The 57,153-nt window shown below is 58.2% G+C and carries 54 protein-coding genes (1 of these 54 only partly in view); 8 read left to right on the forward strand and 46 right to left on the reverse strand.

Going from position 1 to position 57,153, the window contains the following annotated elements; translation table 11 throughout:
• Window positions 1-96: 96 nt before the first annotated feature.
• The 6 genes from rlmC to HMPREF2981_RS01620 all read right to left on the reverse strand — a co-directional run bounded on the left by rlmC (window position 97) and on the right by HMPREF2981_RS01620 (window position 5,098).
• The gene (gene rlmC, locus HMPREF2981_RS01600; protein WP_070660234.1) at window positions 97-1,227 is read right to left on the reverse strand and encodes a 23S rRNA (uracil(747)-C(5))-methyltransferase RlmC; all 1,131 of its coding nucleotides are present in this window, start codon (window positions 1,225-1,227) and stop codon (window positions 97-99) included.
• 194 nt (window positions 1,228-1,421) lie between these two features.
• A complete protein-coding gene (locus HMPREF2981_RS10835; protein ID WP_210398808.1) occupies window positions 1,422-1,754 on the reverse strand; it encodes a hypothetical protein in 333 nt (110 codons plus the stop codon).
• A gap of 264 nt (window positions 1,755-2,018) precedes the next feature.
• Entirely contained in the window at window positions 2,019-3,641 is a 1,623-nt protein-coding gene (gene groL / locus HMPREF2981_RS01610) for a chaperonin GroEL (protein WP_048751751.1), read from the reverse strand.
• Window positions 3,642-3,803: 162 nt separating this feature from the next.
• Window positions 3,804-3,941 (reverse strand): hypothetical protein, encoded by a 138-nt coding sequence (locus HMPREF2981_RS10840; protein WP_168165918.1) that lies wholly within the window; start codon window positions 3,939-3,941, stop codon window positions 3,804-3,806.
• Window positions 3,942-4,012: 71 nt separating this feature from the next.
• A complete protein-coding gene (locus HMPREF2981_RS01615; protein ID WP_013397854.1) occupies window positions 4,013-4,564 on the reverse strand; it encodes a LytR C-terminal domain-containing protein in 552 nt (183 codons plus the stop codon).
• Between the two features lie 141 nt (window positions 4,565-4,705).
• Window positions 4,706-5,098 (reverse strand): DUF3263 domain-containing protein, encoded by a 393-nt coding sequence (locus tag HMPREF2981_RS01620; protein WP_070660238.1) that lies wholly within the window; start codon window positions 5,096-5,098, stop codon window positions 4,706-4,708.
• A gap of 101 nt (window positions 5,099-5,199) precedes the next feature.
• Between HMPREF2981_RS01620 and HMPREF2981_RS01625 the strand changes: the two genes are divergently transcribed.
• Window positions 5,200-5,874, forward strand: coding sequence for a uracil-DNA glycosylase (locus HMPREF2981_RS01625; protein ID WP_004005592.1), 675 nt, complete (start codon window positions 5,200-5,202; stop codon window positions 5,872-5,874).
• Between the two features lie 103 nt (window positions 5,875-5,977).
• Here HMPREF2981_RS01625 and HMPREF2981_RS01630 read toward each other — a convergent pair whose 3' ends face one another.
• From HMPREF2981_RS01630 to HMPREF2981_RS01670, 9 genes are all read right to left on the reverse strand, one after another.
• Complete coding sequence (locus HMPREF2981_RS01630; protein WP_070660241.1) at window positions 5,978-8,062, reverse strand: threonine/serine exporter family protein; 2,085 nt, start codon at window positions 8,060-8,062, stop codon at window positions 5,978-5,980.
• A gap of 71 nt (window positions 8,063-8,133) precedes the next feature.
• Complete coding sequence (locus HMPREF2981_RS01635; RefSeq protein WP_070660244.1) at window positions 8,134-9,234, reverse strand: lipid II:glycine glycyltransferase FemX; 1,101 nt, start codon at window positions 9,232-9,234, stop codon at window positions 8,134-8,136.
• Between the two features lie 357 nt (window positions 9,235-9,591).
• Entirely contained in the window at window positions 9,592-9,870 is a 279-nt protein-coding gene (locus tag HMPREF2981_RS01640; protein WP_004005597.1) for an HPr family phosphocarrier protein, read from the reverse strand.
• 189 nt (window positions 9,871-10,059) lie between these two features.
• Window positions 10,060-11,754, reverse strand: a complete 1,695-nt coding sequence (gene ptsP / locus HMPREF2981_RS01645) for a phosphoenolpyruvate--protein phosphotransferase (RefSeq protein WP_070660247.1) — start codon at window positions 11,752-11,754, stop codon at window positions 10,060-10,062.
• A 41-nt stretch (window positions 11,755-11,795) separates the two neighbouring features.
• On the reverse strand, window positions 11,796-13,874 hold the full coding sequence (locus tag HMPREF2981_RS01650; protein ID WP_070660250.1) for a PTS fructose transporter subunit IIABC: 2,079 nt from the start codon (window positions 13,872-13,874) through the stop codon (window positions 11,796-11,798).
• Between the two features lie 139 nt (window positions 13,875-14,013).
• On the reverse strand, window positions 14,014-14,964 hold the full coding sequence (locus HMPREF2981_RS01655) for a 1-phosphofructokinase family hexose kinase (RefSeq protein WP_048754156.1): 951 nt from the start codon (window positions 14,962-14,964) through the stop codon (window positions 14,014-14,016).
• Window positions 14,961-15,752 (reverse strand): DeoR/GlpR family DNA-binding transcription regulator, encoded by a 792-nt coding sequence (locus HMPREF2981_RS01660; protein WP_048779902.1) that lies wholly within the window; start codon window positions 15,750-15,752, stop codon window positions 14,961-14,963. The genes HMPREF2981_RS01655 and HMPREF2981_RS01660 overlap by 4 nt, the downstream gene beginning before the upstream one ends.
• Window positions 15,753-16,221: 469 nt before the next feature.
• Complete coding sequence (locus tag HMPREF2981_RS01665; RefSeq protein ID WP_246825196.1) at window positions 16,222-16,662, reverse strand: VanZ family protein; 441 nt, start codon at window positions 16,660-16,662, stop codon at window positions 16,222-16,224.
• A gap of 10 nt (window positions 16,663-16,672) precedes the next feature.
• Window positions 16,673-17,989 (reverse strand): histidine phosphatase family protein, encoded by a 1,317-nt coding sequence (locus tag HMPREF2981_RS01670; RefSeq protein ID WP_004005603.1) that lies wholly within the window; start codon window positions 17,987-17,989, stop codon window positions 16,673-16,675.
• Window positions 17,990-18,101: 112 nt separating this feature from the next.
• On the opposite strand from HMPREF2981_RS01670, the gene HMPREF2981_RS01675 reads away from it, so the two are divergent.
• Together HMPREF2981_RS01675 and HMPREF2981_RS01680 are read left to right on the forward strand one after the other, a co-directional pair.
• Complete coding sequence (locus HMPREF2981_RS01675; protein ID WP_004005604.1) at window positions 18,102-19,148, forward strand: ABC transporter ATP-binding protein; 1,047 nt, start codon at window positions 18,102-18,104, stop codon at window positions 19,146-19,148.
• Window positions 19,149-19,150: 2 nt separating this feature from the next.
• Window positions 19,151-20,578, forward strand: coding sequence for an FtsX-like permease family protein (locus HMPREF2981_RS01680; RefSeq protein WP_037231290.1), 1,428 nt, complete (start codon window positions 19,151-19,153; stop codon window positions 20,576-20,578).
• A gap of 92 nt (window positions 20,579-20,670) precedes the next feature.
• On the opposite strand, the gene HMPREF2981_RS01685 is transcribed toward HMPREF2981_RS01680, so the two are convergent.
• Both HMPREF2981_RS01685 and HMPREF2981_RS01690 read right to left on the reverse strand, forming a co-directional pair.
• Window positions 20,671-21,090 (reverse strand): type II toxin-antitoxin system VapC family toxin, encoded by a 420-nt coding sequence (locus tag HMPREF2981_RS01685; RefSeq protein WP_004005606.1) that lies wholly within the window; start codon window positions 21,088-21,090, stop codon window positions 20,671-20,673.
• A gap of 3 nt (window positions 21,091-21,093) precedes the next feature.
• On the reverse strand, window positions 21,094-21,399 hold the full coding sequence (locus HMPREF2981_RS01690) for a type II toxin-antitoxin system Phd/YefM family antitoxin (RefSeq protein WP_037231293.1): 306 nt from the start codon (window positions 21,397-21,399) through the stop codon (window positions 21,094-21,096).
• A 167-nt stretch (window positions 21,400-21,566) separates the two neighbouring features.
• On the opposite strand from HMPREF2981_RS01690, the gene HMPREF2981_RS01695 reads away from it, so the two are divergent.
• A complete protein-coding gene (locus HMPREF2981_RS01695; RefSeq protein WP_004005607.1) occupies window positions 21,567-22,325 on the forward strand; it encodes an HAD family hydrolase in 759 nt (252 codons plus the stop codon).
• 1 nt (window position 22,326) lies between these two features.
• The gene (locus HMPREF2981_RS01700; RefSeq protein ID WP_004005608.1) at window positions 22,327-23,166 is read left to right on the forward strand and encodes a DUF1109 domain-containing protein; all 840 of its coding nucleotides are present in this window, start codon (window positions 22,327-22,329) and stop codon (window positions 23,164-23,166) included.
• A 278-nt stretch (window positions 23,167-23,444) separates the two neighbouring features.
• Here the strand turns inward: HMPREF2981_RS01700 and HMPREF2981_RS01705 are convergent, their stop codons facing one another.
• From HMPREF2981_RS01705 to HMPREF2981_RS01805, 21 genes are all read right to left on the reverse strand, one after another.
• Window positions 23,445-24,152, reverse strand: coding sequence for a methionine ABC transporter permease (locus tag HMPREF2981_RS01705; protein WP_013397874.1), 708 nt, complete (start codon window positions 24,150-24,152; stop codon window positions 23,445-23,447).
• Entirely contained in the window at window positions 24,152-25,276 is a 1,125-nt protein-coding gene (locus tag HMPREF2981_RS01710) for a methionine ABC transporter ATP-binding protein (RefSeq protein ID WP_070660257.1), read from the reverse strand. The genes HMPREF2981_RS01705 and HMPREF2981_RS01710 overlap by 1 nt, the downstream gene beginning before the upstream one ends.
• Window positions 25,277-25,465: 189 nt before the next feature.
• Window positions 25,466-26,329: a MetQ/NlpA family ABC transporter substrate-binding protein gene (locus tag HMPREF2981_RS01715; protein WP_004005611.1), complete on the reverse strand. Its 864-nt coding sequence runs from the start codon at window positions 26,327-26,329 to the stop codon at window positions 25,466-25,468.
• A gap of 313 nt (window positions 26,330-26,642) precedes the next feature.
• On the reverse strand, window positions 26,643-27,437 hold the full coding sequence (locus tag HMPREF2981_RS01720) for a 4'-phosphopantetheinyl transferase family protein (protein WP_141756651.1): 795 nt from the start codon (window positions 27,435-27,437) through the stop codon (window positions 26,643-26,645).
• A gap of 45 nt (window positions 27,438-27,482) precedes the next feature.
• Window positions 27,483-28,292: an enoyl-CoA hydratase/isomerase family protein gene (locus HMPREF2981_RS01725; protein ID WP_070660259.1), complete on the reverse strand. Its 810-nt coding sequence runs from the start codon at window positions 28,290-28,292 to the stop codon at window positions 27,483-27,485.
• Window positions 28,285-28,734, reverse strand: a complete 450-nt coding sequence (locus tag HMPREF2981_RS01730; protein WP_048779857.1) for a MaoC/PaaZ C-terminal domain-containing protein — start codon at window positions 28,732-28,734, stop codon at window positions 28,285-28,287. Before HMPREF2981_RS01730 ends, HMPREF2981_RS01725 begins: the two co-directional genes overlap by 8 nt.
• Window positions 28,731-29,384 carry a biotin/lipoyl-containing protein gene (locus HMPREF2981_RS01735; protein ID WP_070660262.1) on the reverse strand — a complete coding sequence of 218 codons (654 nt, stop codon included), beginning with the start codon at window positions 29,382-29,384 and terminating at the stop codon, window positions 28,731-28,733. Before HMPREF2981_RS01735 ends, HMPREF2981_RS01730 begins: the two co-directional genes overlap by 4 nt.
• Before the next feature lie 11 nt (window positions 29,385-29,395).
• Entirely contained in the window at window positions 29,396-30,475 is a 1,080-nt protein-coding gene (locus HMPREF2981_RS01740) for an alpha-ketoacid dehydrogenase subunit beta (RefSeq protein ID WP_210398809.1), read from the reverse strand.
• Entirely contained in the window at window positions 30,472-31,518 is a 1,047-nt protein-coding gene (locus tag HMPREF2981_RS01745; RefSeq protein WP_070660266.1) for a thiamine pyrophosphate-dependent enzyme, read from the reverse strand. Before HMPREF2981_RS01745 ends, HMPREF2981_RS01740 begins: the two co-directional genes overlap by 4 nt.
• Window positions 31,519-31,643: 125 nt before the next feature.
• Complete coding sequence (locus HMPREF2981_RS01750) at window positions 31,644-32,597, reverse strand: 3-oxoacyl-ACP synthase III family protein (protein WP_070660268.1); 954 nt, start codon at window positions 32,595-32,597, stop codon at window positions 31,644-31,646.
• Between the two features lie 18 nt (window positions 32,598-32,615).
• The gene (locus tag HMPREF2981_RS01755) at window positions 32,616-33,797 is read right to left on the reverse strand and encodes an AfsA-related hotdog domain-containing protein (protein ID WP_070660271.1); all 1,182 of its coding nucleotides are present in this window, start codon (window positions 33,795-33,797) and stop codon (window positions 32,616-32,618) included.
• Window positions 33,794-35,035 (reverse strand): beta-ketoacyl-[acyl-carrier-protein] synthase family protein, encoded by a 1,242-nt coding sequence (locus HMPREF2981_RS01760; RefSeq protein WP_070660274.1) that lies wholly within the window; start codon window positions 35,033-35,035, stop codon window positions 33,794-33,796. Before HMPREF2981_RS01760 ends, HMPREF2981_RS01755 begins: the two co-directional genes overlap by 4 nt.
• Entirely contained in the window at window positions 35,032-35,289 is a 258-nt protein-coding gene (locus HMPREF2981_RS01765) for an acyl carrier protein (RefSeq protein ID WP_004005620.1), read from the reverse strand. Before HMPREF2981_RS01765 ends, HMPREF2981_RS01760 begins: the two co-directional genes overlap by 4 nt.
• Window positions 35,290-35,403: 114 nt before the next feature.
• Window positions 35,404-36,168: an SDR family oxidoreductase gene (locus tag HMPREF2981_RS01770; protein WP_048754943.1), complete on the reverse strand. Its 765-nt coding sequence runs from the start codon at window positions 36,166-36,168 to the stop codon at window positions 35,404-35,406.
• A gap of 124 nt (window positions 36,169-36,292) precedes the next feature.
• Entirely contained in the window at window positions 36,293-36,793 is a 501-nt protein-coding gene (locus HMPREF2981_RS01775) for an ester cyclase (RefSeq protein WP_070448817.1), read from the reverse strand.
• Between the two features lie 39 nt (window positions 36,794-36,832).
• Window positions 36,833-37,486: an HAD family hydrolase gene (locus HMPREF2981_RS01780; RefSeq protein ID WP_246825197.1), complete on the reverse strand. Its 654-nt coding sequence runs from the start codon at window positions 37,484-37,486 to the stop codon at window positions 36,833-36,835.
• Window positions 37,487-37,501: 15 nt separating this feature from the next.
• On the reverse strand, window positions 37,502-38,476 hold the full coding sequence (locus HMPREF2981_RS01785; RefSeq protein ID WP_070660279.1) for an AfsA-related hotdog domain-containing protein: 975 nt from the start codon (window positions 38,474-38,476) through the stop codon (window positions 37,502-37,504).
• A gap of 540 nt (window positions 38,477-39,016) precedes the next feature.
• Complete coding sequence (locus tag HMPREF2981_RS01790; RefSeq protein ID WP_070660282.1) at window positions 39,017-40,432, reverse strand: MFS transporter; 1,416 nt, start codon at window positions 40,430-40,432, stop codon at window positions 39,017-39,019.
• A gap of 636 nt (window positions 40,433-41,068) precedes the next feature.
• Complete coding sequence (locus HMPREF2981_RS01795; RefSeq protein ID WP_070660285.1) at window positions 41,069-41,536, reverse strand: lysozyme; 468 nt, start codon at window positions 41,534-41,536, stop codon at window positions 41,069-41,071.
• A gap of 146 nt (window positions 41,537-41,682) precedes the next feature.
• Entirely contained in the window at window positions 41,683-43,479 is a 1,797-nt protein-coding gene (locus HMPREF2981_RS01800; RefSeq protein ID WP_083313832.1) for a long-chain-fatty-acid--CoA ligase, read from the reverse strand.
• A gap of 458 nt (window positions 43,480-43,937) precedes the next feature.
• Window positions 43,938-45,197, reverse strand: a complete 1,260-nt coding sequence (locus HMPREF2981_RS01805) for an MFS transporter (protein ID WP_070660288.1) — start codon at window positions 45,195-45,197, stop codon at window positions 43,938-43,940.
• Window positions 45,198-45,947: 750 nt separating this feature from the next.
• Between HMPREF2981_RS01805 and HMPREF2981_RS01810 the strand changes: the two genes are divergently transcribed.
• Window positions 45,948-46,487 (forward strand): potassium channel protein, encoded by a 540-nt coding sequence (locus HMPREF2981_RS01810; RefSeq protein WP_070660291.1) that lies wholly within the window; start codon window positions 45,948-45,950, stop codon window positions 46,485-46,487.
• 344 nt (window positions 46,488-46,831) lie between these two features.
• On the opposite strand, the gene HMPREF2981_RS01815 is transcribed toward HMPREF2981_RS01810, so the two are convergent.
• Both HMPREF2981_RS01815 and HMPREF2981_RS01820 read right to left on the reverse strand, forming a co-directional pair.
• Window positions 46,832-47,956, reverse strand: coding sequence for a helix-turn-helix domain-containing protein (locus tag HMPREF2981_RS01815; RefSeq protein ID WP_070660294.1), 1,125 nt, complete (start codon window positions 47,954-47,956; stop codon window positions 46,832-46,834).
• A gap of 24 nt (window positions 47,957-47,980) precedes the next feature.
• A complete protein-coding gene (locus HMPREF2981_RS01820) occupies window positions 47,981-48,769 on the reverse strand; it encodes a hypothetical protein (protein ID WP_070660298.1) in 789 nt (262 codons plus the stop codon).
• A 224-nt stretch (window positions 48,770-48,993) separates the two neighbouring features.
• Here HMPREF2981_RS01820 and HMPREF2981_RS10845 point away from each other — a divergent pair, with 224 nt between their 5' ends.
• Window positions 48,994-49,146, forward strand: a complete 153-nt coding sequence (locus tag HMPREF2981_RS10845) for a hypothetical protein (RefSeq protein WP_004005629.1) — start codon at window positions 48,994-48,996, stop codon at window positions 49,144-49,146.
• A complete protein-coding gene (locus tag HMPREF2981_RS01825) occupies window positions 49,143-49,817 on the forward strand; it encodes a DapH/DapD/GlmU-related protein (RefSeq protein ID WP_070660301.1) in 675 nt (224 codons plus the stop codon). Before HMPREF2981_RS10845 ends, HMPREF2981_RS01825 begins: the two co-directional genes overlap by 4 nt.
• Before the next feature lie 1,060 nt (window positions 49,818-50,877).
• Here HMPREF2981_RS01825 and HMPREF2981_RS11230 read toward each other — a convergent pair.
• From HMPREF2981_RS11230 to HMPREF2981_RS01855, 6 genes are all read right to left on the reverse strand, one after another.
• Window positions 50,878-51,009, reverse strand: a complete 132-nt coding sequence (locus HMPREF2981_RS11230) for a histone-like protein (RefSeq protein ID WP_141747803.1) — start codon at window positions 51,007-51,009, stop codon at window positions 50,878-50,880.
• Between the two features lie 277 nt (window positions 51,010-51,286).
• Window positions 51,287-52,777: a dihydrolipoamide acetyltransferase family protein gene (locus HMPREF2981_RS01835; protein ID WP_070660306.1), complete on the reverse strand. Its 1,491-nt coding sequence runs from the start codon at window positions 52,775-52,777 to the stop codon at window positions 51,287-51,289.
• 78 nt (window positions 52,778-52,855) lie between these two features.
• A complete protein-coding gene (locus HMPREF2981_RS01840; protein ID WP_004005633.1) occupies window positions 52,856-53,851 on the reverse strand; it encodes an alpha-ketoacid dehydrogenase subunit beta in 996 nt (331 codons plus the stop codon).
• A 2-nt stretch (window positions 53,852-53,853) separates the two neighbouring features.
• A complete protein-coding gene (locus tag HMPREF2981_RS01845; RefSeq protein WP_070660309.1) occupies window positions 53,854-55,020 on the reverse strand; it encodes a thiamine pyrophosphate-dependent enzyme in 1,167 nt (388 codons plus the stop codon).
• A gap of 297 nt (window positions 55,021-55,317) precedes the next feature.
• Complete coding sequence (locus HMPREF2981_RS01850; RefSeq protein ID WP_210398810.1) at window positions 55,318-56,454, reverse strand: histidinol-phosphate transaminase; 1,137 nt, start codon at window positions 56,452-56,454, stop codon at window positions 55,318-55,320.
• An 86-nt stretch (window positions 56,455-56,540) separates the two neighbouring features.
• On the reverse strand, window positions 56,541-57,153 hold the final stretch of the coding sequence (locus HMPREF2981_RS01855; protein ID WP_070660315.1) for a hypothetical protein. Its footprint extends 1,565 nt past the window's final position; the window shows 613 of its 2,178 coding nt (coding positions 1,566-2,178); the start codon falls outside the window, past its right edge; it ends in the stop codon at window positions 56,541-56,543.

Consider the following 57,153-nt stretch of genomic DNA (forward strand, 5'->3'; position numbering starts at 1 on the left):
CCTACCTGCTCGGGTCAAAAACCACCTGCTCGCGCCCTAGTGATATGTATTTGCCCGCGGAATTGGGACGGGGAATGAGCGCTTGACCCGAGAAACCTAACCGCGCTGCAACAACACCATAACCTCATAGTGGTTCGTATGCGGGAACATATCCAACAAACGCGCGGCGACCGGCTTATAGGAGGGCATGTTCGCTAGGTCAGCGGCAAGGGTTTTCGCGTTGCAGCTCGAATAAATCACGTGCTCAATCCCCGATCCCTCAACCCAGGCGCACAGCCTCTCGCCAATACCTCGCCTGGGCGGGTTCACCACCAGCATTTCGGGGGTTTCGCGGGCGTTCACGGCGAACTCGGTTGCATCCCCCGCCGCAAATTTCACGCCCTTAAGCCCCTGCTCGGCAACGGTACGCTGGGCACTACGAATCGCCTCCGCACTGATCTCGATCCCGGTGACCTCGCCGTGCATCACCTGCGCCGCGTGCAGGGCAAAACCGCCCACGCCGCAATACAAATCCCAGAGCGTGCGCGGCTGCACCTGCCCCACCCACTCACGGCCTTGCGCGTACATCGCCTGCGCAATCTGCGTGTTCGTCTGAAAGAAACTCTGCGGGCGCAGGTGCAGGCTCATGCCGTTCACGCGCATCGGCAGGGTTTGCCGCTCGGTCAGAATAATCTCTTCATCGCCCTCAATCAGCGCCACATGTTCGCGCAGCAGATTCACCGACAGCACCGCCAACTTCGGCAGACGCTCCTGCAGCCACCCCAGTTGGAGGCGAATAGGCACCAGTAGCTTCTTCGAGCGCAGCACAAACCGCACCATCAGCTCGCCCGTCTCGGATGCGGTCACCAGAATATTCTTGAGCTCACCACGCCGGGCCGGAATGTCATACGGGGTCAAATCGGCACGCTGAATAAGCTCGTGCAGCACCGGAATGGCGCGCTCAATCGGCTCAATATAGAGCGGGCATTCGCTTAAATCGGTGGCGCGCCCCGAACGATAATCCACGATACCCAGGGACGGGTTCTGCGCCGAACCGCCCACCACCAGCTTCGCCTTATTCCGAAAATGCGCCTCGTCGCTGGCGACGGGGTCCAGCCAGGTCAGGTGAGGATATGCCGCAAGAAGCCTGCGCGCATCGGCCTGTTTTGCCGCGAGCTGGGCGGGGTACGGGGTTTCGATGCTGGTGCAGGAGCGGCAAAGACTCTCACGGTAATAGGCGCATTCCATAGCCCCACCATTCTACCCTGTGGATGCGCGGGCACGGGTAACCCGCCGGATGGCACTGCCGGCGTGCCGCCAGGTGTGCTCCTTTGCCCCTGCCCAATCAAAAAAAGAGCCTTTATGTGAATAAAGCGGCGAAAACTACGCTTTATTCAAATAAAGGCTCTTTTTAGCAGGCAGGGCTGGATCGGGCGGAAAGGCTACGGTTTCTTTGCCTTCTTCTGCTGACCCGCCTTAAGCACCGACCTGTACGACCGTGCCGAGAGCACAGATGCTTCCGATAAAACCGATAACACGCTCATGAAGCTCAGGCACGAGGCAATGGACAGCGAAGAAAAAGCCGAGCCGATAGATCCGAACGAGAAAGCCGAGCCGATCGAAAACGCCGAATTTACGGAGCCAATGCTGCAGAATGAGTTCACCGACCCGATGCTCAGAAATGAATTTCGCGAGCCGATGCTCTTTGTGTTTTGGCCGGAATGGGCGGGGGCATCGGGGGTGTTTTCGGAAGATTTGGAGGTGTTGTTAGGCATCATAAATCCAGCATACCGCGCGGCTCGCCCATTCCGAACGAATTATGGGGCGCATCAAGAACACCCACGCATACGCGCGAGCAGGTGGTATTGTGCCGAAAAGGTAGGATTTTCCTACCTGCTCGGGCCAAAAATCACCTGCTCGCGGCCCTGAGAGGAGAAGAGCATAGACAAAAACTCTCCGGGGTGGGTTCCGTACCCGGCATTGTGCCGGTCAGGAACCCACCCCGGAGAGCTTCAACATACTCCCTCAGTCGGGAAACGTTACATCATGCCGCCCATCGGGTCAGCAGCAGGTGCCGCAGCGGATGCGGGCTCAGGCTTGTTCGCTACCACAGCCTCGGTGGTCAGGAACAGACCAGCGATCGATGCGGCGTTCTGCAGAGCGGAACGGGTCACCTTCACGGGGTCGTTAATACCCGCAGCCATGAGGTCTTCGTACTCGCCGGTTGCAGCGTTCAGACCGGTGCCCTCGGGCAGGGAACGAACCTTATCAACCACCACGCCGGGCTCAAGGCCAGCGTTCGTTGCAATCTGCTTCAGCGGCGCATCGATAGCCACGCGCACGATGTTCGCGCCGGTTGCCTCGTCACCCTTCAGGTCGAGCTTGTCGAAGACCTTCGCGCCCGCCTGAATCAGTGCCACGCCGCCGCCGGGGACAATACCCTCTTCAACAGCTGCCTTTGCGTTGCGCACAGCATCCTCAATGCGGTGCTTGCGTTCCTTCAGCTCAACCTCGGTTGCCGCGCCAGCCTTGAGCACAGCCACACCACCGGCGAGCTTTGCCAGGCGCTCCTGCAGCTTCTCGCGGTCGTAGTCGGAATCGGAGTTTGCGATCTCGGCGCGAATCTGTGCCACGCGGCCATCCAGTGCGGCGGCGTCGCCAGCGCCCTCAATGATGGTGGTCTCGTCCTTGGTGACAACAACCTTGCGTGCCTTACCCAGCATCTCAAGGGTTGCGGTATCCAGGGACAGACCAACCTCTTCGGTAATAACCTGGCCGCCGGTGAGGATCGCAATATCAGCCATCATAGCCTTGCGACGGTCACCGAAACCGGGTGCCTTCACGGCAACGGACTTGATGGAGCCGCGCATCTTGTTCAGCACGAGCAGAGCCAGAGCCTCGCCCTCAACATCCTCGGCGATAATCAGCAGCGGCTTGCCGGACTGCATGACCTTCTCAAGAACGGGAACCAGATCCTTCACGTTCGAGATCTTCTGGTTGACCACCAGGATGTAGGGGTCTTCCAGCACGGCTTCCTGACGCTCGGGGTCGGTCACGAAGTAGCCGGAGAGGAAGCCCTTATCGAAGCGCATACCCTCGGTGAGTTCCAGGTGCAGGCCGAAGGTGTTGGACTCCTCAACGGTAATCACGCCTTCCTTGCCGACCTTCTCCATAGCCTGAGCGATCAGCTTACCGATCTCCTGATCGCCCGCAGAGATGGATGCGGTTGCTGCGATCTCTTCCTCGGTCTCAACCTCTTTCGCGGAGTCGAGCAGGGTCTTGGTGACCTCCTCAACAGCCTTCTCAATACCGCGCTTGAGGCTCAGCGGGTCAGCACCGGCAGCCACGTTGCGCAGGCCCTCACGCACGAGCGCCTGAGCGAGCACGGTTGCGGTGGTGGTACCGTCACCTGCGATATCGTCGGTCTTCTTAGCTACCTCTTTGACGAGTTCGGCGCCAATCTTTTCATAGGGGTCTTCAAGCTCGATCTCTTTGGCGATGGAAACACCGTCGTTAGTGATCGTGGGTGCGCCCCACGACTTCTCAAGCACGACGTTGCGGCCACGGGGGCCAAGAGTTACCTTAACGGCATCGGCTAGAGTGTTCAGTCCGCGCTCTAGACCGCGGCGAGCTTCTTCATCAAAAGCAATAAGTTTTGCCATGTGGCGATATCCCTCCTGGACGTTTTGAATGGAGCGCTCAGGTTTTCCGGTCTGCCGAAGCAGATTTTGATACCGGTTTTAGCACCTGAAGGCGCCGAGTGCTAAAAACAATTTTGGCACTTGGTGCGCCCGAGGGCAAACATTTTGAGCGCCGAATTTAGCTTAATCGCCCTCAGCGCATTCTTGAGGCACACGGAAAGCCGCAATGGGGTGAACGGGTACGGCTTCAAGCGAATGCACGGAGCCAAAGCACCAGTTTCGATAGCCGAGCGATGTTATATGCGAACGCATAGGGCTCACAGGACGTTCCCGAAACTAGCGGGGATGATAAACGGTACCGCACACCGCGGTATCAAGCCAGATGATGCCGTTTAGCTGTAGTCGGCGGCAAGCACCACCACAATATCGTTCTCGCCCAGAATCGAGGCGTCTGAGCTCTCCTGAACCGTCGTGATATTCAGGGTTTTCGCAATAGCTTCGGCCTGCGACTTCTTGGCCTCGTCCTTGTAGTAGACCGTGCTGGATTCCGGCGGGGTGCCCGACCAGTTCGCGGTTTCGGTAATCGTGTAACCTTCAAGCGCGGCGCTTGCCTTGGCCGCAGACCCGCCGGGCGCGGATGCATTATAGACCGCCACGTTCGCATCCTTAGCCTGCTCGGATGCTGAGGCAGAGGGCGACGATGACTCCGAAGGCGAGGCGGGGGCGCTGTAGCTCTTGGCGCGCGCGGCGGCCTCGGGCGAGCTGCTGCGCGGGTGGTTAATGTACATAGCGCCGCCGATCACGAGCGATAAAATACCGGCGACGACAACGGGAATAATGCCTTTGGGGCTCTTGGAAGGGTCGTCAATCACACCGCGGTATGTTCCACGGCGGGCGGTATTCTCGTCGATGTCGTCGAATTCATCGTGCGGGTATTGGCTCATGACTTCCCTAGGTTGAGTAATAGATGTACCGCTCTGCGCGGTGGAGCCCTGCCAAAGCTCTCTCTTACAGGGTACCGTATGGGGCTTTATCCGTCCTGTTCAGAACGGCGTGCGCTCATGCACACATCGGTGCGGTTGCCTTTAGCTACGGTCGCGAACCTCGCGCAGGCGGTGCATCAGGATGGGTTCGGCGGCGATCACACGCTGGCTGTCGATCATGGTGTTGAGCTTCTGGTAGTAGGCGATTGGGGTGAGCCCGAGCGCGGTAATCGCCTTCTCTTTGGTGCCCTGGTACTTCCAGTGCCGTTTTTCCAGGGCGATCATGGCACGCTCTAAATCGGTGAGGGCGGATTTTCGCGTGTTCTCAGTTTTTCCGCCGGTTTCGCGGGTCTCAGAAGTGCCGGGTGCGGAAGACGCAGGCTGTGTTGTGGGGCTGGGTTCGGGGCTATCGGCGGGGACTGCCGCTGCGGGTTCGGCGGCTTCGGAGCCGCCAGCAGGCGAAGGTTCGGGGGTTTCCGAAGAAGGTATCGGCATCTGGATTCCTGACGAACATAGGTGGTCTACATGAACACTTTAGAGTATGTTGGTTGAAGTCACCGTGTTATCAGAGTCAAATTTTCTCAGGGAGTATTTTCATGACGAACCCGCCGCTGACCGACATTATGAGCGAAGACTGGGCGCAAGCCCTCGCGCCCGTCGAAGATAAAATCCACGCCATGGGCGAGTTTTTACGCACCGAACACGCGGCGGGACACCGAACTTTTCCCACAGGTCAAAATATTTTCCGCGCATTCTCACGCCCCATGAACGAGGTCAAGGTGCTGATCGTGGGGCAAGACCCCTACCCCACCCCCGGGAACGCGATGGGGCTTTCGTTCTCGGTGCAGCGGGATATGCCCCTGCCGAAATCGCTCATCAATATTTATCGGGAATTGTCCGACGATTTGGGGATCGAGCCCGCACAGCACGGTGATCTGAGCTCATGGTCCGATGAGGGCATCATGCTCATGAACCGCGTGCTCAGCGTGCGTGAAGGGGCGCCGGGGTCGCATCGTAATAAGGGGTGGGAAGAGGTGACTGAGTGCGCTATTCGGGCGCTGGCGGCACGCAATAAGCCCCTGGTCGGGCTGCTGTGGGGTGCGGATGCGCGGCGCACCGCCCCGATGCTGGAACCGTACCCGTGTGTGGAGTCTGCGCATCCGTCGCCGCTGTCGGCGCATCGCGGGTTCTTCGGTTCACGCCCGTTCTCGCGGGTGAATACGCTGCTGGTAGAGCAGGGTGCGGAGCCGGTGGACTGGACGGTCAAGTAGCGCGCATCCTCCCATCCATACCCACATAAAAAGGCTCTTTATTCCACTGTGGAATAAAGAGCCTTTGTAGCATCCCGCATCGAATGTAAGAACCACGGATGCGCTACTCGGCGGCCTCCGCAGGCACATTGCGCGGAACCGCGAAACGCTGCAGCAGATACTGCATCAGGTAGTTGCCCAACGTCACGCCCGCCGCCATCGCAATCACAATCGAAACCGCCGAAATCATGCTCTGGATGCCCCAAACCACGTTCGTCTCAACCGTCAGCAGGTACATGCCGCGGAAGAACGACAGACCCGGCAGCAGGAAGGTCAGCGCGGGAATCGAAAAAACCGCCTGCGGGGCACGCAGTCGGTACGCCACATAGGTGCTCAGCATGCCAATTATGAGGGCGGCAAGCGCCGTATTCGCACGCCCCGAATCGACCCCCACCAGGTAGGTATACAGGTGATAGGTCACCAGGGCACTACAGGTAATGAGTACCAGCCACCCCAGCTTCACGAGCTTCGTGTGCAGGGTAATCGCAAACGTAACCGTCGCCGCCAGCATGAACACCGAGAACGTAAGCGGCGAAGGAAGATCAAACCGGGTCTGCTCAATATCCAGAATCGGGCCGCCAAACAGGCTAATCGCATTCACCGCCGAGGCGATGCCGATCACCAGGCCCAAAAAGCTCATGCCCGTCGAAACGAATCTTCCCGCCGCGGTCACCGGGAAACCGTTAATCGCATCCTGAACCGCGCCCACCAGACGCGAGGTCGGCAGGAACATGATCAGCCCGGCGGCAACCACCAGAGGCGCAGAAATCGACTCCCCCGGGCGGCGAATCATGGAATGATCCCCGCCCAGCCAAATCGCCAGGAATGTCAGCAGACCCGCGCTCGCCGCCATGCGGAAAAACGTAGGCATGCCAATCTTATTGAGCCACTGAATCAGCAGGTACACGGGAATGAACACGATCGCCGCAGCGGTTGCGGTAGACCAGCTCGCCCCCAGCGCCGCCGTCAGCGTGGTTGCGCAGCCAATATTCGCCAGCCAGGTAATCAGCGGCGGATACGGTTTAGGATGGTTCGTAATCTCGCTCAGGCGAAGGTCGGCATCTTCCAGGGTCATGCCGCCCTCGGTAATATCGTGAATCAGTCCGTAGGTAGAAGCGAGCGCCTCATAATTCTCGGTAGAGGTGCGCACCACGCGCACGAGCGTATGGGTGAACCGGGAATCGGCACTCATGGTTCGCGAGCTGATGCGCGACTCCATGTAAATATCGGGGTCGGAGGTATAGTTGATGGTCACCGACTGGTTGGTGATATTGACGTCCACCGAATCGAGCCCATACGCCGAAGACACCGCGATAATCGCCGAGTCTACGTCCATCGCGTCCGCGCCATAATAGAACATGGCTTCCGCCAGGCGCAGCGTGAAATTGAGGGTGTCGCGAGCGTACTCTTTCTCGCGGTACAAGGCCTCACGTTGGGCGCGTTCTTCACGTTTGGCGCGCGGGGTAAACTGCCGCTGGGCGATGCGCGCCGCACCGCGCGGCGCCACATGTGCCACCGCTTGGCCGTCAGCACGCACGAAGGAACGTAGGGTGGTTCGCACGCCCCACCGCCCGCCCGTGCCATGCCCGGCGGGCATCGTCGTAGTGGGTACGGATACTGGGGGCGCGCTCGCCGTGGGCTCTACACCGCCGAACCGCTGTGCCGCATGGGAATTGGGCACCTGCGGGATCATGCCCGTCATGGGGACGGGCTGGGACTGGCGGTATTTAGCGACCTCCGTGACGATATTACTGGAGGTTTGCGCGGGGGGCTCCTGCGGATGCGGTATCTCAGGAGGCACGCTCTGCACCGCCTGGATTACGGGTTCTTCGGGGACTTCCTCGTAGGGTATCTCCGGCTCGTAGGACATCTGTGGAGCCTCGTCGAGAGGCATACCGGATTCGTCGACGGGAAGAAGCTGGGTGTCGTCCGTATCGGTTTCCACGCCGTGCGCCGCCGCAACCTCGTATAGCGCCTCACGCGCCTGCTCAGCCTGCTCGGCCTCCTTGCCGCTGTGGGCAAGAGCCTCACGCAGCTTGGAGTCGTGCACTTCGGAGAGAGGAACGGCGAAGAAATATCCCGGGCGGCGAATACTCCTCGCGTTCTCATCGGCTGGGTTGTAGCTGTGCTCCTCGGGGTTCTTCGCCATAGTATCCCTTGATCGTGTTGCGTGCTGGTGCGCTGTGTGTACCGGTGAGTGGCGTGGCGGTGCGGCGTTTCCTAGTAGAAGGAATAGTGGTGTTTCTTCACCCACAGGCGAAGCATCAGCCGCTCCACACCGGCGTTCCAAAGCTTATATTTGAGCTCTGAAATAGGCTGATCGTAAACGCCCACGAAGTCGGTCACGTTCTTCGTGAACGAGGTTTTGAACAGGCCCAGACCGTAGTAAGGATGTTCCTTATTCTTGAGTTCGGCGGCGGGCGGGGTGCCGCAAAAGTCATAGGTGCTGATCCCGTGCTCCTTCATGAGGTCGGTAATCGCAGTCCACTGTACCAGATGAGAGTCGCCGTACTGTTTACGGCGCGGCTTAGAACCGCCGTCTTTATAGGTGCCCTTCGTACCGTAGTTGATCACGTAGGCGCCCACGGAAGGTTTGCCGTCTTCGTAGGTGAAGTAGAGCCTGCCCTGCCCGGCGTTCTCGAAGGCCCTCCAGAAGTCGCGGTAATACTCGTAGGGGCGCAGCAGAAGCGAAACTTTGCCCTGCCCCACGGTATCCATGAGGGCATACATGGCACGCATATTTTCGTCGGTGAGCTCAACCCGTTTGACCTCGCAGCCTTCACGGGTGGCACGGCGTACAGCGTTACGTCCGCGCGAAGACAACGATTTAAGCACTTCTTCCTCGGTACCCTCGGTGGAGAGGATGGCGGTGTAGTCATTCGGCTGAATATCGGCGGTACGAATCAGCTCGGTGCCCGCAATGACCTGCTGGGCATGCTCATCCGCCACGATTTCAGGTTCGATCTTAACGGCAAAAACACCCAATTTCTGCTCGGTAATCAGGCGGCGGTTCGCCTGCAGCAGGGCGGGCAGCTCATCGGCATCATGCACCGCCGGGCCTTTGATGAAGTACCAGAGTTTGCCCAGCAGCGGAATATTCTTCTCAAACGCCAGGCTGTAGCTGGCGAAAGGCTGCCTCTCGCCATCACGATCGACGGTGCCTTCATACACGATATAGCGGGGTTTCCACCCGTAGTCGGCTTTGACTTTTGCGAATGATGCGGACTGCAGCAGATTTCCGCCGTCCGGGTTGGCGATCACGTGGGTATCCCACTCCTGAATTTCTGCTGGGGTTGCAAAACGTGCCGTAATTTCGTGCAAGGGTCTCTATCTCTCGTGGGGTGGTGGGTGTTCCGAACGTTTCTCGCCCGCGAACCTTGTGCGGTCTTTTTTTGATGCGCTCGCGGCGCACGCACGCCTTAAGTCTAACAAGAGGCACGGCGATTGGTGCATCGGCGGGGTTCGCCTCGTCTAAAAAGAGTCTTGATGCGAATAAAGAGTTAAAAACGCCGCTTTATTCGCATCAAGAGCCTTTTTATGCCCTTTCCGACCCGATCGGGCGGGCTGGGGCATGAGGTAAGGGAACAGACCGGATGCACACCCGAGCCTTAAAGCAGGTATCCCGCCGCACGTGAAGCGACGGGATACCGGTAAAGCTGGCGAGAGTCGCCGGAAGGATTACTCTTCGTCGTGGTCGGTTTCGAGAATCTTCTTCAGGGTCTCTAGAGCTTCGTCTGCGCCTTCACCTTCTGCTCGGAGCACCACACGGTCACCGTGCTTAGCACCCAAGGACATCAGGGATAGGATCGAAGCCGCATCCATTGCCTCGTCTGCGGGCTCGCCTTCTGCTGCAATGGTGACCTCAACGGGGAGGTCGCCAGCTGCCTCAGCAAAAATTGCTGCGGGACGTGCGTGCAGACCAACGCGGCTTGCAATAGTGGCAATAACCTCTGCCATGGTTTTTCTCCTTTGTGAAGGAATCGTCTGTTATCGACTCCATGTTTATCAAACAGGAGGATGCACCCCCTGTTTTCCTGCCTCAATTGTACAGTTTTACTCACCGTTTGGGGACCAATGCCTCACCCGATCTTGAAATAAACTTTCAACACCGAGTTAGCCTTTTCTCCACCGGGTTTGAGGCGTCTTCTAGAGGCCGAGCTCGTCCAGAATCGGCAGCTCAGCGCGGGCGGCAGCCTTCGCCTCGGCAGAGGAAATCTGTTCCAAAGCCTTATTGGCAATATGGCGTGCCTGCTCCAGGGTCACCGACTTGAGCACCGCCGCAACCGCAGGGATAGCACCGGCATTCATCGAGAGGGTATCAACCCCTAGGCCGACCAGCACCACAGCCAGCGCCGGATCGGCGGCGGCCTCACCGCAGACGCTCACATACTTCTTCTCGCCGGCGTTCACCGAAGCTCGCTTAGCGCCCTTGACGGTCAGCTTAATCATCTTCAGCACCGCAGGCTGCCACGGGTTGTTCAAGTGAGCCAGATCGCCCAGCAGGCGGTCTGCAGCCATCGTGTACTGGGTCAGGTCGTTGGTGCCGATCGACACAAAATCGACCTCACCCAAAATCGCTTCGGCGTTCACGGCTGCGGCGGGGGTTTCAACCATCACGCCGTGTACCGGCAGGCCGACCTCCTTGAGCATTTTCGCAAAGTTGCGAGCCTCGGAGGTGGTCGAAATCATCGGTGCCATCACCCAAATATCGGCGTCGGAATCCTCGGACGCCTGCTTGATAGCCTCCAGCTGGCGGGTCAGCACGCCGGGTACGGTCCAGTCGGTGCGGAAACCGCGCACGCCCAGCGCCGGGTTTTCCTCGGGATTCACGTTGAGGAAGGGCAGGGGCTTGTCGGCGCCCGCATCCAGGGTACGAACCACGATGTGCTTGCCGGGGAAGGCATCAAACACAGACTTGTAAGTTTCCGCCTGGGCCTCAATAGACGGCTCGGCGTCGTGCCCCAAGAAGCCAAATTCGGTGCGCAGCAGGCCCACGCCTTCAGCGTTCAGGCTGGCGGCCTTCTCAGCGGATTTGCCATCGCCCACGTTCGCGTAAAGTGGCACGCGGGTGCCGTCGGCGAGCACGCCTTTACCGTCGAAGTCGGCGATAGGTTTGCGGTTAGCGTATTTTTCGGCGGCTTCGCGGTCTTCATCGGTCGGCTCAGTATTGACGATACCCGCGTTCGAGTCCACATAGACCTCGGTGCCGTCAGGAATATCGGTAACGCCCTTCGCCGCCACAATAGCGGGAAGACCCAGGCCGCGCGCCAAAATCGCGGTATGCGCCTGCGGACCGCCGTCCGAAGTGATCAGGGCGATCACGTTCTTCGGGTCAAGGGTCGCGGTATCTGCGGGGGCAAGATCAACTGCGGCGAGCACGAAAGGCTCCTCCGCGTAGGGGATGCCCGGTGCCTGCTGACCGGTCAGTTCCGCCACAATACGGGCGCGCACATCGTGAATATCGGTGACGCGCTCAGCCATGTAACCGCCAAGGGCAGCCATCTGGTCGGCGAACGAGGTTGCTGCCTCCCAAATCGCGCGCTCAGGTGCCATCTGCTGAGTCTCAACCAGCTTTACGGCACTCTTAATCAGGGCGCGGTCGGTCGCCATCTGCGAGGTCGATTTGAGCACGGCCTTGCCGTCACGACCCGCATTTTCGGCGCGTGCGAGCAGGTCCTCTTTCACGCGAACCGACGCATCTTGAATACGTTGACCGGCCTCTTCGGGGCTTTCACCGTCTAGGCGTAGACCGGCTTTAGGCTCTTGAATAGGCTCGGGCATCTGTAGCACGGGACCAATAACGCGTCCGGCATAAACACCGACGCCTTTATATGTAGTCATGAAGTTATATCCTTCGTGTTGGGTTCTCTACAGTGTAACGCTTATGCGGCGGTCTTCGCTGGGGTCTCGGTCGCAGTCTGCCGCGACTTCGCGCCAATCGACTTCAGCAGCACATAGGTGATGGCGGATACGACGGTACCGGCGACAACAGCGAGCAGGAACATCGGAATATTGTTGCTCAAACCAATAATCCAGATACCGCCGTGCGGTGCCGGGGATGCCACATGCGCATTCATCGAAATAGCACCGGCAATCGCGCCGCCTACGATGGAGGACGGGATCACGCGCGCCGGGTCTGCCGAGGCGAACGGAATAGCGCCCTCAGAGATGAAGGATGCGCCCAGCAGCCACGCGGCCTTGCCGTTTTCACGCTCGGGCTCGGTGAAGAGCTTGGGGCGCAGGGTGGTGGCAAGCGCCATAGCCAGCGGCGGAACCATGCCGGAGATAATAACGGCTGCCATGATTTCCTTGTTCACATCGGCACCCGAAGAAAGCCCGGCGGTTGCGAACAGGTAAGCCGCCTTGTTGATGGGACCACCCAGATCGGATGCCATCATGGCACCCAGAATCAGGCCGAGAACAAGAGCGGATGCGCCAGACATGGAGGTCAGCCAATTCTGCAGGGATTCGAGAACCCACGCCAGCGGCGCGCCCAACAGCAGGTACATGATGCCGCCCGCAACGAGTGAGGTAATGAGCGGGGTAATGACCACGGGCATCATCGAACCGAGCCAGCGCGGCAGTTTGAGGGTGCCTAAACCGTAGGCAATCAGACCGGCGAGCAGACCGCCGACGATGCCGCCGAGGAAGCCAGCCTTCACGGCAACCGCGACGGAACCGGCGATAAAGCCGGGCGCAATACCGGGGCGCTGCGCCAACCCGTAGGCGATAAAGGCGGCGAGCGCGGGAACCATCAGGTCAAGACCGAACTTACCGATGGTCTGCAGAACCGCGCCCAGGTAGAGGGTCCAGTGGGTGTCTCCCAGGTTGTAGATTGTGGCGTTGGCGAGGATCTTTTCGGTATCGACATCGCCCAGGTTCGGCATGGTGATTGCTTCGAGAATGAAGCCCAGCGCCACGATAATGCCGCCGGCGGCGACGAACGGGATCATGTACGAAACACCGGTCATCACGGCCTTGTAGATGCGCGAGCCCCACGAACCTTCGGCAGCCGAGGAGGTGTCTTCTCCGCTGGATGCGGCGGCGCTCACGCGCTTGCCGTTGGGGTTTTCCGCTTCGGCGAGGGCCTCCTCAATCATGGCTTGCGGTTCGTCAATGCCGCGCTTCACGGGGGCTTCCACATAGGGCTTACCGGCGAAGCGGCTGCGGTCGCGCACGTTCACGGAGACCGCGAAAATGACGGCGTCGGCTTCATCAATATCGGCTTGGGTGAGGGTTTCGTTCCCGGAGGACCCCTGAGTCTCCACCTTGAAGTCGTAGCCGAGGTCTTCCGCCGCGTATTTGAGGGCATCCGCCGCCATATAGGTGTGCGCGATGCCGGTGGGGCATGCGGTGACCGCCACGATTTTCTTGGTGGCTGGCTTCTCGGATGCAGTTGCTTCTGCGGAGTCGGTCTGTGCCGCTGCGGCTTGAGCGGATGCGCCTGCACCCGCCTTTTGTGCGTTCGATGCTGCCGAGTCGGCGGAGGCGGGAGCCTTCTTCGGGGCGCCGGTGCCGAGCGCATCGTTCACGAGGTCTACGATTTCTTCGGGGGTTTGTGCCTCACGCAGGGAGGCAGTGAAGCTCTTCTTCATGAGCGAACGCGCCAGCGTGGAGAGCAGTTTCAGGTGTTCCTGGTCGGCACCATCGGGGGCGGCGATGAAGAAGATCAGATCGGCCGGACCGTCTTTCGCGCCGAAGCTCACGCCGGGGTTGGGTCGTGCCATCGCGAGGGTGGGTTCGGTGACCGCCGCGCTTCGGCAGTGGGGAATGGCGATACCGCCCGGGATGCCGGTGTCGGTCTTGGACTCGCGGGCTTCTGCAGCGGCGTACAGGTGATCATAGTCGGTGGCACGTGAGGCATTGACGACGGCGTGCGCAAGCTTGCTGATGACGTCGAATTTAGTCTCTCCCAGATTCTGGTCTAGGAGCACCAGCTCTGGGGTGATGAGCTCAGACATAATACCCTCCTCGGGGCGTATGATGCGGTGCGCCATGATGCCTATGCGGGCGTTTTCAGTACGCACTCAAGTGTCCGTAAATATGTTGTTTTTAGTGGTTGACCAGGCTATATGCTATATGCCTGATATGGAATATAAGCTAAATGGAAAGCTGCCTTAGGGTTACTTTCTCGGGGGTTGTCATGGCTGCCGAAGGCATTTGTGTTCCGGGTAAGGATGCTGCCGCCGAGCCATGCGCAACCGCCTGCACGAGGCATTGCTGCGGCGACTCTCCCCGCTCATAAGCAAAGAGGAAACCGGAGAGCGACGAATCCCCGGCGCCCACCGTGCTGCGCACCTTCACGGGTTCATGCTGTGCATGCCAGGCACCTTCGGCGGTCACGAGAACCGCGCCGGACCCGCCAAGGGTTGCCAGCACATAGGGAATGCCGTCATTCACCAAGGTTCGCGCGGTACGTGCAGTCAGCTCGGGGCTCGACTCCAGCTCTTCCCAGTTCTCGGCGCCGGTCAGCTGTGCCAACTCCTCAGAATTCGGCTTAATCAGCGTAGGCTTTATCTGCCCCGCAACGGTAGCGATCAGCGGCGCCTCGGAGGTATCGACGGCGATCTTGCCTTCATATCCGCTGGCGCGCAGCTTCGCACACAGCTCGGCGTAATACGTTGCCTCCAGTCCGCCAGGCAGCGAACCGGCGAGTACCACCCAATCTGCGTTTTCTGATTGGGCGATCACGAGCGCATCCAGGGCGTCGCGCAGCTCAGGGGTGAACTCGGTGCCGGGGGCGTTAAGCTTAGTGGTCGTGCCGTCCGGATCAACCACGGTGATATTCGAGCGGATAGGCTCACCCGTGGGCAGATTCGCAAACTGCACGCCGCTCGCCGCAAGGGCGGTCAGCACGGGGTCGGTAGCCTCTCCCGGAACCACTGCAACAGTAGGCACCTGAGAAGTATGTAAGGCACGCGAAATATTGACCCCTTTACCGCCGGGGTCTTGAACCGCGCCTACGGCACGCTGAACGGCGCCATGTGCCAGAGGGGAACCCAGTTCAATCGTGCGATCCAAACTAGGGTTAGCGGTGAGAGTCAGAATCATGCGATGAGCACCTCCACATGAGCGGCTTCAAGAGCCTGAGCAAGCGCACCATCGGGGGCGCGGTCGGTGATCATGGTATCGATATTCTCGAAGTCAGCAAAGCGCACGAGCGATTCCTGCCCAAACTTCGCCGAATCGCACAGAAGCACCACGCGCCGCGCTGATTTGCAGATCGCGGTCTTCACGATGGCCTCATTCATGCCGGGGGTGGAAACACCAAATTCGGCATCTATGCCGTTGGCACCAAGAAACGCAATGTCGGGACGTACCGTAGCGAAGTATTCGGCAGCACGAGCACCAATTGCCGCCCAGGTCATCTTGCGCAGCTGACCGCCCACAAGTTCGAGGGTAACCCCCTCTGCCTCAGCGAGTTTGACTGCAATGTGCAGGGCATGGGTAATAATGATGCGGTCGCTGCCGGTCTTGAGGCTAAAGTTTTCTGACCCAATATAGTCCGCCAAAATCTCAATGGTCGAGCCAGCGTCAAGAACAATCGAACCCACATCAGAGTCACGCAGATACTCATAAGCCTTCGCAGCGATGCGGCGCTTCTCGGGAGTATTCATGCCCTGACGTGAGGCAATAGAGGACTCTAGGGAGGTAGACTGCTCAACGGTAACGGCGCCGCCATGCACGCGGCGCAGCTTACCCGCTTCTTCGAGGGAGGCAAGGTCTCGTCGCACAGTCTCCATGGTGACGTCATAGCGTCGAGCGAGATCAGCACCGTTAACACGGCGTGCAGAAGATACCAGTTTCGCAATTTCGGCACGACGTTCTTCAGCAAACATATGCGCACATCACTTTCAAGGTATGGGTGTGGAGCGAACGAACCGTTCCACGCGAATTCTTAGGTCTGTATATCATGGCGGAACGGCGAATGCGTATCACCACTCAAGACAACAGTCTTGCCCTTGATTTTATGTGGGTTTATGTGGGTGCGTCAAGATAACCCACGGATAAATCATCGATTTTTTGTGAATTTACCCTCGAAACCACACTTAAGGTCAAATAATCCACAACAGACACACACTGTTCACCCCACAACACATCTAAACCCACACCGGATGCGCGGCTTCTAAACGTTCGGGCGCGAGTAGTTTTGATCTGCCTTGAATCACAAAGGTTTTCTAGTGCGTGGCGCGTTCAGGATGCGCGGGCATCCAGCGAGCGCCTAGGGCTGTCGCCATCGCCGGAGCGAAGCGAAGGCGTGGTGACTGGGTGCCTTGTCAAGCGAGTGCAAGCATCCATATCCGTGAACTACCTCTTAACCCAGCGCATCCAGAGACCATGCACACCCCAGGCGGTCAGGGAACCAATAAACGCACCCGTCCCGTTCATGAGGACGTCTATGGGGTCGCCGGTGCGTTCGGGCATCGCCGTTTGAATGAGTTCGATTCCGGCACTGACCGCTACCGCGCCCAGGGTGATCGCCCCTACCCTGCGCCACGGGCGGGCACGGCAGAACAGCAACAGCATGAGCAGAAACCCGCCGGGGGCAAACATGATGACATTCGAGAGTTGTTCGATGCTCGCATAGGTGATAAACCCGGGCAGCCAGCCCTGGGCGTGACCGGCATCGAGAAGCGAAGCCAGACGAGAGCCCGCCTCGTTATCGTCCACATGCTGCGGGGCGAACACGATCGTTGCAACGGCGGTACAATACAGCGCGAAAAGCGCCCATCCGATTACCCAGAACACTCTGCCAGATCTACCAGACAAGACGACCCCGCTCATCGAACACCTTGTTCTCATCAAAGGCAAAAAGCCCCTTAAGATCGACCTCTAAAGGCTCAGCGTTCGGCACAGTCTGCGTATGCTCGTACCCCTGCGCCGCCGAAATAGCGCGGCGAATCAGGCTCCCGTGGCTCACCACGATGATGCGCTCCCCGGGATACTGGCGCACAATCTCGCGCAGAACGCGCACGGCACGCACATACACATCGCGTTCGGTCTCTACCTGCGGATAGTAGCGGTCGGGGGCGCGGCGCTCGGGAACGGGAATATTCACGCCCTCGGCGGCACCATAATCACGTTCCACCAAGTCAGGGTAGGTTTCACTGACCGGAAGCCCGAAATCCTCGCCCACAAGCTGCGCGGTTTCATAGGCCCGCGACAGCGGTGAAGAAATCACCCGGTCATAGCTCAAACCCAGGCTGCGCAGCGTCGCCCCGGTTTCACGCGCCTGTGCGCGACCGGTGTCGTTCAGCGGAATATCGCTGATACCTTGCATGAGCTGGTTCTTATTCCACTCGGTCTGTCCGTGGCGAATCAGCGTGAGCGAACCGCCCGCCAGGTTCTTAGGGAAAGGTTCGGCGTGCAGCTTAGGCTGGCGGTTAACCAACACGTGGGCATCAATCGCATCGTCAAGATAATCGGTGGGAAGCTCGGTGAGCGAAGCATTCGGAGGAATCGGGAACATGCCGTCAATCGTCTCGTAGCCCTCATGCTCGCGGCCTTCCAGAAGCACAGTCATCGTCACCGCAATCAGCATGCCGTGGGTAGCCACCACAATGTTCTTGCCCTCATGCTCGCGGCGCACCCGGTTCAGAGCGGTCAGGGCGCGGCTCACCAGGGCCTCGCGCTCCTCAACCCCGTATTTATGCCCATCCGTGCGGGATGCCGCCACCAGCTCAGGGGTTGCAGCCTCACCCTCCAAATCACCGAATGAGCGTTCTTCTAGCCCCGCGTATGCGCCCAGATACGGCACCCCTAGTGCCTGGGCAACAATTTGCCCGCTCTCCGCCGCGCGCTCAAGCGGGGACGAAACCACACCGTCAATCTGCACGCCGCGCTGCGCCATCTCACGCAGCTGCGGCACGGCACCCCGAATCTGTTCACGCCCCGTATCGTTCAGTGGAATATCGGTTCTACCCTGAAACCGGTGATTTATATTCCAGTCGGTCTGCCCGTGCCGAAGCAGAAAAATCTTACCGGGCGTTTCAGCGTGTTCATGGTGGGTCTGTGCGTCAGTCATGGTCTTAAGTATGGCATCATCCGCACGATTTAGAGCCGTATCCCAGAACACGCCCCGCTCATCCTTAGGGATGACAACCCGCACAAAACCCGGCGTTATCGCCGCATTTTTTCACTCCGCAGACGGATAAAAACGCCCCGTCTCCCTTGGAAAAATGGATGCTATGAATACTTCTTACACCTCATACGCACCCGTTATCTCGGTGCGTAACCTTACCAAATCCTACGGACAGCACACAGTACTGCGCGATATTTCCCTCGATATTTACCCCGGCGAATCCGTGGCCGTCATGGGACCCTCCGGTTCCGGAAAAACCACGCTTCTGCACGCGCTCTCCGGCATTATTCGCATAGACTCGGGCACCATTCAGGTGCTCGGCGGCGGACCCGAAATACCGGGCGGGCGCGTTGAACTCGGCGCCCTGAGCGAAAAACAGCGCACAAGCCTGCGCGCAAACTCCTTCGGATTCATCTTTCAGCAAGGGCTTCTCATCCCTGAGCTCACCGCAGAAGAAAACGTCTCGCTCGCCGCCATGATCTCCGGGGTATCGCGCGAGCAGGCACGCGGCGCATCCGCAAACCTGCTCGCCCGGCTGGGGCTAGGCGACATGTGCGAGAAACGCATCGGCGAACTTTCCGGCGGGCAGGCACAGCGCGTGGCGATTGCGCGTTCACAGATTACCGGTGCGCCGATTACTTTTGCGGATGAACCCACCGGCGCGCTCGATAGCGTGACTGCACAAGAGGTCATGGATCTTCTGCTCACACTCGTTCCGCAGCAGGGTAAAACCCTCTTAATTGTCACCCACGATCCACAGATTGCGGCGCAATGCTCCCGCACAATCCACCTGCACGACGGGCAGATTGTGCAGGATAACCGGCAGGATCCCACCGCGCCCGGTCAGCAGAGTGGGGATTCGGTACAGTATCGGGTGCCCGCACCGCCGAGCCAGCCGGTACCCCCTCAGGATGCGGCACCCGCTCCTTCCGCACAGCCGGGTGTCTTCCAGCCTGGGAACCCCGCGGTAAACCCGCCCCAAACATACAACCGGGTTTCCGCACAGACCCAGCCGCCCACGAACGTGCGCTACTCCCCCGCGCATGCTCCGGGCACGGCGCACACCGCGGCCTCACACAACCATGCACCAGCGCCGTATAAACCCGCTCGACGCACCTTCTGGATGCGCGGCCTCCTGGGGAAAGGCGCCTAAGAATGCAAACCTTCAAACTTCTCGCGCGCCGCACCCTGCCCACCTCACAGGCGGTTCTTCCGGTGCTTGCGTTTGCCGCATCCGCGGCGCTCTTTCTGCTGATCGCCGGAGGTATTCACGCCTTCTACACCTGGCTGGGCGGGGATGCCAGCACGGCCACCTCGGTCGAGGCGGGATCCGGCACCAAAAACACGGCGCACACGATGCAGCCGCTATACCTGATGCTCGCCTGGATCAGCGGGTTCCTGCTGCTCACCCCGCTCTTCACGCTTGGCGCATCCGCAGCACGGCTCAGCGCACGCCGCCGCGACGACCGCCTGGCAACCCTGCGGCTGCTGGGCGCCTCCACCCGGCGGCTTACCCTCTACACCATGCTCGATTCCGTGATCTACGCTGCGGTTGGGTTCGTGCTCGGGTTTATCGTGTACCTGGTTCTGGTGCTACCCTTCGGGATGCTGCGTTTCCAGAACATCCCGCTGGGCCCCGAAAATATGCTGCTGCCCCCACCCATCGTGCTGGTCTGCGGGTTTGTGAGCCTGATCATCGCCGCAACCAGTTCGCTCTTTGGGCTCTCGAAGGTGACCATCAGCCCGCTGGGGGTACGCACCCGTTCGGATAAGCCATCCCTGGGTAAACGCGCCCTCATTCTGGGCTGTGCGCTTCTAGTGGTGGGCTTCATCGGGGCGATTGCCTCCCACATTATGAATCTCGCCGCTGATTCGATGGGCTCGAACGGGTTCGTGTTGGTACTAGTAACCACCATCATGTTTGGGCTGCCGATCCTGCTCACGATGCTCGCCGTAGACCTGATTGGCGGGTTCGTGGTGGGCTTGTACGCCCGCATTCGGGTTCGCACCGCCCGCACCCCCGCAACCCTGCTGGCGTATCGCTCTATTATGGAATCGCCGCGCGCCGCCTGGCGGCAGGTCTCCGGGGTGGCCATGACCACGTTTATTGCCGCTTTCGTGGGGCCGATTCTGGGCATGGTCAATTCCGCGCCGGGTGTGGAAGAAGGCTCGGCGGAGTCCTATCTTATTGGGGATATATTGCAGGGTCTGGTGCTGGTGCTGTTCCTCTCCTACCTGCTGGTGGCGCTTTCGGCGCTGCTAAACCAGTCCGCCGCTATCTATGAGCGCAGTTCATTGTATTCTTCTCTGCGGATGATGGGTACCGAAGCTACGGTGCTCAAACGTTCGAGGCGCATCGTGGTGTTTGGTCCGCTGCTGTTGGTGAGCTGTATGTCTGCGGTGGTGGCACTGCCGCTATTCGTGCTGCTGCTTGGTTCGGCGCTCACCGAGACGGGGCTGCTGTACACCGCGGCGCTGGTATTCGGTTCGATTGCGGTGGGGCTGGGATTGGTGTTTGCGGCGCTGGCGGCAACCGGGCCCGTCATGGAACAGGTCAGCCGCAAACCGGTCTCGGCGGTGTAGGATTTTCTTTTCCCTTGTCCGCGAGCAGGTGTTTTTTGTCCCGAGCAGGTAGGAAAATCCTACCTGCTCGCGGCATACACTAAGCATTAAGACTAAAACTCGAACGGGTTGAGAATATCGAGGCCCATGCCCTGAAAATCTGCAACGTTACGAGTCACCAGCATCAGATGGTGTTCTCGGGCAGTGGCGCCGATCAGCGCATCGTATTCTGATTTCTTATGCGGCACGTGGAGTTCAGCGCAGGTGAGAGCAACCTCTAAAGAAACCGGCAGGATGCGCCCGGCAAACTCCGGCGCAAGCTCATGAGAAAACCATTGCTGCAGAATCTGAGCCTGAGCCGCATCTTTACGGGCACGCCGCAGGATTCCTGTGCGAATCTCCATCATGCTAATCACGCTGATATACACGTCGTTTACGTCTACGTGTTCCACCCAACGGCGCACCGAAGGATGCATTCTGCCCGAGCGGTATTTACGCAGTTCGGAGATCACATTTGTATCGGCAAGGTACACGGATTAGTTCTCCTCGCTGCCGAAAAAGTCACCATCTTCTGCGAAGTCTACCTCGCGGTGAGGATTTGGGATGCTCGGTTCGCGGTCAATATCAAAATCAATCTCGCCCGCCTCTGCCGACATGGTGGAAAGCGCATCCGCCAAGGAACGCCGAGGTTGCGGTTGGGCCAGTCGTTGATAGTCTTCAATACTCAAAATAACGTTGGTCGGTGTGCCGCGTTTGGTAATAAAGACGGGTTCTTCTGCGGCGAGGCGCAGGGCGGCACTGGCATTCTGGTTAAATTCACGTGCTGATACTGTAGTCGTCATAGTTTTCTCTCCCCCAAAGTCCAATTGTAGTAATGTTACTATATTTCAGAATACCGCGAGCAGGTAGGATTTTGCCGAAAAGGTAGGATTTTCCTACCTGCTCGCACCAAAAACCACCTGCTCGCGGAATAGGAGTAATAGGAGGGCGGGTGTGAGAAGATGGAGACATGTTTGAACACACCGTGCCCGCATCCTGGTTCCCCCGCTGCGCAATCTTCGACTGCGACGGGGTTCTTCTCGATTCCGAGACCGCCTGGAACCGCGTGCAGCGCGAACTCTTCAACCGTTGGAATATCCCCTTCAGCGACGACCTCGAAGAGCAGTTAACCGGGCTTTCCGCGCATCAGGTTGCCGAAACGCTCGCGCATCTCTCATACACTGGCGACCCTAACAACACCCAGGAATACGCCCAGCATCAGCACAATACGCTCACTGAACTTGCACGCATCGAAGCAGATATTATCAACGCCGGTGTGGATCTCGTGCCCGGCGCCCAAGAATTCCTCAGCTACCTGGGCGAGCATATGCCCGTGGCCGTCGCATCCAACTCCACTGCAGGCATTCTCGACACCAAAATGCACACCTACGGGTACGCCCCGCTCGTGCGCACCTGGGTTAGCTGCGACGACGTTCCTCACGGCAAACCCGCACCCGATATGTACCGGGAGGCGGCACGTCGCCTAGGCTTCGCCGGGCCGGATGCGCTCACGATCGAAGACTCATCGGCGGGCGCGCAGGCTGCACGAGACGCCGGAACTAAGGTTCTTATTTACGTGCCCCACGGTGACTTTGCCGGGGCACCGCGCGGGTTTGGGCACTTCGACACGTTTACCGACCCGCAGCTTTGGCGCACGGCGCGCGACTGGGTGGCACGGCTGGAGGATTCGGCGGTGAAAGCATCCACAACTCTGATGGCGGAGAGCTAAAATGACACCTCAGAACCCGGGTAAAGATGCCCGCAACGAGCAGAATTTTGGCGACCAACCCGAGAACTCGCAGGGGCAGGACTCGGAGCGAAATCGGGATGAACAGGCTCGCCCGAATCAGCATGAACAAACCCCACGCGGGCAGTATCAGAGCGGGCAGGGGCGCTACGGTTTGCGCTTTGAGAACATGAGCGCCGAAGAGCTCGAATACTACCGCCCGTTCTGGGAAGAAAAACCTGACCCGGATGCGGTTCCTCCCGAGCTCATCGACCACCTGAAGGTGCGGGCGCGCCGCCGCCTAGTGAACGCCCTCAGCCTGATTGCCGTGGCGGTCGGGGTAACCCTCACGCTCTCGGGCATGCTCTCAGGTGCCCTGTACCTTTCACTCCCCGGTGCTCTCGCCTTCGGAGCAGGCATCTTCGGCTGGGTCGCGGTGCGCCGTCGCCTCTTCGCCTGGCTGCGCCTGCCCGGGGAGAGCGCGCTCAAACGCGGCGAACGAAGCCGCTGGTGGATACTGCCGCATGTGCTTGCGGCGGCGGGAACCGCATCCATTCTGGGGTGTTTCTCGGTGGTGCCGATTATTTACGCGCATGTGGACGATACGCTTAGGCGCAATCACATCGTCATGTGGGGCGAGATCGGCACGACCCTGCTGATTTTCGCGGCGCTCATCTACGGCATGATGGCGCTCGGCGAATACACGCAGCAGGACGACGACGAACGGGTGCTGCGCCCCACCGATTACGCCCAGCAGAAGGGCACATCCGGCGATGCGCCGCAGATTCCGCGGTACCGCCCGGGGATGCTCAACCCGCGTCATAAAGACGATTCCTCGTCGTAGCGGATGCGGTTACGGATGTTGTGATGGGCACAGGCGGCTGGTTTCCCGCCTCAGCCAGTGATCGACCGGATGCTCGCGTGATTGGACGCCCGCATCACCACCATGCTCCAGCTCAAACATTGCGCGTTCGCTGACGCTCACAACGCAAAACTCGCAACTCGCATGGGATGATGCGGGCTGCACTATACATTCACAAGCCCAAACATAACTCAAGGGGTTTCCCACGAAACACGATTGCTTCATGGGAAACCCCTTGAGTGTGCCTAATCCGGCGAATCCTACCGGCGCAGAGCCTTCTTCGCCAGCATATTGCCGATGAGCTGCACGAGCTGCACCAACACGATAATGACAGCAACCACGGCCCAGGTGATCTGGTCCTGGAACCTCTGGTAGCCGTCAACGATAGCGACCTTACCCAGGCCGCCGCCGCCCACGTACCCGGCCATGGCCGACATATCGACCACACCGATCACGATGAAGGTGTAGCCCAGGATCAGCGGTCCGAGCGATTCGGGGATCATCACGGTGAAGAGAATCCGCAGCTTGGAGGCGCCCATCGCGCGGGCAGCCTCAATCACGCCAGGGTCGATCGAGACCATGTTCTGCTCCACAATGCGCGCAATAGCGAAGGATGCGCCGAAGGTCATTGCGAAGATCGCCGCGTTTATGCCTAGACGGGTCTGTACTACCGCGCTGGTGAGCGGTCCTAAAGCCGCGATTAGAATAATGAACGGGATAGGCCGCACGATATTCACCAGAACGTTCAGCACCGTGTAAGCAAACCGGTTCTGGAAGATATTTCCGGTGCGCGTGGTGTACAGCAAGGCACCCATGATCAGACCGAGAAGACCGGCAATCACCATCGTGACAGAGACCATGTACAGGGTATCGAAGATGGCGGGAACCAGCTTATCGGGAATGAAGGTATCCCAATTCACCGACCGGGTTGATGCCGCTAACGGCAGAGTAGTCACAAGTGCAGACATTAGCGCACCTCCTGTACGCGGGTTACGGTCTTCAGCTCGGCAACCGCGGCATCAATACTCGTCACATCGCCAAGAAGTTCGAGGGTGAGGGTTCCGTAGGCTTTCCCCTGCAAGGTCTCAATACCGCCGTGCACAATATTGAAGCGCACGTTCCGCGAGCCCAGGTACGCCAGGATTTTGCCGAGTTCCTGGTTGCCTTCCACGATCTCGACGTTCACCAGGTAGCCCTTGTGGTTCTTGCGCAGCGCGGCAGCCGCATCGCCGGTGGGGCTCTGCTTGACGGTGGTCGCCACGAATCGTTGCGCAACCTCGGTCTGCGGATTCGAGAAAACCTCGTAAACGCTTCCGGTTTCGACCACGCGGCCTTCTTCCATGACCGCCACACGATCGGCGATTGAGGAAACAACATCCATTTCGTGGGTAATCACGATAACCGTAATCCCAAGCTCACGATTGACCTCTTTGATCAGCTCAAGCACCTCATGCGTGGTTTCCGGGTCAAGGGCGCTGGTTGCCTCATCCGCCAACAGCAGGGAGGGCTTCGTAGCAAGCGCACGGGCAATACCCACACGCTGTTTCTGCCCGCCGGAAAGCTGGCTCGGGTAGTATTTTGCGCGGTCTGCCAAGCCCACGAATTCGAGCATCTCCTGCACGCGTTTGGTGCGTTCTCCTTTGGTCCATCCGGCAACCTTGAGCGGGAACTCCACGTTTTGGGCTACGGTGCGCGAGTTCATGAGGTTGAACTGCTGGAAGATCATGCCGATATTGGTACGGACTTTTTGCAGCTCAAGGTCACGTTTACCGGAAATCTCGAAGCCGTCCACGGTCAGGGTGCCGCTGGTGGTGCTTTCCAGCCCGTTGATCAGGCGCACCAGGGTGGATTTACCTGCGCCCGAGTAGCCGATAATCGCGAAGATCTCGCCCTTCTTGACGGTGAGGGAAACGTTTTTGACGGCGGCAACTTCTTTCTTGCCCTTGCCGAAAATTTTGGAGACGTTATCGATCGTGACCATGGGCTCGGCGCCGGTGTCCGCTGCGCCGGGGCTGATGAGGGTGTTAGTGCCCTTCGGTGTGGTGGCGCCGGGCTCTGGGTTCTTCGCCCACGGGGCTGCCTGTTCGCTCACTGTACGCTCTCTTTGCTCTCGTGTGATTTAGGGCTGGGGTAAAATACGCCGGATGCGCTCGTGCTCGGCGGCGCGCATCCGCATGTATTCACCCCAGGGACGGCAAAGGCGGTAAGCCGGTTTTCGCCTGGTTTTCAGGGAAATTCCGGGTTACCGCATTTACCGTGTGCACTCATGCACGTGTCTGTTTTACTTGCGAAGCGCCGATTCTTCTTTCTGCAGCGCCTGCTTCAGTTCGTCCTGGGAGAGGTTCACCTCAACCGCAGTGTTCTTGGAGTCTTCCTTCACGGCGTCCTGCACGGGCTGGGTGTGGAAGATTTCGACGACCTTCTTGTAGGTTTCGTCGTCTACCTTATCCTTCTGCGCCACGAACAGGTTCACGTAGCGGCGGGCGTCGGGGTTGTTGGGATCATCCTGCGCGAGGGCGTCCGAGGGGTTCAGCCCCGCATCCGCCAAGAAGGTGTTATTGATGACGGAGGCGTCCACGGAGTCCAGGGAGACCACGGTCTGCGATGCGTCCACGGGGGTAACCTTGACCTTGGACTTCTCGGTGTCAATATCGTCGTGGGTGGGGCTGTGCACGTCAGACTTGAGGGTTACCAGGTTCTGAGCCTTCAGCAGCAGAATAGCGCGTGCCTCGTTCACGGGGTCATTCGGGACAGCAATGGTACCGTCCTGGGGAATTTCGTCTACCTTCTTGTGCTTCTGCGAGAAGAGAGCCATGGGGTAAATATTGGTTGAACCGACGATCTGCAGGTCTTTACCCGAGTTCACGTTGTAGCTCGCCAGGTATGCGATGTGCTGGAAGCGGTTCAGGTCGGTATCGCCCGATTCCACGGAGGGGTTGGGCTGGTTGTAGTCGGTAAATTCCTGGTATTCGATGTCGATACCCTGCTTGGCGGCTTCTTCCTTGAGCACGTCATTAGCTTTTTCGGTGCCGACCACGCCGATGGTGACCTTCTTGTTGTTACCGTTACCGTTCGAGGAGGAACCGCAGGCGGCGAGGCTGAAGACGAGAGGTACAACTGCCAGTGCAGCAACAAATTTTTTCACGGCTATGAAACTTTCTGTTGTTTGGGTTTACGATGCGCCACCACGTGCACGGTTTAACTCCTGTGCGGGTGGTTCCCGGGTTTCCGGGGGTGTTTACCCATTAGAGCATGCCCCCGGCTGTGGATGGTAGTTATTTGACCCCACCGTGACACACTCCGTCAACCTCGTCATATTTCTTAACATTTCGGAACATGCAGGGTGTGAGCCAGGACTCGGGCGGGATCTCAGGCTCAGGTTCCGTGCCCGTACGGCTCCGCGAGCAGGTGGTTTTTGGTACGAGCAGGTAGGATTTTCCGACCTTCTCGGCCACCTCCTACCTGTTCGCAGGTAGGTCTGATGCCAACAAGGATGCGGCAGTCGCCACAAATCCGCCCCCGATAGCCCAGCCGCCGGGTAGAACCGGAGCATCCGGCATAGTCGGGATGCGCGCCGTGAAGGTACCGCGCGCATCCTCTCCCCTGTGTTCCGCCGCAGATTTGACATCGCAGGCTACGGAAATATCGCTCACGTCAAATCCGCGAAAACCCAGGGGGTACCAGGTTTTGAGCGCCGCCTCTTTCGCAGAAAACAGCACCTTCGAGTAGACCCCGAAGGCAAACCGCCGTTCTTCGTCGCGCACGATAAGCTCTTGCACGGCGGCAGAGAGCGGCACCGCGGGTTCAACATCGATCCCGACGCCCGCATAGCGCTTTGCCGAGGCAACCGCCGCCGCACGATACCCGGCGCAGTGGGTCATACTCCCCACAACCCCGGCGGGCCAGGCGGGCGAACCATCGGCGCACGGCACGAACACAGGCTCAGTTGGCGGTTCGGTGGGCTCGGGTTCCCGCAGGTACAGCCGCTTGAGCGCCAGCCGGGCGCAGGAGCGTGCCGTAGTCGCCTCGCGCACGCGCTTGGTGACGGCGCTGGCGAAATACTCCCGTTCAGCATCGCGAAGGTGCCCGAAATCGCCGGTGGTTTCTGCCACGCATATATCCGGCGGGAGCAGGCTTCGCATCAGCGATTCACCCGTGTTCTCGGCGGTGCTCATAAGATGCTCAAGCCCCCGCGAATTTTCGGTGCCGCCCGTGTTCTCGGAGCCCTTCATCTCGTCAAATGCTGCTTTCACGCGGTTCACCATACCATTACCGCCGCATCCGCTGAGGTATTGTGCCTAGTCAAAGGACGGAATTTCGCCCCGTTGCATGGCGTGCACCGCATTGCGGAAATCTTCGGTGAGCACGCCGCGGGCGAAGAATTCGTGCTCGGCGTGCATATGTTCCTCAAGCTCCACAACATAGCGTGCGGCCAGCATAGACTTGGCGGCGCGCACCGTATGAGAGGCCGAACCGGCAATCTGCTCCGCGAGCTGTTCGGCGCATGCGTTCAACTCACCCGGCTCTGACACCCGATGCACCAGCGAAAGCTCCTGCGCACGCGCGGCACGCAGAACAGGCTGGGTGTATAACAGTTCGGTGGCGGCACTGAACCCGGCGTAGCGCGGTAAGAACCAGCTCATCCCGCCGTCCGTGGAGGCCCCGATCATGCCGTAGGCAATATTGAGTTTGGTGCGCGGTTCGGCAACACGCAGATCGCATGCGAGCGCTAAGGACATGCCCGCCCCCGCCGCCTGCCCGTTAATAGCGGCGATAAAGGGGATGGGCGCGGCAACGATCCCAAGAATAATGTCTTCGAGCAGGCGCGCGAGCTCGCGGCTGTACGCTAAGGATTCTTCTTTTTCGCGCGACATGCCTTCGGCGAAGTCGTCGTAGCTGCCGCCTAGACTAAAATCCTGCCCGGCCCCGGTGAGCACGGCAGCTTTGAGCGTGTCGTCCTCGTGCAGCCGGTTGAGCACCTCGCGCAGTTCGGTCGCCAGGTGGCGGCTGAGGGTGTTGCGGTTTTCGGGCTGATTCAGGGTCACATACGCGATGCTGCCGCGGCGTTCGAGGAGTACGGCGGGTTTATCTGCGGTGTTGTTAGTCATGAAGTACCATCCGAACTGTGGCTGTTGTGGCGGGTTTGCTCTGGCCTTTAACATGCACGGCAACACGAATTTCGGCGAGGGTGGCATCCCCAAAATCTTCGGCACTCACGATTGATGCGCTGCCGCATACCTGCGAATCCACCGGCACGGCGCTGCGGAACCTGGCGGCACTCACCCCGGCGTTTACGAGCATAGAGGTGCCCTCTGCGGGGAGCAGCTGCCCGGCGAAGGTGATGGCGAGGCTCAGCAGGTACGCCCCGTGCACGATGGTGCCGCCGAAGGGGGTGTGCGCCGCGCGGTACGGGTCTGTGTGAATCCACTGGGTGTCGCCGGTGAGCTCGCCAAAGCGGTTGATGTTCTGTTGACTGATGCGCATCCAGGGGGTTTCGCCCAGGGGTTCGCCGATGCGCGCGCTCAGATCGGCGGTGCGTTCCGCACTCATGATGCGCCTCCGGCGGCGCGATCGGCGGCGGTTTGTACGTCTACGGGGGTGATAGCGCCGCCTGCGCCGGTTCCGGTGACAGTTTTCAGATCGACCCCGAGGGAGCGGGCGAGCCTGCGCACGGCGGGTGAAACTTTGGCACCCGAACGGGCCTTGCCGCCCTGAGTTTTGGCGGATTTTGGCGGCAGCGCGGTACCGGAGCCGCCGGGTTTGATGGGCATTTTGCCCCTGCCCACCAGGTGTTTGCTCTCTCCCGCACCGGGTTTGGCGGGGAGCTTATCGGCTGAATCCTTCGCGGGGGTTTCTGCACCAGCCGTGGGCGCCTGGGTCTGCGGGGTGGGGGTGCGCAGCTCGATAAGGGGCGCATCCACATCGACAACCTGACCGACCGGTTCGAGCAGACGCACCACGGTGCCTGCGACCGGCGAGGGGATTTCGACCGTGGATTTAGCGGTTTCGACTACTACGAGCACCTGATCCAGCTCAACCTGCTGCCCTTCGCTGATGAGCCACTCGATAATCTCGCCCGAGCGAAGCCCCTCCCCCAAATCCGGCAGGTAAAAGGTGAAGGGGTAGCCGGAAGCGTCGGACCCCTCGGGCGGTAAGGGTTCGGGGCTCGGGGCGGATGAAGCGTGCGGTGTATCAGTCATACGTGTTTCTCCTAGTCGTTCTCGGCGTAGAGGGTTGCGATAGCGCCCAGAATCTTCTCTTCGTTCGGCAAATACAGGTGTTCCAGCCCGGGCGGTGGATAGGGCACGTCCAGACCGGTCACGCGCTCTACGGGGCGTTCTAAGTAGTCGAAACAGCGTGAGGTGATGCGCGCCACCACTTCAGCCCCGAATCCGCCGGTCTGCGGGGCCTCGTGCACCATGACGGCGCGGCCGGTGCGCATCACGCTTTCGCATACGGTGTGTTCATCGAACGGGGTGAGGGTGCGCAAATCGATCACCTCAACGCTGTACCCGTATTCGGCGGCGGTTTCGGCGGCGGCAAGCGCCATCGGTACCGTCGGCCCGTAGCTGATAAGGGTTACGTCCTCGCCGGGGCGGCAAATTCGTGCCTGCCCAATCGGCAAAGGATCCGCCGATGTATCAAGGTCGCCCTCTTCCCAGTACAGACGCTTGGGTTCATAGAAAATCACCGGGTCGTCACTGCGAATTGCCTGGCGCAGCATATGGTAGGCATCCGAAGGGTTGGAAGGGGTGTACACGTGCAGTCCGGGAGTATGCGCGGCGTACCCCTCCGAACTGTCGCTGTGATGCTCCACGGCACCCACCCCGCCGCCGTAGGGCATGCGCACCACCACGGGCATGGAGAGGTCGCCGCGCGTGCGGTTGCGCATTTTCGCCAGGTTGCTCACCATCTGTTCAAAGGCGGGGTAGCCGAAAGCGTCAAACTGCATTTCGATCACGGGGCGGAGCCCGTACATTGCCATGCCGATCGCGGCCCCCATAATTCCCGCCTCAGAGATGGGGGTGTCGAAGCAGCGTTCCTCGCCAAACCGTTCGGTCAGCCCGTCGGTCACACGGAAAACCCCGCCGAGGGTGCCTACGTCCACGCCGAACATCACCACGCGGTCGTTATGCTGCATTTCGTGACCCAAGGCCAGGTTGAGGGCGCCCACCATTGAGGTTCGCTGCACCGCATCCGAGCGGGATTGGGGCGATTCCGGCGCCTGAGGTGCGGTGTCGGATGCGGTCTTCGCGTCGCGTACCTGAGTATCTGCTGCCTGCTGGCTCATGCGTTTTCTCCATTCTGCGCGGCGTGCTGTTGTGCGTACTCTTCGGCGACGGCGCTCAGGGTTGCCGGCGGGTTCGCATACACGTGGGCGAAAAGGTCCTGCGGGTTGGGCATCTGCAGCTGCATCATGCTGGTGCGAGCCTCGGAGGCGATCTTTTCTGCGGCCAGGATTGCGTTTTCGATATGGGTCTTCGCGTTCGGCAGGCGCTGGTACATCTGATGCTGAATGCGGGTGAGCGGGTCACGCCCGCGCCACTGCTCGACTTCTTCGCGGCTGCGGTACCGATCGGGGTTGTCGGAGGTCGTATGCGGCCCCATGCGGTAGGTCATCGCCTCAATCAGGGTGGGGCCGCCACCGGCGCGGGCACGCTCCACGGCTTCGTGCAGCCGGGGATACACCTGCTCAAAGTCGTTGCCGTCAACCCGGTAGGCGGGCATGCCGTACCCTTCTCCCTTCGCGGCGATACTTGCCGCGCGCATCTGCCGGGATACGGGGGTTGAGATAGCGTACCCGTTATTCTGCACGAGGAAGACGACGGGTGCCTCGAAGACGGCGGCGAGGTTAAGCGCCTCATGAAAGTCGCCTTCGCTTGTGGAGCCATCGCCGCACATCGCGAGAGCTACCGTGGAATCACCGGCGAATTTTGCCGCCATTGCCAGCCCGACCGCGTGGGCGGTATGCGTGGCGAGCGGGGTTGCCTCCGGGGCGGTATGCGTTTTCGTGGGGGCATACCCGCAGTGCGAAGACCCGTGGAAGGGCGAGAGAACTTCGGCAAGATCGATACCCCGGCTCATGACGGCGACCGAATCGCGGTAGGTGGGGAAAAGCCAGTCGGCGGGTTCTAAGGCGAGGGCGGCGGCAACCTGGCACGCCTCCTGCCCCAGGGATGAGGGGTACGCCCCCATATATCCCTGTTTGGCGAGGTTGCTCGCCTGCTGATTAAAGTGCCTGCCCGCGAGCATGGCGGCGTGGGCGGTGATGAGCAGGTCATCGCTCACACCGTTCTGCACCTGCTGCGGCGGAGATTGTAGTGTGTTGGGCATATTAACGCCTATCTGTCAGTCCCCTCATAAAAGCTCTTTTTATGAGGGGTGTGGGTGGCATAAGAGTGAAATACGGTGACGGATTCTAGCTGCGCGCAACCGGGATGCGCCCTGACCGCCAGCGCTCAGGCGGTGGTTTTGAACCCGATCACGCCCGCGCCCCAGGTGAATCCCGCCCCGAAGGCGGTCAGCGCCAGCAAGTCTCCCGGTTTCACGTGCCCCTCCTGCTGCCCGACGGCTAGGGTAATCGGGATGGAGGCGGCAGAGGTGTTCCCGTACCGGTCGATATATGAGAGCACTTTGGAGGAATCCCAGCGCAGCCGCCGTGCAACCGCCGCCATAATCCTTCCGTTGGCCTGGTGGCAGACCAGCTGGTCGATCCTCTCCGGGTCGATACCGCACGAGTCGAGCACGTAGGTGATTTCCTCGGACATCGCATCCACCGCCGCCATATAGACCTCGGCGCCGTCCATCACCACCTGCTGCGTGGAGTCAGAAATATACAGTGCCTGCGCCTGGCTGCCGTCGGAACCGAACGAACACATATAGGGGTATTCGTCCTCGCTCACCTCGGGGGCCGCCTGCACAATGGCGGCACCGGCACCGTCGGCGAAGAGTACCGCCGTGCCCGCATCCTCGGGGTTGGTCAGGCGTGACATTGCATCGGCACCAATGACGAGCGCCCGGTCGATACTGCCCTGCTCGATTTTTGAGGCGGCATAGTCGAGGGCGTACAGGAACCCAGAACATGCGGCGTTCAAATCGACCGCGCCCACCTGTGGGGCGCCTAAACCTGCGGCGACGACGGGTGCGAGCCCCGGCGAAACCTGGTCGGCGGTTGTGGTTGCGGCAAGCACAAAGTCGATTTCTTCGGCGCTTATACCGGCATCCACAAGTGCCTTCTCGCTCGCTTCAAGCGCCAGCTCGGCGAGAGTCTGCTCCTGGCGCAGGTGGTGGCGCTGGCGCACTCCGGTGCGACTGGCAATCCATTCGTCGTCCACGCCGAGCGCGGCGAATTCGCTGTTTGGAATGGGGTCATTGGGCACGGCGGCGCCAACGCCCGAAATTGTCACACTCATGGTGCCTTTCTTGAATTTCTACATAAAGGTGAATCGGCTGCGTGCCTTAACGGCACCGCCCTGATTCACGGTGATCTCTGTCTGATAGATGTCGCGGTGTTTCTCGCACCGCAGCAGGTTGAGGGTTGGAATCTCGGTGAGCTCCACGAACTCGAAAAATTCGTGGGATTCTTCCGCCACGCACAGGCTCGCGGGGTCTGCCCCGGTACGATGCGCGAGCGCCGCCACCGCGAACTGTCGGGCTGCGCTTGCCATCATGAGCCCCGGATAGTGATCCAGCGGGCGGTCGAAATGCCGTGGCGGGGCTGTGGGCACGATGCGGCATTGGGCTAGCGCGGGGGTTCCCTGCGGGTTCTGAGGGGACAGTTCCGAGGTTTTCTTTCGCGGCTCTTCCGCCTGTTCTTGGGCGGTTTCGGTACCGTGAGCCGTATCGTCATGGCGCACGTCTCCGATCAGAACCTGGGATGCGTCGCTCACCCCGCACAGGTGCGCGGGGGCAGCCTGCACGTGCCCGTACGGCGTTCCCCACACGCGCACGGCCTTCGGGGGTTCGGCGGATGCGCCACCGGCGGAAGCCGCATCCTGGATTTCTGCGGTGTTCCCGAGTTCACCGCGCAGTTCCTCGAAGGTATCGGCGGTGAGGAAGAGCGCCGCGCCGTCGCTTTCGGCCAGGCAGGTATCGCCCACCCAGAGAGTGATCGCCCCGCTGATCGCATAGCACGGCTGCCCGCGCCTGCGGCGGATGGTACTCACGGGAACGTGCAGGCTCAGCTCGATCGGCTCGTCTACGCCGGTTGTGTCGGGGCCGCGAACGTCGCCGCCCAGAACATGCGGGGTGAACCTCAGCCCTGCGCCGCGAAGCACGAAATGGTCGGCGGATTTCACGCCGAGCGCCTCGCGCCCGAGCGCCTCGATCCCCTGGCGGTGCAGGTCTTGCAGGTATTCCACGTCGGTCACGCTCAGCTTGAGTGGCCCACTCACATCGGGGGCGATGCGCGTATCGTACCGCAGGAACACGCGGTATTCCCCGCCATTCTCCGGGTCTTCGGCGGCGGGGTTTCCCGCTTGCGTGAGATCCGCATCGGCTGCCGTGCTGGAGGCAGGGTGGTAGGCGCATTCGAGAAACGCCGCGTATCGCGGGTCTGCGGATGCACGTCCCGCCGCCAGTGGCGCATCCTCGGGAGACTGCCGGGTACTCATGCGCGTATCGCCAGGGTCACGTTGTGCCCGCCGAAGCCCAGGGAGTTTGAGAGTCCCAGCCTTTTGGGTGTGCCGTCGGCCGCGCTGAACGTGCCGGGTGCTAAATCCTGTGGTTCGCCGCTGATGCGCACCCGCCCCAACCGCTTATCCAGGTTTTTCAGCCCCAGGGTGGGCGGTGCCTGCCCGTGCCGGAGAGCCTGAAGCATGGCGATGGTTTCGACGGCGCCCGCAGCCCCGAAGAGGTGCCCAATCGCCGATTTCGTGGAGGAAACCGGGATGTCCTCAAGAGCCGTGCCAAACACCTGCCGCAGCACGTTCACTTCGGTCGTATCGTTCAGCTCGGTTCCGGTGCCGTGGGCGTTCACATACGACACCTGCTCGGGGGTTGCCCCCGCGGTTTCAAGCGCACGGTTGAGGGCATAGGCCGCATACTTGCCGTCCGGGTTCGGCGCCGTAATGTGGTGAGCGTCTGAGGAGAGCCCGTACCCTGCGATTTCGCCCAGTACCTCGGCGCCCCGGGCGCGGGCGTTCTCGGCTGATTCGAGCACAAGAATACCTGCCCCCTCCCCCAGGTTGAAGCCGTTGCGCTCCTCATCGAAGGGGGTCGAATTCCCGTCGGGCGAGATCGCCCCGGCGGCGTTGAAGATAGCGCGGGTGAACCGGGTGGTTCCCGCCTCTGCGCCGCCTACGACGGCTGCATCCGCCTCGCCCAGCAGAATACTGCGCACACCGGCGATGATCGCCTGCGCCCCCGAGGAGCACGCCGTGACGATTGCGGTTGTTTCGCCGTGCAGCCCGTGGCGCATGGAAATATGCGCGGGCGCGGCGTTCGCCATCATCATGGGCACGGTCAGCGGCGAAACTTCCTCGGCGCCCTCGGTGTGCATCACTAAATGCTGCGTTTCGAGGGTGTCCAGCCCGCCGATAGCGGTGCCGATATAGCAGGTGATGCGCCGCGCATCGCACGGCAGTCCGCCGCCCCAGCCCGCCTGCGCGATAGCCTCATCGGCCGCCGCCACGGCAAGCTGGGTGTACCGGTCCATGCGGCGCATCTCGCGGCGACTGAGCGGGTTCTTCACGTCAAAGTCGAGGCATCGCCCAACTTTGCCGCCCAGCCCGTTCTCGTTTTCGTCGTTCAGCCCGCTCAGGCCCGCCACGGCACGCTCATGCAGCGTCTCGGCGCCAACACCCAGAGGGGTGACGGCACCGATTCCCGTGATGACTACTCTCGTACTCACTTCTCCTGTGCCTTTTCACGAATAATATCTACGGCATCCTGCAGGGTGGCGGCGTTTTCAAAATCCTTGGGCTTGACGGGAATCATCAGCTGCTTCTTGACCGCCTGGGTGAGCTCAACAACATCCAGGGAGTCGAGTCCCATCGAATCGATTTTGGCGTCGAGCTTGACGGTGCTGGCGGGCACGCCCATGTCGATCACCTGCTGGGTCACGAATTCTTCCAGGGATGCGGTGTTAACGGGGGTCTCAGTCATGGTTCTCTCCTCATGGATTATCTGGTGTTTTCTGTGGTTGGTTATCTTTTGTTCACGGCGGGTACCCGTGAACTTATCCGGCAAACGGCGAGCTTGCTCGGGGCGAGCGCGAACCTAGTTCAGCGAAAACGCCTGAGCACTCAGCCCACCATCTACCGCAATGCTCTGCCCGGTAATGTAGTCGGCGCGGTCGCTGGCGAGGAACGCCACGCACTCGGCAATATCGCGTGCCTGCGCGGGGCGAGCCATCGGCACGGCGCGCTGCACCGACTGGGTGAAGGTTTCAACCTCTTCGGTCATGGAGGTTTCAACGAGTCCGGGGCATACCGCGTTCACGGTCACCCCGCGTCGCGCCACCTCGATAGCCATCGCGCGGGTTATTCCCAAAATTCCGCTTTTCGCGGCGGAATAGCTGCCGGTTCCGGCGATTGTCCTCCCGGCGAGAATCGAGGAAATATTGATGATTCGCCCAAAACGTGCGCGAATCATCGGCCCCAACGCCCGCCGAGAGGTACGAAAAACCGAGCTTAAGTTTGTCGAAATCGCCGCATCCCATTCGTCGTCGCTGAGCCCTGCAACCAGCCCGTCGGAACGAATTCCGGCGTTATTGACTAGCACGGTGACCTGCCCTAACGAGTCTTCGAGTGCATCAAAGGCGTCATCAACTGAGGTGGTGCTGGTGACGTCAATTTTGATGGGCATCGCTGACACGCCGCACTCGCGGATGCGCCCGGCAACCTCTTCGGCGCGCTCGATTCCGGTGGCGTAGCCGACGGCTATATTCCATCCGTCCTGCGCCAGTCTGAGCGCGATTTGTGCGCCAATATCTCCCGACGCTCCGGTGACGAGGGCGCATCCTGGGCGCTTCTGGTGTGTCATCTGACTCCTTAGGTTTGGTTCTTATGCTGCGGCGGGTTCACGGCGTATCGCGTGCCGTGGTAGTTCGCCGCGCGGTGCTCAATAGCGTTACGTAGGATGCGTGAATGCGTGTTTCGCCCGCGTTTTAGGCGAAGGCGGCCTGCCCGGCGTCTGCGGGAGTGGGGTGCTCGGAGTTGAGAACACCGATCTGGCGCAGCAGGCCGAGCTCATCGCGCCCGCCCCAGTGCTCGATTGCCTTGCCGTCTTCAACACGGAAAAGGTGCAGGTGGTGAATCTCGAAGGGCTTACCGGTGGCGGGAATACCCATGAACTCGCCGGTATGAACGCCGCTGAACTTGATCACCATGGTGTAGTGCTGACCGTCCGCGCTTGCCACGATCTTCTGGGGCTTCCACGAGGCATCGGAGAACGCCTGGTTCATGTATTTCGCGGTTGCCAGGTACCCTTCGGGGCCGCCGCCAACACCTTCGCTCGCCTCATGATCGACGAAGTCGGGGTGAATGTACTTGCGGGCGGTTTCGATATCCATGTTCGTGAAAATCTCAGCCACGCCGAGGGCGACGGTGCGCAGGTCTTCGGGCATCTGCGCCATCATGTCTTCGATAATATTTCCCCACTTGCCCATGGGTTTTCCTTTCGTTGGGTGACCTTCCGGTCACGGGGTTTAAACTGTTTCCTCTGCCGGTGAGAGCAGGGGGTGCAGCTGTTTCACGCACTCTTCGGTTGTGGTGAATTCGATGGCATCCCACCCGGCTGCACGGGCGCCTTCGCAGTTACGCGCAAGGTCGTCAATGAGGATGCACTGCGCCGGGTTCAACCCGGCAAGTTCTGCGGCGTAGTCGTAGATACCGCGCTGCGGTTTGCGGTATCCGACCTCGAAGGACAGCACAATATCGTCGAAAAGGTCGGGTTCGTTGAGCATGGCGCGCCAGTGGTTATCCCAGGTAGGCACCATATTTGAGATCAGCCCTACCTTCACGCCGTGCGCCTTGATCTCGTGCAGGTACGCTACCCAGGATGCGTTGGGCTCGCGGTCGCGGAACCAGTCGTCGGCGAGGGTGTCGAGCTGGAATGCCCCGCCTACCTGTTCGGAAATTTCGCTCAGCCACTCTTTTTCGCTCATCAGGGGCGTATCGACGAGTTCCAACGGGTCGGTGAGGTTGTGGTTGCGGGCGACCGCCTCAAATCCCGCGCGCAGTTGGGACTCGGTGAGCCCGTATTTCTGGCAGAAGACGCGCATCGTGTGGCTGACCGGCGGGGTGAGTACTCCGCCGAAGTCCGTCCACACATATTTCGTGGTGTTGTATTCGGGCGACATAAAGGTCCTTGTCATCTAGCTTTTGAGCGCGAAATCCGCGATCTGCCGGTTATCTTGTTCAACCACGAATTCCCCGGGTGCCGTTGCACGGATCTGCACGGGCGAATCGAGTTCCGCGAACGCCAGGAAGTTCCCGCGTATTGAGGAAATTTCGGGGGCGTGCTCGCTATCCGGGCGGGTTGCCAGGTAGAGCTGCCGTGCCGCCTCGGTCAGAATCTGCATGGTGATGTGGTCGTAGGCGTGGTCGAAAAGCGCCTTATTCGCCACGTTCGGGGTCACCTGCGCTGTCGAGGCTTCGGCAGTGTTCAGCTGCGAGATCACCACGTTGAGGGGGTTGCGCCTGCCCACACGCTCGGGGGCGATGGGATCCTGCACGTCTGTGAAGGTCAGATCATGCAGGTTCGCGGTCGTGGGCGGCGGGGTGCCGCGGTATTCGCTGCGCAGCGCCTGCAATTGGTTTTTGGTGAGAATGCGCCCGCCGCTGAAGTGCTCGGCGATCACCCGGCTGCCCATGATGAGCTGCTGGTAGCACCGACCGGAGCGCGGGGCGCCACGCCGAATGGAGGTCCAGTCGAAGTAGTTGCGAATCAGCAGGTTGGTGTCTTCGGGGTTTAGCGCGGCGATTTCGTGCGGATAAATCGTGAGCCCAAACTCGTTGGAGATCAGAGTGTTTCCGGCATCTACACCGACTTCGTGGGCGCTGGCAATTGTCGCCTGCCGCGCAATTTCGAGCAGCAGGAGCGCATCGGGGGTTCCTTCGGCATCGTTGTAGATGCTGTCGTGAAAGAAGCTGTGCGATGAGGGCAGCTGCGCCGCCACGAGCACATGCTGCGCGCTCTGCCGGCGAATGTCCGTGAGGAAAACTTCGGAAACCGCTGCACGGTGTACCTTATGACGATCGACGGTACGGTCATAGTGCAGATTTTCTATATCCGGGTCTATCGTGATAGTTTCGTCGAGCTCTGGTGCCGACTCGTATACGAGGGTCATTGCCCTCCTCCTTTGGCTGTGGTTGGTGTATGTTGCACGTGGTTATGGGGTCCCGTGGGGCTTACTGCGTGCGGGTGAGTAAGCTCCTTGGGTGTGCGTTATCGGTGTTGTTATGCCCTGCCGCTGGATACGGGTAATATGATGAAGATTCTCAATATCAAAAAGATATAAGCACGGTCACTGTGGTGCGAAGGTGTGATGCTCCCTTGATATTCCTGCGGATTCACGATGGATGCGGGCTGCGAAAGACCGAAAGCGCAGCGTTTGTCTATCCCGGCGTATACCTGGGGGTGCACCGCTGCCCGTGAGGTTGGGTCAGCGAGGATCTGAGTGTCGGAAGGCTTCGAGTGCTCAGGCAGCGCACCGCATCGTGCGTTATCTGGCGTCTGTTATGAATTCTGCTGATTTCGTCGGTGTTCATAGCGCTCATTCCTTTTTCATCCCTACCGTGTGGGTAGGAGATACCATCAGAACGTTTCGGAAGTTTGAGTTAGGTTCTGATGGTTGTCTGTGGTTGGTTGAAAAATATGTGCAGCTGGCCTAAGGCAGCTTAGCTGCGGGTTCTGGTTCTGGCGCGACCGCTCGTTCGACGGCGGGTGCTCCAGTTTTGGGAAGCACGGTGAAGACGGCAGCAGCACCCAAAAGACCGACTGCCGCACCTACCCAGCACGCAGCGGCTACGCCTCGGGGCGATTGTGCCATTGCGGTGGCGATTCCGATACTTCCCATCAGCGCGATACCCAGGGCGCCGCCGAGCTGCATAGCAACGTCGGCAACCGCCGAGCCCGCACCGGTTTGTTTCTTGGGGGTCGATTCAATGATCGAGTTCACGGAGGCCGGGGCGCCAAAACCCACACCCAGACCGAATGTGAAGAGTGCTACCACAACCTGCCCGCTCTTGGGCGAGGGGCTGATAGCCAGAAGCACCATGCCGAGGGCGACCATGAGAGGGCCGGTGGCCGAGACGGGACCCAGTCCAAACTTTTCGACGAGTTTGGGCGAGATCGGTGCCACGAGAACTGCCGAACACATGGCGAGCATATGCAGACCGGACGTAAAAGGGTCAAGCCCTAGGACGAACTGCAAATGCTGAGTCATAATGAACAGTCCGCCGAAGACCCCGAAAAATACCGAAGAGATCGTCAGCAGCGGTCCGCCGAACCGGCGGTTACGGAAGACCTCATGGCTGAGCATGGGCGATGCGCTGCGGCGCTCCCATACGATGAAGATCAGGCTCAGCACCACACCGGCAATCAGCAGGGTCAGCGTCAAGCTTGAGGTCCAACCTGCTTCCGGAGCGGCGATAATGCCGTACACTAGCAGGGCGGGCCCGAAAATCGAGAGGATCAGCCCGAAGAAGTCCAGGCGGGAAGAGTGCTTTTTTGAGGATTCCGGGGCAAGCATCAGGCATGCCAGGAATGCCACGGCAATAATAGGCACGTTGATCAGGAAAATTGATCCCCACGAAAAACTTTTGAGCAGCAGTCCGCCCACGATGGGACCGAGCGGAATACCCAGCGAGGACATTCCTACCCAAATTCCGAGAGCTTTAGCACGTTCATGGTCTGGAAAAATATCACGAATAAGTGCTAGGGTCGAAGGCATAATAAATGCTGATCCGAGACCCATAATTACTCGTGAAAAAATAAGTACTTCTGCATTAATAGAGAAAGCCGCCAGTATTGAACCAAGCAGCAAAATAAACATACCGGCTAGAAAACTTAGTTTATGTCCGATTCTGTCGGCTAATCCCCCGAAGAAAAGTAGCGGTGCGGCAAATGCAAGTGAATAGGCTGCAACAACCCATTGCAATTGTTCGCCCGTTGCCTGTAGTCCAGTCTCCATAGACGGTATAGCAACCGCGACAATGAGCGAATCCAGCCCGGTCACGACCAGCGCTAGGCACATAAACCCGAGGATTGCCCAGCGCTTGGGGTGGGGTGTAGTCACGCTCATTTTTGGTCCTTGAAGTGGTTGGAAGACATAGCTATATGTAACAGTGATGTCTCAAGTATACAGTTCAAATTAGGTCTGTCAATCGTTTATTTTCTCTATTTACACGTCAATTATTCACACATATTTATTGCCGCCCAAGAAATAAATTTAGTGTCGTTGTAAATTATTAAAAGAATTGAGAGAGTGAAGGTTTAGTTTTCATATTTTCCTTGTAAATACTTTCATCAAAATTCCCCGGCAATTATCGCATAAACCTCTCGTGCTGTGTTGAGCGTATAGCATAATCCCGTCCCGGTCATCACGGCATGACCGTCGTTTCGAGCGAAAGCTAGTGAATCTTGAGAAACCCCTTGTGTGTGATGCGTTACGCCCCAAAATTTTCGGTGTGTCCGTCTGCTACGCACCGCGAAACGAGGGAGAAACAAACCGAAGTCTGTTCCTCCCTCGCTCGAATCTATGGATCCATAGTGAGTGTTTCGGGAACCTCGTAGTCTTGTAGAGCGTATCCGCTAGACCAGATCACGCACTACCTATTCTGAGTAGCCAGTCAGGGTCTCCACCGGTTCGAAAGCTTTAGAGCTTTTCCTGAAGAACCCGTCATGGTAGCTAACCCCCGACGTCGTACCGCACTGAATCTTATGCTTGGGGAAGCGAAGAAAGATACATAGCCCTTTCCTCCTCCCTACGCTTATACAGCCCCGGGATGAATTCTCCACCAGCGTGCGAGTATTGCAGCAGAGCATCCGCGGCGGCCTGATAATTTCCCTGGTTCGTGAATTCGAGAACATCACTCGACTTAAAGGTACCCGCGCCCAGGTTGAAGGTGAATGACACGAGCGCGTCGTATTGCTTCTGAGTAATTTCACGAGTAACGGCAGAATTCACAGCAGCTTCGGTAGGCTTCAAATCTGCGCGAAGGATCTTCTCCCCTTCTTCTTCGGTGATATGCTGCCCCTCATGGATGGGGTACTCCTCAATACTGGGCGCATAGATCGAATGCCCGTAACCGATCGTGAGAACGCCCGCCACATCGTAGTAGGCGTCACTCCTGAACCCTTCTTTCTCTTTCAAGAAGGCAATTCCTTCAGGTGATATCTGATGCATCGGTATCAACTCCTCTGAAGAATAATTACGATTTCATTAAGAGGTTCCGGTCCCCACCGTAACTAAGGATTCAGAGTCATACAAGAGGTATAACAGACAGTCTTCTGCCTTGACGCTCGAACTCGCAGTTGTGCCAGAGTGTGTTTTTAATCAAGCTCCCCGCTGGTGATTAACTGTTCACGTACCTTGCGGCGCAGAATCTTGCCGAGCATCGACCGGGGCAGATCGTCCACCGCCACGATCTTGCGCGGCACCTTATAGCGGGTCACGCGCGCATAGCAGTGCTCGCGCAGCGCATGTTCATCAACCGCGTGCCCCTCGGCGGGAATCACGGCGGCGACCACCAGCTCTCCCCCGCTGGCCTGCGGGATGCCCACGACCGCCGCATCCGCCACGGAATCGTGCTGTTTCAGGGCGGTTTCCACTTCGGTGGGTGAGACGTTGAACCCGCCGGTAATGATGACTTCCTTAATGCGATCCACGATCTGAATGAAGTAGTCTTCATCCAAACGCACAATATCGCCGGTGCGCAGCCAGCCGTCAGCCGTAATGGTTTTCTGCGTGTCTTCTTCGCGTTTCCAGTACCCGGCGAAACGCTGCGGACCGTGAACCCACAGCTCGCCCTCTTCGCCGAGCGGCACATCCTGAAGAGTTTCGGGGTCTACCACGCGAATATCGGTCGAGGGGAAGGGAATGCCGATTGACCCGGCGCGGCGCGTATCGTTGAGCGGATTGCATGAGACGAGCGGCGCGCACTCGGTCAGCCCGTACCCCTCAACCATGTACCCGCCGGATGCCTCCTCCCACTCAGCCACCAGCTCGGGCGGCAGGTTCATGGCTCCCGAAACCGCATAGCGAACGCCTTGCAGCGATATGCCCTGCTCTTTGGCGACATCCATCAGGCGGCGGTAGACCGGCGGTACTGCGGGCAGAATCGTGGGGCGGGTCTTCTTCATTGCCTTAGTAATCAGGCCCATATCGACGGTTGGGAAGAGCACCAGCCGGGCGCGGCACAGTGCCGCAATCGTTACACCCAGGGTCATGCCGTAGGCGTGGAAGAGCGGCAGCACCGAGTAGATGCATTCGTCGTCGCCGGGCTGAATCCAGGCTTCGCCCATGCGCCCGTTCGATTCGAGGTTGCGGTGGGTGAGCATCACGCCCTTGGGCAGTCCGGTGGTGCCGGAGGTGTACTGCAGAAGCGCTACGTCGTGAGCGGTGGGCCGTTTAAAGTCGGGGTCGATCGGCGGGCTCTTGAGTAGCTGCGCCCAGCTTGTGGTTCCGGGGGCGGTTCCTTCAAGTTTTTCGCGGGATTCGCGCGCCTTTTTGACCGGCAGTTTGAGCGCCGCACGAGTGAGAGCGGGCATCGCTTTAATAAGGTTCACGGCGTAAATATGCACCGGTCTGATGTCTGTGGGTAGGCCCGTAATACGCCCGGAAATTTTATCCCACACGATAGCAGCCTTCGCGCCGTGGTCCTCAAACATATGCCGCAGCTCGGCACCGGTGTAAAGGGGATTGTGTTCCACGACGATTGCGCCCAGACGCAGAATCGCGTAGAAGGCAATAATATGCTGCGGGCAGTTGGGCAGAATCAGGGCGACCCGATCCCCCGCCTGCACCCCGGCCAGGCGCAGCCCTTCGGCGGCGCGGTCGATCTGACTGCCGAGTTCGGAGTAGGTAGTAGTGGCCCCAAAGAATTCGAGGGCGACCTTGTGGGGAACCTCTCGGACAGCATCGTCAATCAGGTGGCTCAGCGAGGTTTCGGACAGGTGAACGTCTACGGCGACGCCGGGTGAATAATTTTTGAGCCAGGGGCGATGCGCCAGCGGGTTCTGCCCGGAGACGGTATCAGGCGTGGCTTGAGCGGGTGCGGGTCTTTGAGATTCCTGCGCGGAGGCTTGGGCATCGTGCGGATGCGAGTCGTGATATTGCGGGTCAGTCATGCTTCGATTGTGCCTGTTGAGACCTGTTTCGCTCAACCCGCGACGCGCTGTGCAACGTCACGAGCGGTCACTCTTCCCTCCCAAATCCGCCACGCCATAGAATCCCCTACCAACACATTAGGGACTCCCGCTCGGCCATAAGTCGCATATTACTCAAAATCGAGGCAATTTCGTATGATGTTCCAAAACCAAGGATTATTTTGCTCACAAAGACCATAAAAGTACTAAAACTCATCAGACCGATGCAGAAGCCATTCAATAGAAACCTCACTAATGAGGAGAAGGCACTGAACCATCAGATCAACACCATATGGAATTGAGAGAGTGAGTGCCTAGATCAGCTGTTAAAGGGTATTTTCACACAGATACCGCGTACCAATCAGGTCATACTATAGGCTGACTTTGTGGCACGTGCATTGCTTCTCTACCTTCGAGACAACCCAAATAAATAACTACATCTATTTCTTAAGAATAATATTAGAAGAGTAAAAACTCCACCACAATCCACAACCTATAAGCAAAAAGGAGAGTACAGAAAAAACAACAAATCCTCCAACTAAATCCATTAATATTGCAGACCCAATAATTGCTAGGGCATTAATGACACGTTCAATGCCATCAATTACAGAAAACCATGCACCAATTCTCGCTTGTGGAGCATGAACCTGTACAATTAAAGTCATAGCCTTCATTTGCAAAACACTACCAAATCCTATTATCAAGGCACCAGGATATACAATCAAAAAATATCCCCCTGAAATGCTCAATAATAGTGATCCTACTCCAGTAGTAAGCGCCCCAAACCCAAATAAATATTTTAGATTATCGATATTATTACGTGCAATTAGCATCGAAGCAGTTAGTGAACCTAAGGCCATAAAGGCAAGTGCAAAACCAATCTGCTCGGGCTCCCACCTGTACTCCATTTTTAATAGCGAAAATAGTAAAAGCAACACAGTAGAAAGTCCGGCAGTTGCCAGAATATCGACTATCAAAAATTTTCGCCATGATACACTTTGCCATATCTCTAAAAATGTTATTTGTATTATACGACCAGAACTCATTCCTTTGTAAAAGCTCTTAGAAGCATCTTCATCACTATCTGCAATAGAGTTTGAAAAATTAGAACTTCTAATCGATTTTAGAAACATGATTAAAAGAATGGCGCTAGTTCCATAAAATAATCCAACTATAAAAAGTGATGATAATTCAGCAAATCCTGAAACAATAAACCCAGCAATTACTGGTGCAACAAGACCCGTTATAGCGCGTACAGAAGAGTCAAGCCCTGAAAATGTAAGAAGCCTATTCTTATCATCTCCAAAAGCTTGAGGAATAGCAGCTGTTTGAGCTATATTGACTAATTGGTTTAAAAAATCCATTATACCGGCTACAAGTACAACAAAAATTATACTATTTATACCGGCGTATACATTCAAAGAACCGGACAGGATAAGAACTAAACAAGCAATAACTGAAAAAACAAATACCGACCGCAGAGCTCCCCATCTATCTATGTGAACTCCCATTGTCGCAGCAGCGAAAGCCTCGGTAATATAACCTACAAAATATATAACCCCGACCCAAAATATTTTATCAGATATTCCTAAAGCTGTATTTCCAAAGGCAATATCATACGTAGACTCAGAAACGACCCCCAGAATCCCAGAAGCCACAAATATTAATACAAGAATTATATAATTAATTTTTTTATTCATCGAAAGCAATTATCCTTTCAAACTCGGCAGACAGGGTGTTTCCAGAGTTAGTACCTTATGTTACTATGTGTTTTGAAACACTATACATACTTATGTATGAAAAACCAAAATTACTTCGAGATTCTATTAAAATAAAGGTACGTTATGGCATCCCAATACCCAGGAAGGTACAGAGGTTAGACGATTGATCATCATGCCCACAATATACATTCCTCAGTAGATTTAGCAGCGAACCAAGCATAGTGGATTGGTTCAAATTTATTAGAATCAGCGTATGCTTACGGATAATTGAGTAGAGACGATAGACCGAGACGATACAAAGCGTGAATCCAAAGGCTACAGCTACCACCATGAGACACAACCTGGATAGACTCCCGGAGTGCGAGCAGAGCCTGGCCTCTACAGATCACTTGACGCACGTGTTGTTGGATGTACCTCTGTAATTGATATAACCAGATCTCAATTAAGCTGATTAACTCCATCAGATAGCAGCAAGGCATCTGCCAATATCTATGCCGTAGATTAAAGTCCGCATGCTAGTTTCCTCAGGACTTAGGTGAGATCGTTGAACTGAGAGCATTACTGTCTAGCCGCTGAGGGACACTACTCTGAGCATGCAAGGAAAGAAATAATTTTCCAAAGCTGGCGGGGGCAACGAGCCAGAGAGACGTATTCCCGCTTACAACATCTCGATATACAACGACGCACACCACATGCATCAGCACACATCGCAATGTTACGGTGAAAAATATGAGTGAGAAGTCTTTCGGCGATAATCCCACACACCAGAACTCGAGCTCGCAGATCTCGGCAGCGGGCACCGCACGCCCGGCTCTTCCTCTCCGAAAGCTCTACGGTATGCGTTTGGGATTGGCAGGTATAACGCTTGCGCTCATCGCTCAGACTTTTCTTGCTATCTTTTATCCGAGTTCTCTCAATTATTTCCCGGTGTATACATCCTCACCTATCCTCGTTACTGTGCTCTACTGGGCTCTGCAGATCACCGCGACAATATTTTATCTGCGGTCACGGCATTTAGGGTTTATCCTCGGAGCCAATATCGTGGGTGCGCTGCATCATGGGCTTGACCTCTTCATGCTTATCTTCTTGAGGCTTCTGTATCGGTCGGACGCTATCGGTCATTATCTCGAAGGGGCAAACGCTGTATATATAATTGCTTACTGGCTCGGACAGGCTGTTACCCTCATCGACTTTACGCTCTGCATTGTCTTTATCATCGTGCTCATGCGTGTGTTTTCTCGCCGTCGCCAGAGCACAGTTCAGCCCTAGCGCCTAGCCAGTTCCCTGCGGTAAAGCCGCTATTTAGGAGGTAACCCCCAAGGTTGCTTGAAAGTATCCAAAAAGTTCTTAAGGTATTTATTTACCTGAACGATAATCCCTGTTTTCAAGATATGCCCTCTTCGACTAACGTTCTGAATTCCACGCCACCTCTCACCCCAGTTACCTACACAATCCGGGAGCGTTTTCTTCAGTCGGGAGCATTTTAAATGCTCCCGACTGAAGAAAACGCTCCCGCTTGCGGCATCTCGCACACGACATAAGGACTTACTAGACAGCAAAAGGACTGGATGCACATCTGACAGTGTGCACCCAGCCCTTTTCGTTTTATGTGGCTATAGAATCCTCTGCGTATAAGGCACTCGGGACGTAATCACCTCGAAATACTCCGGCGGCACCTGTGAACTCTCGCGCAAAAGCTCAGGGATAATTCCGTTCTCAGTAACCATTTCAAGGGCCCGCGGAAAGAGTGAAGGCTGTTCCAGCGTTGAAATAGCACCAGGTTCTTTCACCCTCCACTTATTCTTAGATACCGTGATCATTGCGTTACGGTACGACGTATCAGACAGGCGCCCCAACGACTTGGCACGGTAGAGCAAGGCCTGCATGCTAACGCCCCAATATTCTTTCAGTTCCTTGAGCTTCATCCAACCGGCACCAGTCATCCGAGTAGGCAGCTCCTCCCGAATAGAATCAGCGGGCATCAGGAACTCAGCCGCAAACTCGTGCGCCTGCGCCTCAATAGTTTTATTGCCGGGCTCCGCATCTGCATGCATAATCAGATGGCCCAACTCGTGCGCGGCATCAAAGCGCTGACGGTAATAGTCGTTCTTCAAGGGATGAAGTACAACGATAGGCAGGAAGCCGGTATCCACAGAATAAGCATCAATGGCGTCGCTCTGCTGAGGGGCGAATACAACCGCCGCACCGTGTTTCTCAAGCTCACGGATAACATGGCGAATCGGACCGGTTCCAAGACCCCAATCGGCACGAACATGCTGCGCGGCAAGCTCAGGGATAGGGCTGTTCTTCACCTCAGGATCAGCAGGCAAATCCGGTATCTGTCGTTCGGGGAAATCTATATGCCATGAAAGCGCCCCTGCCACATCATGCACAAGGTGCGTATAGGCTTCTGCCTGGTCGCGCTGAAGCTGCGTAGTTGCCCGAAGCGACCGAAAATGCGGTGCGCTGCTGGCAACAAGACCATTGATAGTTTCAACGTCTTGAGATTTTGTGTGCTGATACTCTGCGTTCACCTCAAAAAAAGAAGGCGGAAGCGAAAAAGCATCTGCGAGCGCTTCAATATTCTCCGTCGTGGGTTTCCGAGCACCGGATTCCCAGGTGGTGATAGCAGAAGCGCTCACGCCCGCCTTTGCTGCGAGTTCGTTCTTCCGGATTCCTGCAAGCTGACGTGCTAGGACCAACCGGTTCTTGTCAAAGATGACGTTGAAGGAAGACATAGTTCTTTCTGCGTAGTTATTGTGTTACTCATGAGTAGCCTCGCGCTTGAGTTGAAGCTCGATATCTGGAATCTGCTCTTGAGGCACGGGGCTGGCTTGAGTAGCCGTAGGTGTAACCTGCACTTTGCGATCGGGGTGAGCCAGGATATTGTGTGTCCAAAGCCACGGAGTATCAGACGTGTTGTGAGCCGGAGTAGGTACCCCAATCACACCCTCTAGCAACTCTCCCTCTGGAGAGATATTATATGCGACCACGAGCGCTGGCAGGTGCATAGGTACAGAGGCTTCGAAACCATCCAGGTCAAAGTCTTCAGGGGAGAATAGGGCATCGTCCCCTACATAATGTTGCGTCTCTGCGACTATGGTCTGCTTGGTGCTTCGCTCCCAGCGGACACCTTGAACACCATCTTCAAATCGGTTCGCACTCTGAACGATGAGAGAGCAGAAATCGTCTACTTCCCAATATGGAACATTTTTAAACGTATTCCACGTGTAGATGCCGTGAGTCGGTTCAAGTGGGAGAAAATTACGAGCTTCAGGCGGAAGACCCTCCATGAGTGTATCTATCTCCGTATGAGGCTCTACACCGTCGTCAAGCTGGTATTCTCCGGTGAGCGTCACACGCGACATGACGGAACGAACAAGGTCATAGTGAAAAGAGCCTTTAGTCGTGTTCCTAGTGTAGGGGATGAACTCGTTACGATCGGCAGCTACCCTCAGGATACGAAACATAGCTTCAAGGCGACCTAGAACTCCAAGTTCTTGAAGCTTCTCAATAGTGGCACGTTGATTCGAAAAATCGAAGTCTTTCATAGATATGATTTACCCTTTCATTATTTTTATGCGCAAAAATTTACATAATACACAAATTGTAGCAAATAATTTACATACAGGTTTGTTCGTACTGAATCCTTATTGCAATTCCCATATCCTATAGATAGAAGTCCGGAAGTAGTATCTAACCCGGAATAACGCCCTTCTTGCGAGAACCATGAGTAAGCCTGCATCCGATGGGGCCTTTCTGAGATACTAGGTGTATGAGCAACAGGCATGACATTACCGATGAGCAGTTTAAAAAGCTGCTCCGAGAAATCTCGAAACGCTTCGCCATTCTGGGCGGCATCGTGATTCTCATCGGCTTAGCGATTATCCTCATCATGTACTTCTGGATGGGAGGGACTCACTCATGAGCAAGCCCAACCGCCAGAACCTCAGCGAGGCTTTTGAACGCATGACGGCGGGCAAAGCCTACCGCTCTACCGAGGAGAATAAGCAGGTCGGCGATTCCATCTACCAAGCGGTCAAGCTTTTCGAGCAGTACTACGCACGCGGCGAGCACGCCCACGGCATGCATGTGCTCCGCGACCACCTGGGCAGCCTGGGTGAGCATACCCAGATGCGCCCGCCGGTTGCCTTCGATTTTGGAGTCAATACCCATATTGGCAAGTATTGTTTCTTCAATTTCAACACCACGTTCCTAGACGTAGCCCCCATTACCATCGGCGACTATGTGTTCGTCGGCCCCGGCTGCCAGTTCCTCACTCCCACCCACCCGATTAATGTTCAGGATCGCATCAATTTTTGGGAGGGCGCCCTGCCGATCACGGTAGGCAATAACGTGTGGATAGGCGGCGGAGCCATTATTCTTGGAGGTATCACGATCGGCGAAAACGCGGTGATCGGGGCGGGGTCTGTGGTCACGAAAGACGTTCCTGCGAACACGATCGTCGCCGGTAATCCGGCGCGCACTATCCGCACGATTGACCCGCAGCAGCGACCGGCACATCCGCACCAATACAGTGAACAGGAAATGACGCAAGCGCAGGAATTTTATGCGCGCCTTGAAGCTGATAACTTTTAATATCGCTCAACTTCCGACCCTTAAACCGAGCGCCACAAGCGCCACGGTTTTTATGAGCATATATAGATAAAAATTCTCAGATGCCAACCACCGATATGGAGGAGACCATGACATCTACCCCAAAGAATACCTCAGGTCCCCATCGCAATACCCCTGCTGAAGAAAATACCGCTCACGCGAAGGATAAAACGAACCAGAGTGAGCTTCGGGAGAGCTCTCATGACGCATGGGACGCCGCTTTTGAGAGCGACGACCCGACCGTCGTGCTCTCCACCAAGGATGTACCGGTCGATGATATAGCCGAAGAGAAAACCCGTCCTCTCTCTGCCGCCGACCAGCAGAAATATCTTGAGGAAAGCTCTTCATCCGCCAATGCGCAGGTGAAGACTGATGCGGGTGCCGCCAAGGATCGTTCGCGCAATGGCGATTCTTCCTTCGGCTGGTTAGAAGATTCCGACGAGTCTGCCAGCAGTGACTCCGTGGATCAGTTGCGTCCCGCCGTGCCCAGCAGCATGGTTACCTACAGTACGGAGGCGCTTCCCCCGCTCCCCGAGCATCCCACGACGCCCAGAGAAGGCGGCGACAGTAATACCATTGTGGCTGTGTCTGCGCCTTCCCCCACGCAGGGTTACCTCATAGAAGACGGTGAAGATACCGACGAGCACGCCCCCATTCTCACGGCGGCAACTGCGTTCGAGCTTCAGAAAGCACGCTACGGGCGACTTCAGGTTATTCCCGGGTTAATGGGTTGGTTCGCCGCAATGGGCGTCTTGCAGTTTTTGCTCTGGGTTACGGCAATCGTAGTCGAGGCCAATCACGGAGCCCCCTACGATTCCATGGCTCCTATTGTGCGCGGGTTATTCTCGGGGAACGATGCACTCGCTCTCTGGCAGGGTATCGGAACCGGTGCCGCATACCTGGTGGCGTACTGCATCGGCGGTTATGTGGCTGGCCGCATGGCGCGGTTCTCCAGCACAAAGCAGGGCATCTCGGTGTGGCTGTGGCAGATCATGATCATATTTGCAGCAAGCCTGCTCACCTATTTCACACCCCAGGTTTTTCAGGGAGGCTCCGCAAACCTTTCCGTGCAGTGGTATACGCAGCACGGTACGGCAAGCGCTATTCTTTCGGTTGCGTTGGTTCTCTGCATCACCTTCATCGCTGCGGTTCTGGGCGGCCTGATGGGCGGCATCTATCACCATCGTGTGGAACGCTACGCACAAAACTATGTGGGCCAAGAGTTATAGCGTTTCAGGCATATAACCCACAGGGAATATAGTGATTGGGGCAGGGTTTCGTGACAACATGAGAACCCTGCCCCTGTTTTTGTGTGCACGATATGGCTATATGCCAACTCGGGAATATTCCAGAAACAGAATATAGTGGCGGGTCAGAGACCCCCGAATACTCAAGGGCACCGAAGGAAGAGAGTCCTTCGGCGCCCTTGAGCGTTACTGTACTTGTAAGCGCTACATATCCAGAAGCATGGCAGGTTCTTCGAGAATCGCGGCAACATCGGCCATGAAACGTGCCGAGAGGTCGCCGTCTACCACGCGGTGATCGAAAGAACCGCCCAGCGTGGTTACCCAGCGCGGAATAACCTCACCATCAACCACCCAGGGCTTCTGCTTAATCGTGCCGAAGGCGACGATCGCCACCTCGCCGGGGTTGATAATCGGGGTGCCTGTATCGATACCAAGCGAACCGATATTCGTAATCGTCAAGGTTCCGTTCGCCATCTCGGCGGGCTGGGTCTTTCCCTCACGGGCGCGAGTCGTCAGGTTATTCAAGGCAACCGCAAGCTCACGCAGGGAGAGCTCCTGCGCATCCTTGATATTCGGCACCATCAGCCCGCGCGGGGTCGCCGCCGCAATGCCCAAGTTCATAAAGCGCTTGATCTGAATCTCGCTGTCCGTCCACGTAGCGTTCACCTGGGGGTTCCGTTCGGCCGCCCAAATCACGGCGGCGGCAAGCACCAGCAGCGGAGTTACCTTCACGCCCTCGAAGTGGCGCGACTTCTTCAAGCGCTTGATAAATTCCATGGTGCGCGAAGCATCGACATCTACGAAAATCGATACATGCGGGGCGCTAAATGCCGAAGAAACCATAGCCTTCGCGGTTGCCTTGCGCACCCCGCGCACCGGAATATGCTGCATGCGATCGCCCTGTACGGACGGGGACTGCCAGAAACGCTGGCTCGTGGATTCCTGCACATCGTTAAGATGCGCCACATAGTTCAACAGGTCTTGTTTCGTCACCTGCCCGCGCGAGCCGGTCGCGGTCACATTCGCCAGATCGACGCCCAGCTCTTTTGCCGCCAAGCGTACGGGTGGCGCCGCCAGCGATGGGCGATGCGGCACCGGCTCCTGCGTCGGCTGTGCGGTTACGACGGATCCCTCAGCCCCGCCCTGGAAACGCTGCACCACCGTATTGAACGGGCTGTTTTCTACGAATTTGGAGGCGCGTTCGGCAAGCTCGCTGAAAAGCCCCTGATTGCGCGGCTCGGGTGACGAGGGGGTATGCGCCACCGGCATCTCCTGAGCGGGCGATGCCGGGGTCTGCGGCGCGGTGTTCTGAGCCCTTGCGGATGCGGGGCGCTTGCGGGGGCGGCGCTTCACCGAATCGGCCTTGGGCCCCGAACCTACGAGTGCCTGGTTACCGCTCTCATCCTCATCGGCGGATGCGGCGGGCGCATCCTGCGGTTCTTCTGCGGTGGATGCGGCGCTGCCGGAGATCGCGATAATAGGCGTCCCGACTTCGACCGTCTCGCCCTCGTTCGCCAGAATCTTCTCCACGGTGCCGGTGTAGGGCGAAGACAGTTCCACAACGGATTTGGCGGTCTCGATTTCAACGAGAACATCGTTGATACTGACCTCGCTGCCAACGCTGACTTTCCAGGTGAGGATCTCAGCCTCGGTAAGACCCTCACCCACATCGGGGAGATTAAAAATCTGGGACATTTTATGCCTTTCGCTAGGGAATATAGCCTGTCGGGAATATTCTTCGCGGGTTATATAAGGAATATGGAATATACGGATTTAGTATTCAAATGAGCGATCAACGGCTTCGAGAATACGGTCAATATCGGGCACGTATTCGTCCTCCGTGCGCGGTACCGGGTACGGAATATAGTAACCGCCCACGCGCAGCACTGGAGCCTGAAGGCTGTAGAAGCAGCGCTCGGTGATTGCGGCGGCAAGTTCGCCGCCCATGCCCCCGAAGGTCGGCGCTTCATGGGCAACAATCAGGCGCCCGGTCTTCACCACGGATGCGGCGACGGTGGGTACATCCATCGGGGAGATCGACCGCAGGTCAATGACTTCGATCGAGCGTCCATCTTCGACGGCGGCCTCCGCGGCGGCGAGCGCTACCGGCACCAGCGGACCGTATGCCACGACGGTCGCGTCTGTGCCTTCGCGCACCACCTGCGCTTGGAACGGGTCAAAGTCGGTGTCCGCAAAGTTCACCTCGCCCTTGAGCCAGTAGCGGCGTTTGGGCTCGAAAATAATCACCGGGTCGTCGCATTCAATGGATTTGCGGGTCATCCAGTAGGCATCATGCGGTGAGGACGGTGTTACGATGCGCAGCCCGGCGGTGTGCGCGAACAGCGCCTCGGGTGACTCCGAGTGATGCTCGACCGCCCCGATCACGCCGCCGTAGGGAATACGGATCGTAACCGGAACAACGTATTTTTTGTCGCTGCGGTTGTGGATTTTGGCGAGCTGGGTGGTGATTTGGTTGTAGGCGGGGAAGACGAACCCGTCGAACTGAATCTCGGCTACGGGCCGATAGCCGCGCATCGCCATGCCGATGGAGGTGCCCACAATACCGGCCTCTCCGAGGGGAGAATCCATCACGCGCTTCTGCCCGTGCTTCGCCAGAAGCCCTTCGGTTACGCGATATACCCCGCCGAGTTTGCCGATATCTTCACCGATCAGCACGACTTTACGGTTATCTGCCATCGCATCGTCGAGGCCGCGAGTGATCGCTTTCGCCAGGGTTAGGCGCTCGACCTGTGTATTCTGCTCGCTCATTCTTAGTCCTCCTCGAAACCTGCGACGTAGTTGCGGTAGAACTCGCGTTCTTCTTCTACCTGAAGGTGTTCTTCGGCGTAGGCGCGGTCGAAGAATCGGTCGAATTCATAGGGTTCGGAGGCAATCGCCGCCTCGCGTACTCCGGTGGCAAGCTCTTGTGCTTCTTCGGCGAGTTTTTCGAAGAAGGCATCGTCTGCGTGCCCGTTCTCGCGCAGATGTTTTTCCAGACGAATCAGCGGGTCTGCGTTCAGATACTGCTGGAGTTCTTCGTCGTCACGGTATTTGGTGGGGTCGTCGGCGGTGGTATGCGGGCCCAGGCGGTATGTTTCCGCTTCGATCAGTACGGGGCCTTCGCCGCGGCGGATTTTATCAAGCGCGTAGCGGGTGACGGCGAGGGTGCCGAGCGCATCGTTGCCGTCAACGCGCAGTCCTTCAAAGCCGTAGCCTTGGGCGCGGGTTGAGATGGGCACGCGCGACTGCACGTCGAAGGGTACCGAAATAGCCCAGCGGTTGTTTTGTACGAAGAAGAGTACGGGGGCATCGTAGGATGCGGCAAAGACCATGGCCTCGTGGACTTCGCCTTCGGTGGAGGAACCGTCGCCGAAGTAGACGCCGACGGCGGGTTTCACGGTGTCATTCTCGGGGTTGGTGGCCTGCCCTTGGCCTGTCTGCAGCTGCCCGGTTTCCGCCGCAATATCGGCATCAAAGTTCAGGCCCATAGCGTAACCGACCGCATGCGTAACTTGTGCGGCAAGCACTTTGGTGTAGACGTGGAAGTTATGTTTTTTAGGGTCCCACCCGTGGGTTTGTGAACCGCGGAAAATCGTGATGAGTTCGCGAAAATCTACGCCGCGGGCGAAGGCGACCGCGTGTTCACGGTAGGAGGGAAAAATATAGTCGTTGGGGGCGAATGCCAGTGCGGAGCCGATCTGCGCCGCTTCCTGCCCGCGACTGGGCGCCCATAGAGCCATTTGCCCTTGCCTCTGAAGTGCCGTTCCTTCGTCGTCGATACGGCGGGTGATGTACATCAGGCGGTAGGCTTCGCGAAGCTGTTCTGCGTCTACGTCCTGCACATAAGAGCTGAAGGTGGGGTTCTCGTGCACCTTGCCGTTCTCATCCATCAGCTGGATGCGTTCGGGTACTCCCGGATATTTTTCGTTCTCGTGCATCAATCCTCCACGCAGATACGAGCTGTCCTTCACGCCGGGCGTGCTCAGAGAGTTTCTGCGCGTGGGGCGGAAGGCTTGGGCATATTTCCTCTTATTTTACTCGCTTAAGAACGAAGTGAAGGTTTACTGTGCGGTTTTCTATGCTTTCCTTCTGGCGTAATGCACCGTTTCTGTGTGCATGTTGATTCACGGAATACTTACGTGAGCGAGGAGCATTCTAAGTGTTGTCGCCGAGAACCCACACGGTCTCTTCCCGAGCCCTCGGCGACATAGCTCAACCCCGCGAGTTGAGGGAGTTTAGACTCTTCTCTGCGGGAACTGCTCGCAGATGCTGATGAAGCGGTCATTTGCCTCGTCTTCGCCGATGCTCACCCGCACGCCCTCGGAGTCGAAAGCACGCACCGCTAGGGCGTTAGCGCGCGCCAGTTCGGTAAATTCTGCGGTGTGTTCTCCCAGGGGGAGCCACACGAAGTTGGCGTAGGTTTGCGGTATGTTGTACCCCAGCTCGTGCAGCCCGGCGACCACGCGCTCACGCTCATCCACCAGGTGTTGCACACGTTCCATCACCTGATCTTCATGTTCTATGGAGGCGACTGCGGCGGCCTCTGCCACGGCGGTAACGGCGAAGGTTGTGGCACTCACCCGCAAATACTGGGTCAGCTGCGGATGCGATACTGAGTACCCCACGCGAAGCCCTGCAAGTCCCTGTGCTTTCGAGAAGGTTCTGAGCACGATCACGTTCGAGTATTCACGGTACAGGCGCAAACCGTCCAGCGGCGCATCTTCCCCGTCGGGCACGGGTGATACCGTGCAGAACTCGAAATATGCTTCGTCGAGCACCACCACAATATGAGGCGGCACCTGCGTTAGGAACTCGCGGATTTGTTTTTCGGTGACGGCGGGCCCGGTGGGGTTATTAGGGGTGCACACCAGGATCACGCGGGTGCGGTCGGTGACCGCATCGAGCATTCCCCGCAGGTCGTGGGCGCCGTTGGGCAGGTTCGGAATCTGCACGCTTTTTGCGCCCAGCAGCCCCACCAGAATGGGGTATGCCTCAAAGGAACGCCAAGCGTATATGACTTCGTCCTGCACACCGTCCGCATCGACTCCGGCAAACGCTTTGAGAATCTGGTTGAGTGCACCCAGGCTTCCAGCGCCTGTCACGATATTCTCGGCATCCAGATTGAACCGCTTGGCGAGCGCTTCACGCAGCTTCGTTGAAAGCGGGTCTGGGTAGCGGTGTACCGCATCGAAGGTGCTGAGGATTTCGGCGACCTTGGGTACGGGTCCGAGAGGGTTCTCGTTGGAAGATAGTTTGTACTGGGTTAGCCCGGCAACCTGCGACGCGGGTTTTCCTGCTACATAGGCCGGAAGGTTCGCAAAAATATGGCGCGGGGGAATCGGTGATGTCTGCGGTTGGTGTGATTCACTCATATCCACAGTATAGTGCTCGCCAACCTCCCCGCCCCGGATTTTCGCGCTAGGTCACGCGAGTTTCTGCCGATCGGGCGCGGTTGCGTTTACGCCGGTGCACCCAGGAGTCTGGGGTCGTGTGAGGTGCGCATCTCAGGATCTGGGGTGTTGGTGGGCATACGGCTGCCGGTATCGGCGGGGGTTACGGTCTCACCATCGGACTGCAGCTGATTCTGTGGTATGTGCAGGCGCGGTGTCTCGGCGGGGTTGCTCATCAGGTGCTCTCCCAGCGGCGGCAAGTATCCTTCCTGTGTTTTCAGGTCAAGGTTCGGCAGCAGGTTTTCGCCTCCGCCCGTGCCGTGGGGCATATCGAGCTTGGGCAGGTGCAGGTCATCCAGCAGGCGCGGCGCATAATACGGTTCGGCGTGGGAGCCTGCCCCGGAAGGTATGATCCCTTCCCCGTGATGGCTGTACGGCATGGGTTTCGGCCCCGATATGTTCTCCAGCGACTCGGGCGCATGCCATGCTGCGGGTGAGTGTTGGGTATCTGTGGTGCCGGGGTTCTGCACCGGTGCGGGCAGTCCCGAAATCTTCGGGTCTGTGTAATCGACAGGCTTTCGTGGATCAAGCGCATCCATACTGGGTTTCAAAAAATCGGGTGTCCATGACCGTGCCTTATTCTGGGCCCAGTCAGCCCCCATATTTCCAGCTACTTGAGGA

The organism is Rothia sp. HMSC069C01 (genome assembly GCF_001814655.1).
Taxonomy (GTDB): Bacteria; Actinomycetota; Actinomycetes; order Actinomycetales; family Micrococcaceae; genus Rothia; species Rothia dentocariosa.

What these genes read in the sequence shown, in the direction of transcription:
- rlmC (WP_070660234.1), bottom strand. Translation starts at nt 1,227, where the DNA reads ATGGAATGCGCCTATTACCGTGAGAGTCTTTGCCGCTCCTGCACCAGC.
- HMPREF2981_RS10835 (WP_210398808.1), bottom strand. Translation starts at nt 1,754, where the DNA reads ATGCCTAACAACACCTCCAAATCTTCCGAAAACACCCCCGATGCCCCC.
- groL (WP_048751751.1), bottom strand. Translation starts at nt 3,641, where the DNA reads ATGGCAAAACTTATTGCTTTTGATGAAGAAGCTCGCCGCGGTCTAGAG.
- HMPREF2981_RS01615 (WP_013397854.1), bottom strand. Translation starts at nt 4,564, where the DNA reads ATGAGCCAATACCCGCACGATGAATTCGACGACATCGACGAGAATACC.
- HMPREF2981_RS01620 (WP_070660238.1), bottom strand. Translation starts at nt 5,098, where the DNA reads ATGCCGATACCTTCTTCGGAAACCCCCGAACCTTCGCCTGCTGGCGGC.
- HMPREF2981_RS01625 (WP_004005592.1), top strand. Translation starts at nt 5,200, where the DNA reads ATGACGAACCCGCCGCTGACCGACATTATGAGCGAAGACTGGGCGCAA.
- HMPREF2981_RS01630 (WP_070660241.1), bottom strand. Translation starts at nt 8,062, where the DNA reads ATGGCGAAGAACCCCGAGGAGCACAGCTACAACCCAGCCGATGAGAAC.
- HMPREF2981_RS01640 (WP_004005597.1), bottom strand. Translation starts at nt 9,870, where the DNA reads ATGGCAGAGGTTATTGCCACTATTGCAAGCCGCGTTGGTCTGCACGCA.
- ptsP (WP_070660247.1), bottom strand. Translation starts at nt 11,754, where the DNA reads ATGACTACATATAAAGGCGTCGGTGTTTATGCCGGACGCGTTATTGGT.
- HMPREF2981_RS01650 (WP_070660250.1), bottom strand. Translation starts at nt 13,874, where the DNA reads ATGTCTGAGCTCATCACCCCAGAGCTGGTGCTCCTAGACCAGAATCTG.
- HMPREF2981_RS01655 (WP_048754156.1), bottom strand. Translation starts at nt 14,964, where the DNA reads ATGATTCTGACTCTCACCGCTAACCCTAGTTTGGATCGCACGATTGAA.
- HMPREF2981_RS01660 (WP_048779902.1), bottom strand. Translation starts at nt 15,752, where the DNA reads ATGTTTGCTGAAGAACGTCGTGCCGAAATTGCGAAACTGGTATCTTCT.
- HMPREF2981_RS01675 (WP_004005604.1), top strand. Translation starts at nt 18,102, where the DNA reads ATGAATACTTCTTACACCTCATACGCACCCGTTATCTCGGTGCGTAAC.
- HMPREF2981_RS01680 (WP_037231290.1), top strand. Translation starts at nt 19,151, where the DNA reads ATGCAAACCTTCAAACTTCTCGCGCGCCGCACCCTGCCCACCTCACAG.
- HMPREF2981_RS01690 (WP_037231293.1), bottom strand. Translation starts at nt 21,399, where the DNA reads ATGACGACTACAGTATCAGCACGTGAATTTAACCAGAATGCCAGTGCC.
- HMPREF2981_RS01695 (WP_004005607.1), top strand. Translation starts at nt 21,567, where the DNA reads ATGTTTGAACACACCGTGCCCGCATCCTGGTTCCCCCGCTGCGCAATC.
- HMPREF2981_RS01700 (WP_004005608.1), top strand. Translation starts at nt 22,327, where the DNA reads ATGACACCTCAGAACCCGGGTAAAGATGCCCGCAACGAGCAGAATTTT.
- HMPREF2981_RS01705 (WP_013397874.1), bottom strand. Translation starts at nt 24,152, where the DNA reads ATGTCTGCACTTGTGACTACTCTGCCGTTAGCGGCATCAACCCGGTCG.
- HMPREF2981_RS01725 (WP_070660259.1), bottom strand. Translation starts at nt 28,292, where the DNA reads ATGACTAACAACACCGCAGATAAACCCGCCGTACTCCTCGAACGCCGC.
- HMPREF2981_RS01730 (WP_048779857.1), bottom strand. Translation starts at nt 28,734, where the DNA reads ATGAGTGCGGAACGCACCGCCGATCTGAGCGCGCGCATCGGCGAACCC.
- HMPREF2981_RS01735 (WP_070660262.1), bottom strand. Translation starts at nt 29,384, where the DNA reads ATGACTGATACACCGCACGCTTCATCCGCCCCGAGCCCCGAACCCTTA.
- HMPREF2981_RS01740 (WP_210398809.1), bottom strand. Translation starts at nt 30,475, where the DNA reads ATGAGCCAGCAGGCAGCAGATACTCAGGTACGCGACGCGAAGACCGCA.
- HMPREF2981_RS01745 (WP_070660266.1), bottom strand. Translation starts at nt 31,518, where the DNA reads ATGCCCAACACACTACAATCTCCGCCGCAGCAGGTGCAGAACGGTGTG.
- HMPREF2981_RS01750 (WP_070660268.1), bottom strand. Translation starts at nt 32,597, where the DNA reads ATGAGTGTGACAATTTCGGGCGTTGGCGCCGCCGTGCCCAATGACCCC.
- HMPREF2981_RS01755 (WP_070660271.1), bottom strand. Translation starts at nt 33,797, where the DNA reads ATGAGTACCCGGCAGTCTCCCGAGGATGCGCCACTGGCGGCGGGACGT.
- HMPREF2981_RS01765 (WP_004005620.1), bottom strand. Translation starts at nt 35,289, where the DNA reads ATGACTGAGACCCCCGTTAACACCGCATCCCTGGAAGAATTCGTGACC.
- HMPREF2981_RS01770 (WP_048754943.1), bottom strand. Translation starts at nt 36,168, where the DNA reads ATGACACACCAGAAGCGCCCAGGATGCGCCCTCGTCACCGGAGCGTCG.
- HMPREF2981_RS01775 (WP_070448817.1), bottom strand. Translation starts at nt 36,793, where the DNA reads ATGGGCAAGTGGGGAAATATTATCGAAGACATGATGGCGCAGATGCCC.
- HMPREF2981_RS01780 (WP_246825197.1), bottom strand. Translation starts at nt 37,486, where the DNA reads ATGTCGCCCGAATACAACACCACGAAATATGTGTGGACGGACTTCGGC.
- HMPREF2981_RS01785 (WP_070660279.1), bottom strand. Translation starts at nt 38,476, where the DNA reads ATGACCCTCGTATACGAGTCGGCACCAGAGCTCGACGAAACTATCACG.
- HMPREF2981_RS01790 (WP_070660282.1), bottom strand. Translation starts at nt 40,432, where the DNA reads ATGAGCGTGACTACACCCCACCCCAAGCGCTGGGCAATCCTCGGGTTT.
- HMPREF2981_RS01795 (WP_070660285.1), bottom strand. Translation starts at nt 41,536, where the DNA reads ATGCATCAGATATCACCTGAAGGAATTGCCTTCTTGAAAGAGAAAGAA.
- HMPREF2981_RS01800 (WP_083313832.1), bottom strand. Translation starts at nt 43,479, where the DNA reads ATGACTGACCCGCAATATCACGACTCGCATCCGCACGATGCCCAAGCC.
- HMPREF2981_RS01805 (WP_070660288.1), bottom strand. Translation starts at nt 45,197, where the DNA reads ATGAATAAAAAAATTAATTATATAATTCTTGTATTAATATTTGTGGCT.
- HMPREF2981_RS01810 (WP_070660291.1), top strand. Translation starts at nt 45,948, where the DNA reads ATGAGTGAGAAGTCTTTCGGCGATAATCCCACACACCAGAACTCGAGC.
- HMPREF2981_RS01815 (WP_070660294.1), bottom strand. Translation starts at nt 47,956, where the DNA reads ATGTCTTCCTTCAACGTCATCTTTGACAAGAACCGGTTGGTCCTAGCA.
- HMPREF2981_RS01820 (WP_070660298.1), bottom strand. Translation starts at nt 48,769, where the DNA reads ATGAAAGACTTCGATTTTTCGAATCAACGTGCCACTATTGAGAAGCTT.
- HMPREF2981_RS10845 (WP_004005629.1), top strand. Translation starts at nt 48,994, where the DNA reads ATGAGCAACAGGCATGACATTACCGATGAGCAGTTTAAAAAGCTGCTC.
- HMPREF2981_RS01825 (WP_070660301.1), top strand. Translation starts at nt 49,143, where the DNA reads ATGAGCAAGCCCAACCGCCAGAACCTCAGCGAGGCTTTTGAACGCATG.
- HMPREF2981_RS11230 (WP_141747803.1), bottom strand. Translation starts at nt 51,009, where the DNA reads ATGCCGCCCATCAGGCCGCCCAGAACCGCAGCGATGAAGGTGATGCAG.
- HMPREF2981_RS01835 (WP_070660306.1), bottom strand. Translation starts at nt 52,777, where the DNA reads ATGTCCCAGATTTTTAATCTCCCCGATGTGGGTGAGGGTCTTACCGAG.
- HMPREF2981_RS01840 (WP_004005633.1), bottom strand. Translation starts at nt 53,851, where the DNA reads ATGAGCGAGCAGAATACACAGGTCGAGCGCCTAACCCTGGCGAAAGCG.
- HMPREF2981_RS01845 (WP_070660309.1), bottom strand. Translation starts at nt 55,020, where the DNA reads ATGCACGAGAACGAAAAATATCCGGGAGTACCCGAACGCATCCAGCTG.
- HMPREF2981_RS01850 (WP_210398810.1), bottom strand. Translation starts at nt 56,454, where the DNA reads ATGAGTGAATCACACCAACCGCAGACATCACCGATTCCCCCGCGCCAT.